The sequence below is a fragment of the Frigoribacterium sp. CG_9.8 genome (assembly GCF_015751965.1).
Taxonomy (GTDB): Bacteria; Actinomycetota; Actinomycetes; order Actinomycetales; family Microbacteriaceae; genus Lacisediminihabitans.
The window spans coordinates 173015-229407 of the sequence record NZ_JADOVH010000002.1 but is presented as its reverse complement, the minus strand read 5'-3'; the positions used below and the strand labels follow the sequence as shown (position 1 = coordinate 229407).

56 protein-coding genes, 1 tRNA gene and 1 other RNA gene (2 of these 58 running past the window's edge) are annotated in these 56393 nt (G+C 64.1%); 21 read left to right on the top strand and 37 right to left on the bottom strand.

Features of this window, described 5'->3' with window-relative positions; all coding sequences use genetic code 11:
- Positions 1 to 289 carry the 5' end (the start) of a GuaB1 family IMP dehydrogenase-related protein gene (locus IWX88_RS05970; protein ID WP_196828264.1) on the bottom strand. It extends 1151 nt beyond the left edge of the window, so only the first 289 of its 1440 coding nucleotides appear in the window; the start codon lies at positions 287 to 289; the stop codon falls past the left edge of the window.
- Positions 290 to 442: 153 nt separating this feature from the next.
- On the opposite strand from IWX88_RS05970, the gene IWX88_RS05965 reads away from it, so the two are divergent.
- A complete protein-coding gene (locus IWX88_RS05965; protein ID WP_196828262.1) occupies positions 443 to 4195 on the top strand; it encodes a multifunctional oxoglutarate decarboxylase/oxoglutarate dehydrogenase thiamine pyrophosphate-binding subunit/dihydrolipoyllysine-residue succinyltransferase subunit in 3753 nt (1250 codons plus the stop codon).
- Positions 4196 to 4290: 95 nt separating this feature from the next.
- On the opposite strand, the gene IWX88_RS05960 is transcribed toward IWX88_RS05965, so the two are convergent.
- Together IWX88_RS05960 and IWX88_RS05955 are read right to left on the bottom strand one after the other, a co-directional pair.
- Positions 4291 to 4533 carry an anti-sigma factor gene (locus IWX88_RS05960; RefSeq protein WP_196828260.1) on the bottom strand — a complete coding sequence of 81 codons (243 nt, stop codon included), beginning with the start codon at positions 4531 to 4533 and terminating at the stop codon, positions 4291 to 4293.
- Positions 4530 to 5312: a sigma-70 family RNA polymerase sigma factor gene (locus IWX88_RS05955; protein WP_196828258.1), complete on the bottom strand. Its 783-nt coding sequence runs from the start codon at positions 5310 to 5312 to the stop codon at positions 4530 to 4532. The genes IWX88_RS05960 and IWX88_RS05955 overlap by 4 nt, the downstream gene beginning before the upstream one ends.
- Before the next feature lie 170 nt (positions 5313 to 5482).
- Between IWX88_RS05955 and aroA the strand changes: the two genes are divergently transcribed.
- From aroA to IWX88_RS05930, 5 genes are all read left to right on the top strand, one after another.
- Positions 5483 to 6892, top strand: a complete 1410-nt coding sequence (gene aroA, locus IWX88_RS05950; protein WP_196828256.1) for a 3-phosphoshikimate 1-carboxyvinyltransferase — start codon at positions 5483 to 5485, stop codon at positions 6890 to 6892.
- Between the two features lie 3 nt (positions 6893 to 6895).
- Positions 6896 to 7921 (top strand): ribosome small subunit-dependent GTPase A, encoded by a 1026-nt coding sequence (gene rsgA, locus IWX88_RS05945; RefSeq protein ID WP_196828254.1) that lies wholly within the window; start codon positions 6896 to 6898, stop codon positions 7919 to 7921.
- A 10-nt stretch (positions 7922 to 7931) separates the two neighbouring features.
- Complete coding sequence (locus IWX88_RS05940) at positions 7932 to 8744, top strand: inositol monophosphatase family protein (RefSeq protein ID WP_196828252.1); 813 nt, start codon at positions 7932 to 7934, stop codon at positions 8742 to 8744.
- A gap of 176 nt (positions 8745 to 8920) precedes the next feature.
- A complete protein-coding gene (locus IWX88_RS05935) occupies positions 8921 to 9274 on the top strand; it encodes a hypothetical protein (RefSeq protein ID WP_196828250.1) in 354 nt (117 codons plus the stop codon).
- 205 nt (positions 9275 to 9479) lie between these two features.
- The gene (locus tag IWX88_RS05930; RefSeq protein ID WP_196828248.1) at positions 9480 to 10403 is read left to right on the top strand and encodes a LysR family transcriptional regulator; all 924 of its coding nucleotides are present in this window, start codon (positions 9480 to 9482) and stop codon (positions 10401 to 10403) included.
- Positions 10404 to 10469: 66 nt separating this feature from the next.
- Here the strand turns inward: IWX88_RS05930 and IWX88_RS05925 are convergent, their stop codons facing one another.
- From IWX88_RS05925 to ssrA, 3 genes are all read right to left on the bottom strand, one after another.
- A complete protein-coding gene (locus IWX88_RS05925) occupies positions 10470 to 11270 on the bottom strand; it encodes a 3-hydroxybutyrate dehydrogenase (RefSeq protein ID WP_196828246.1) in 801 nt (266 codons plus the stop codon).
- Between the two features lie 445 nt (positions 11271 to 11715).
- On the bottom strand, positions 11716 to 12372 hold the full coding sequence (locus IWX88_RS05920; RefSeq protein ID WP_196828244.1) for a hypothetical protein: 657 nt from the start codon (positions 12370 to 12372) through the stop codon (positions 11716 to 11718).
- Positions 12373 to 12456: 84 nt separating this feature from the next.
- Positions 12457 to 12831, bottom strand: a transfer-messenger RNA (tmRNA) gene (gene ssrA, locus IWX88_RS05915).
- A gap of 179 nt (positions 12832 to 13010) precedes the next feature.
- On the opposite strand from ssrA, the gene IWX88_RS05910 reads away from it, so the two are divergent.
- On the top strand, positions 13011 to 13679 hold the full coding sequence (locus IWX88_RS05910) for an SIMPL domain-containing protein (RefSeq protein WP_196828242.1): 669 nt from the start codon (positions 13011 to 13013) through the stop codon (positions 13677 to 13679).
- A 156-nt stretch (positions 13680 to 13835) separates the two neighbouring features.
- On the opposite strand, the gene smpB is transcribed toward IWX88_RS05910, so the two are convergent.
- The 6 genes from smpB to prfB all read right to left on the bottom strand — a co-directional run bounded on the left by smpB (position 13836) and on the right by prfB (position 20122).
- Complete coding sequence (gene smpB, locus IWX88_RS05905; protein ID WP_196828240.1) at positions 13836 to 14312, bottom strand: SsrA-binding protein SmpB; 477 nt, start codon at positions 14310 to 14312, stop codon at positions 13836 to 13838.
- A gap of 192 nt (positions 14313 to 14504) precedes the next feature.
- Entirely contained in the window at positions 14505 to 14762 is a 258-nt protein-coding gene (locus IWX88_RS14190) for a YbdD/YjiX family protein (protein WP_196828238.1), read from the bottom strand.
- On the bottom strand, positions 14749 to 17013 hold the full coding sequence (locus tag IWX88_RS05895; protein ID WP_196828236.1) for a carbon starvation CstA family protein: 2265 nt from the start codon (positions 17011 to 17013) through the stop codon (positions 14749 to 14751). The genes IWX88_RS14190 and IWX88_RS05895 overlap by 14 nt, the downstream gene beginning before the upstream one ends.
- A gap of 238 nt (positions 17014 to 17251) precedes the next feature.
- Positions 17252 to 18166, bottom strand: coding sequence for a permease-like cell division protein FtsX (gene ftsX, locus IWX88_RS05890; protein ID WP_196828234.1), 915 nt, complete (start codon positions 18164 to 18166; stop codon positions 17252 to 17254).
- On the bottom strand, positions 18163 to 18933 hold the full coding sequence (ftsE, locus tag IWX88_RS05885) for a cell division ATP-binding protein FtsE (RefSeq protein ID WP_196828232.1): 771 nt from the start codon (positions 18931 to 18933) through the stop codon (positions 18163 to 18165). Before ftsE ends, ftsX begins: the two co-directional genes overlap by 4 nt.
- Positions 18934 to 19012: 79 nt before the next feature.
- Positions 19013 to 20122: a peptide chain release factor 2 gene (gene prfB, locus IWX88_RS05880; RefSeq protein WP_196828230.1), complete on the bottom strand. Its 1110-nt coding sequence runs from the start codon at positions 20120 to 20122 to the stop codon at positions 19013 to 19015.
- Positions 20123 to 20181: 59 nt separating this feature from the next.
- Between prfB and IWX88_RS05875 the strand changes: the two genes are divergently transcribed.
- On the top strand, positions 20182 to 21426 hold the full coding sequence (locus IWX88_RS05875; protein WP_196828228.1) for an MFS transporter: 1245 nt from the start codon (positions 20182 to 20184) through the stop codon (positions 21424 to 21426).
- A gap of 50 nt (positions 21427 to 21476) precedes the next feature.
- Here IWX88_RS05875 and IWX88_RS05870 read toward each other — a convergent pair whose 3' ends face one another.
- Together IWX88_RS05870 and IWX88_RS05865 are read right to left on the bottom strand one after the other, a co-directional pair.
- On the bottom strand, positions 21477 to 22103 hold the full coding sequence (locus tag IWX88_RS05870; RefSeq protein WP_196828226.1) for a DnaJ domain-containing protein: 627 nt from the start codon (positions 22101 to 22103) through the stop codon (positions 21477 to 21479).
- Positions 22100 to 23305, bottom strand: coding sequence for a geranylgeranyl reductase family protein (locus tag IWX88_RS05865; protein ID WP_196828224.1), 1206 nt, complete (start codon positions 23303 to 23305; stop codon positions 22100 to 22102). The genes IWX88_RS05870 and IWX88_RS05865 overlap by 4 nt, the downstream gene beginning before the upstream one ends.
- 43 nt (positions 23306 to 23348) lie before the next feature.
- Between IWX88_RS05865 and IWX88_RS05860 the strand changes: the two genes are divergently transcribed.
- Positions 23349 to 23990: a LysE family translocator gene (locus IWX88_RS05860; protein ID WP_196828222.1), complete on the top strand. Its 642-nt coding sequence runs from the start codon at positions 23349 to 23351 to the stop codon at positions 23988 to 23990.
- A gap of 86 nt (positions 23991 to 24076) precedes the next feature.
- Here the strand turns inward: IWX88_RS05860 and IWX88_RS05855 are convergent, their stop codons facing one another.
- The 10 genes from IWX88_RS05855 to IWX88_RS05810 form a co-directional block, all read right to left on the bottom strand.
- The gene (locus tag IWX88_RS05855; RefSeq protein WP_231368919.1) at positions 24077 to 24478 is read right to left on the bottom strand and encodes a pilus assembly protein TadG-related protein; all 402 of its coding nucleotides are present in this window, start codon (positions 24476 to 24478) and stop codon (positions 24077 to 24079) included.
- A gap of 64 nt (positions 24479 to 24542) precedes the next feature.
- On the bottom strand, positions 24543 to 24980 hold the full coding sequence (locus tag IWX88_RS05850; protein WP_196828218.1) for a hypothetical protein: 438 nt from the start codon (positions 24978 to 24980) through the stop codon (positions 24543 to 24545).
- Between the two features lie 4 nt (positions 24981 to 24984).
- Positions 24985 to 25383 carry a TadE/TadG family type IV pilus assembly protein gene (locus IWX88_RS05845; protein ID WP_370568197.1) on the bottom strand — a complete coding sequence of 133 codons (399 nt, stop codon included), beginning with the start codon at positions 25381 to 25383 and terminating at the stop codon, positions 24985 to 24987.
- A gap of 17 nt (positions 25384 to 25400) precedes the next feature.
- Positions 25401 to 25577 carry a hypothetical protein gene (locus tag IWX88_RS05840; protein WP_196828216.1) on the bottom strand — a complete coding sequence of 59 codons (177 nt, stop codon included), beginning with the start codon at positions 25575 to 25577 and terminating at the stop codon, positions 25401 to 25403.
- 31 nt (positions 25578 to 25608) lie between these two features.
- Positions 25609 to 26556: a type II secretion system F family protein gene (locus IWX88_RS05835; protein ID WP_196828214.1), complete on the bottom strand. Its 948-nt coding sequence runs from the start codon at positions 26554 to 26556 to the stop codon at positions 25609 to 25611.
- Entirely contained in the window at positions 26544 to 27413 is an 870-nt protein-coding gene (locus IWX88_RS05830) for a type II secretion system F family protein (protein ID WP_196828212.1), read from the bottom strand. The genes IWX88_RS05835 and IWX88_RS05830 overlap by 13 nt, the downstream gene beginning before the upstream one ends.
- Positions 27410 to 28738, bottom strand: coding sequence for a CpaF family protein (locus tag IWX88_RS05825; protein ID WP_196828210.1), 1329 nt, complete (start codon positions 28736 to 28738; stop codon positions 27410 to 27412). The genes IWX88_RS05830 and IWX88_RS05825 overlap by 4 nt, the downstream gene beginning before the upstream one ends.
- Positions 28739 to 28923: 185 nt before the next feature.
- The gene (locus IWX88_RS05820; RefSeq protein WP_196828208.1) at positions 28924 to 30201 is read right to left on the bottom strand and encodes a DUF6716 putative glycosyltransferase; all 1278 of its coding nucleotides are present in this window, start codon (positions 30199 to 30201) and stop codon (positions 28924 to 28926) included.
- Positions 30202 to 30281: 80 nt separating this feature from the next.
- Positions 30282 to 31154, bottom strand: a complete 873-nt coding sequence (locus tag IWX88_RS05815) for an N-acetylneuraminate synthase family protein (RefSeq protein ID WP_196828206.1) — start codon at positions 31152 to 31154, stop codon at positions 30282 to 30284.
- The gene (locus IWX88_RS05810) at positions 31151 to 31867 is read right to left on the bottom strand and encodes a cytidylyltransferase domain-containing protein (RefSeq protein WP_196828204.1); all 717 of its coding nucleotides are present in this window, start codon (positions 31865 to 31867) and stop codon (positions 31151 to 31153) included. The genes IWX88_RS05815 and IWX88_RS05810 overlap by 4 nt, the downstream gene beginning before the upstream one ends.
- A 252-nt stretch (positions 31868 to 32119) precedes the next feature.
- Between IWX88_RS05810 and IWX88_RS05805 the strand changes: the two genes are divergently transcribed.
- The 4 genes from IWX88_RS05805 to IWX88_RS05790 all read left to right on the top strand — a co-directional run bounded on the left by IWX88_RS05805 (position 32120) and on the right by IWX88_RS05790 (position 35153).
- Positions 32120 to 32201: transfer RNA gene (locus tag IWX88_RS05805), tRNA-Leu, on the top strand.
- A gap of 108 nt (positions 32202 to 32309) precedes the next feature.
- Complete coding sequence (locus tag IWX88_RS05800) at positions 32310 to 33041, top strand: DedA family protein (RefSeq protein WP_196828908.1); 732 nt, start codon at positions 32310 to 32312, stop codon at positions 33039 to 33041.
- A gap of 124 nt (positions 33042 to 33165) precedes the next feature.
- Positions 33166 to 33864, top strand: a complete 699-nt coding sequence (locus IWX88_RS05795) for an ABC transporter ATP-binding protein (RefSeq protein WP_196828201.1) — start codon at positions 33166 to 33168, stop codon at positions 33862 to 33864.
- Positions 33861 to 35153 (top strand): ABC transporter permease, encoded by a 1293-nt coding sequence (locus IWX88_RS05790; protein WP_196828199.1) that lies wholly within the window; start codon positions 33861 to 33863, stop codon positions 35151 to 35153. Before IWX88_RS05795 ends, IWX88_RS05790 begins: the two co-directional genes overlap by 4 nt.
- Before the next feature lie 52 nt (positions 35154 to 35205).
- On the opposite strand, the gene IWX88_RS05785 is transcribed toward IWX88_RS05790, so the two are convergent.
- The 6 genes from IWX88_RS05785 to IWX88_RS05760 are packed head-to-tail and all read right to left on the bottom strand — an operon-like array spanning position 35206 to position 40758.
- Positions 35206 to 35748: a HEAT repeat domain-containing protein gene (locus tag IWX88_RS05785; protein WP_196828197.1), complete on the bottom strand. Its 543-nt coding sequence runs from the start codon at positions 35746 to 35748 to the stop codon at positions 35206 to 35208.
- 29 nt (positions 35749 to 35777) lie between these two features.
- Positions 35778 to 37010, bottom strand: coding sequence for an Nramp family divalent metal transporter (locus IWX88_RS05780; protein ID WP_196828195.1), 1233 nt, complete (start codon positions 37008 to 37010; stop codon positions 35778 to 35780).
- 9 nt (positions 37011 to 37019) lie between these two features.
- Positions 37020 to 37625 (bottom strand): RdgB/HAM1 family non-canonical purine NTP pyrophosphatase, encoded by a 606-nt coding sequence (gene rdgB, locus IWX88_RS05775; protein ID WP_196828193.1) that lies wholly within the window; start codon positions 37623 to 37625, stop codon positions 37020 to 37022.
- Positions 37622 to 38374, bottom strand: coding sequence for a ribonuclease PH (gene rph, locus IWX88_RS05770; RefSeq protein WP_196828191.1), 753 nt, complete (start codon positions 38372 to 38374; stop codon positions 37622 to 37624). Before rph ends, rdgB begins: the two co-directional genes overlap by 4 nt.
- Positions 38371 to 39261, bottom strand: coding sequence for a glutamate racemase (gene murI, locus IWX88_RS05765; RefSeq protein WP_196828189.1), 891 nt, complete (start codon positions 39259 to 39261; stop codon positions 38371 to 38373). The genes rph and murI overlap by 4 nt, the downstream gene beginning before the upstream one ends.
- A gap of 24 nt (positions 39262 to 39285) precedes the next feature.
- Complete coding sequence (locus IWX88_RS05760; RefSeq protein WP_196828187.1) at positions 39286 to 40758, bottom strand: cryptochrome/photolyase family protein; 1473 nt, start codon at positions 40756 to 40758, stop codon at positions 39286 to 39288.
- A 44-nt stretch (positions 40759 to 40802) separates the two neighbouring features.
- Between IWX88_RS05760 and IWX88_RS05755 the strand changes: the two genes are divergently transcribed.
- The gene (locus IWX88_RS05755) at positions 40803 to 42107 is read left to right on the top strand and encodes a nicotinate phosphoribosyltransferase (protein WP_196828185.1); all 1305 of its coding nucleotides are present in this window, start codon (positions 40803 to 40805) and stop codon (positions 42105 to 42107) included.
- Between the two features lie 131 nt (positions 42108 to 42238).
- Here IWX88_RS05755 and IWX88_RS05750 read toward each other — a convergent pair whose 3' ends face one another.
- The 4 genes from IWX88_RS05750 to IWX88_RS05735 form a co-directional block, all read right to left on the bottom strand.
- The gene (locus tag IWX88_RS05750) at positions 42239 to 43108 is read right to left on the bottom strand and encodes a hypothetical protein (protein ID WP_196828183.1); all 870 of its coding nucleotides are present in this window, start codon (positions 43106 to 43108) and stop codon (positions 42239 to 42241) included.
- A 239-nt stretch (positions 43109 to 43347) separates the two neighbouring features.
- The gene (locus tag IWX88_RS05745) at positions 43348 to 43611 is read right to left on the bottom strand and encodes a DUF3039 domain-containing protein (RefSeq protein ID WP_196828180.1); all 264 of its coding nucleotides are present in this window, start codon (positions 43609 to 43611) and stop codon (positions 43348 to 43350) included.
- A 136-nt stretch (positions 43612 to 43747) separates the two neighbouring features.
- Positions 43748 to 45322, bottom strand: coding sequence for an ABC transporter permease (locus tag IWX88_RS05740; protein ID WP_196828178.1), 1575 nt, complete (start codon positions 45320 to 45322; stop codon positions 43748 to 43750).
- Positions 45298 to 46071: an ABC transporter ATP-binding protein gene (locus tag IWX88_RS05735; protein ID WP_370568196.1), complete on the bottom strand. Its 774-nt coding sequence runs from the start codon at positions 46069 to 46071 to the stop codon at positions 45298 to 45300. The genes IWX88_RS05740 and IWX88_RS05735 overlap by 25 nt, the downstream gene beginning before the upstream one ends.
- Between IWX88_RS05735 and IWX88_RS05730 the strand changes: the two genes are divergently transcribed.
- The 7 genes from IWX88_RS05730 to IWX88_RS05700 all read left to right on the top strand — a co-directional run bounded on the left by IWX88_RS05730 (position 46055) and on the right by IWX88_RS05700 (position 53116).
- On the top strand, positions 46055 to 46705 hold the full coding sequence (locus IWX88_RS05730; protein WP_196828176.1) for a hypothetical protein: 651 nt from the start codon (positions 46055 to 46057) through the stop codon (positions 46703 to 46705). The genes IWX88_RS05735 and IWX88_RS05730 overlap by 17 nt on opposite strands.
- A gap of 257 nt (positions 46706 to 46962) precedes the next feature.
- Positions 46963 to 47655: an NTP transferase domain-containing protein gene (locus IWX88_RS05725; RefSeq protein ID WP_196828174.1), complete on the top strand. Its 693-nt coding sequence runs from the start codon at positions 46963 to 46965 to the stop codon at positions 47653 to 47655.
- 57 nt (positions 47656 to 47712) lie between these two features.
- The gene (locus IWX88_RS05720) at positions 47713 to 48525 is read left to right on the top strand and encodes an ABC transporter permease (RefSeq protein ID WP_196828172.1); all 813 of its coding nucleotides are present in this window, start codon (positions 47713 to 47715) and stop codon (positions 48523 to 48525) included.
- Positions 48525 to 49271, top strand: coding sequence for an ABC transporter ATP-binding protein (locus tag IWX88_RS05715; protein WP_196828170.1), 747 nt, complete (start codon positions 48525 to 48527; stop codon positions 49269 to 49271). Before IWX88_RS05720 ends, IWX88_RS05715 begins: the two co-directional genes overlap by 1 nt.
- A 71-nt stretch (positions 49272 to 49342) precedes the next feature.
- Positions 49343 to 50104 (top strand): hypothetical protein, encoded by a 762-nt coding sequence (locus tag IWX88_RS05710; RefSeq protein WP_196828168.1) that lies wholly within the window; start codon positions 49343 to 49345, stop codon positions 50102 to 50104.
- Positions 50105 to 50336: 232 nt separating this feature from the next.
- A complete protein-coding gene (locus IWX88_RS05705) occupies positions 50337 to 51590 on the top strand; it encodes a CDP-glycerol glycerophosphotransferase family protein (protein ID WP_196828166.1) in 1254 nt (417 codons plus the stop codon).
- Complete coding sequence (locus IWX88_RS05700) at positions 51587 to 53116, top strand: CDP-glycerol glycerophosphotransferase family protein (protein ID WP_196828164.1); 1530 nt, start codon at positions 51587 to 51589, stop codon at positions 53114 to 53116. The genes IWX88_RS05705 and IWX88_RS05700 overlap by 4 nt, the downstream gene beginning before the upstream one ends.
- Before the next feature lie 46 nt (positions 53117 to 53162).
- On the opposite strand, the gene IWX88_RS05695 is transcribed toward IWX88_RS05700, so the two are convergent.
- From IWX88_RS05695 to IWX88_RS05685, 3 genes are all read right to left on the bottom strand, one after another.
- A complete protein-coding gene (locus tag IWX88_RS05695; protein WP_196828162.1) occupies positions 53163 to 54212 on the bottom strand; it encodes a glycosyltransferase family 2 protein in 1050 nt (349 codons plus the stop codon).
- A 145-nt stretch (positions 54213 to 54357) separates the two neighbouring features.
- A complete protein-coding gene (locus IWX88_RS05690) occupies positions 54358 to 55884 on the bottom strand; it encodes a S1C family serine protease (protein WP_196828160.1) in 1527 nt (508 codons plus the stop codon).
- 106 nt (positions 55885 to 55990) lie between these two features.
- Positions 55991 to 56393, bottom strand: the 3' portion of a protein-coding gene (locus IWX88_RS05685) for a hypothetical protein (RefSeq protein ID WP_196828158.1). Its footprint extends 89 nt past the window's final position; only the last 403 of its 492 coding nucleotides appear in the window; its start codon lies off the right edge, out of view; it ends in the stop codon at positions 55991 to 55993.

Genomic DNA, 56393 nt, shown 5'->3' with positions numbered 1-56393 from the left:
TGTCGAAGGCCGCCGATTGCGACTTGACCCAGCGGATCGCGGCATCCAGATCCTGCAGGTGCAAATCCTGTGGCAGCACCCCGAGTCCCCCACGGCGAGCAAGGGTTGCCGCGAGGCGTGGTCCGGTCACCGAGTTCATGTTCGCGGCCACAATCGGGATGGTGGCACCGGTACCGTCGGCTGGCGTGAGCGAAACTGCGAGTCGGCTGCCGACATCCGACCGGCTCGGCACCAGAAAGACATCGGAATAGGTGAGGTCATGCCGGGGTGTCGTCTCGTAAAACTCCATGGCCTATACGGTAATCCCTCACCGGCTGACTGGGTTGTGCGCAGAGATGCGATTAAGCTTGATTAGTCTGCGGCCATCGAGCACCACCGGCCCGCAACACGGAGTTAATCAGTGAGAAGTACAGCGATTCAAAAAGAGAGTGGGCGATCGGCTGTGACTAGCCAAGTGACCGGAGTGGCATCGGAAGATGGGTCTTCGGGCGATTTCGGAGCAAATGAGTGGCTCGTCGATGAGATGTACGAACGGTTCATCGCCGACCGTAACTCGGTAGACGAGTCGTGGTGGCCGATTCTCGAGAGCTACCACCGGACCACGATCGAGGCATCCTCCGCTGCCCCAGCCCCGACTCCACCCTCCGCTCCTGCCGAGCCGGATGCACCGGTGGAACCGCCAACCACTACGGGTAGCCAGCCCATCGCGCGGACTACTTCGATCCAGCCGAAACCGCAGCCGATCCCGGCGCAGGCACCCGAAGCACCCCCCGCAACAGCGCCGGTCGCGACAACGGATCCGGCGATTAACGAGCCCCAGGATGTCGTCTCGCCGCTCAAAGGTATGTCGAAGTCGCTTGCCGCGAACATGGATGCCAGCCTCACCGTGCCAACCGCGACGAGCGTGCGCACCATCCCGGCCAAACTCATGATCGACAACCGCATCGTCATCAATAACCACCTCAAGCGCGCGCGCGGCGGCAAGGTGTCATTCACCCATCTCATCGCCTGGGCTCTCGTGCAGACGCTCAAAGAGTTTCCCAGCCAGAACGTGTTCTACGACGAGGTGGACGGCAAGCCGTCTGTGGTTTCACCGGCTCATATCAATCTCGCGATCGCAATCGATCTGCCCAAGCCGGACGGCACCCGTGCGCTACTGGTGCCCGGCATCAAGAACACCGAGTCGATGGGCTTCCAGGAGTTCCTCGTTGCCTACGAAGACGTGGTCAGCCGTGCGCGCAACAACAAGTTGACCGCCACCGACTACGCCGGCAACACGATCTCCCTCACTAACCCGGGTGGTATCGGCACCGAACATTCCGTACCCCGTCTCATGAAGGGGGCAGGTGCGATCATCGGCGCCGGAGCGCTCGAATACCCTGCCGAGTTCCAGGGCATGGCACTCACAACGCTCGCCGATCTCGGCATCGGCAAGACGATCACGCTCACCTCGACCTACGATCACCGCGTCATCCAGGGTGCCGGTTCCGGTGAGTTCCTGAAGAAGGTGCACGAGCTGCTCATCGGCCAGCGCGACTTTTACCAGGGCATCTTCTCCGACCTGCGTATCCCTTATGAGCCCATCCATTGGGCCAGCGACATCCATGTGGATCTGGGCAACCAGGTCGGCAAGACCGCCCGGGTGCAGGAGCTCATCAACTCGTTCCGGGTGCGTGGGCACCTCATGGCCGATGTCGACCCGCTGGAATATAAGCAGCGCACCCATCCCGACCTCGATATCGCCAGCCACGGCCTCACCTTCTGGGACCTCGACCGTGAATTCGTCACGGGAGGATTCGGTGGCCGTCCGGCTGCGCTGCTGCGGGAGATCCTCGGCGTACTTCGCGACTCCTACTGCCGCACGATCGGCATCGAGTACATGCACATTCAGGATCCGGCCCAGCGGGCCTGGATCCAGCAGCACGTGGAGAAGGTCTACACCAAGCCGAGCAAGGACGACCAGCTGCGCATCCTCGGCAAGCTCAACGAGGCCGAAGCCTTCGAGACCTTCCTCCAGACCAAATATGTGGGCCAGAAGCGCTTCAGCCTCGAGGGCGGGGAATCGACGATTGCGCTGCTGGATGCACTGCTTCAGGGTGCAGCCGAGGCCAACCTCGACGAGGTTGCCATCGGCATGGCCCACCGTGGCCGTCTGAACGTGCTCACGAATATCGCTGGCAAGACCTACGGCCAAATCTTCCGCGAGTTCGAGGGCACCCAGGATCCGCGCACCGTGCAGCGATCGGGCGACGTCAAGTACCACCTCGGCACCGAGGGAACGTTTACCAGCGCCAAGGGCGTGAAGATCCCGGTCTACATCGCAGCGAATCCCTCCCACCTCGAGGCGGTGGACGGAGTGCTCGAGGGCATCGTTCGAGCGAAGCAGGACCGCAAGCCGATCGGCACATTCAACGTGTTGCCGGTGATGGTGCACGGTGATGCCGCAATGGCGGGCCAGGGCATCGTTTTTGAAATCTTGCAGATGTCGCAATTGCGCGCGTACCGCACCGGCGGAACCGTGCACGTGAACATCAACAACCAGGTTGGCTTCACGACTCCTCCGGGTGAGGGGCGCACATCCGTCTATTCGACGGACGTCGCGAAGACCATCCAGGCCCCGATCTTCCATGTCAACGGAGATGACCCTGAGGCGGTCATCCGCGTTGCCGAGCTCGCCTTCGACTATCGCCAGCAGTTTCACCGCGACGTCGTGATCGACCTCATCTGTTACCGCCGCCGCGGGCACAACGAGGGCGATGACCCCTCGATGACCCAGCCGCTGATGTACAACCTGATCGAGGCTAAGCGCAGTGTGCGTGCGCTCTACGTGGAGGCTCTGATCGGCCGCGGTGACATCACGCAGGACGAGTACGACGCAGCTCACGCCGACTTCCAGGATCGCCTTGAACGCGCCTTCGCCGAAACCCACGCGGCGCAGACCGGCTCGATGCCGATCATCACCTCGGATGGCAATGCGGTCGCCGACCTCGAGCGTCCTGCATCCCAGCAGGATGATCGCAGCGGCGAGCCGACATCCACGGCAGTGAGCGAGGCCGTGATCGCAACGATCGGTGACGCCCACGACAATCCGCCGGTCGGTTTCGCGGTGCATCCGAAGCTCCAGCAGCTGCTGAAGAAGCGCACCGAGATGAGCCGAAGCGGATCGATCGACTGGGGCTTTGGCGAGCTACTGGCGCTCGGCTCGCTTCTGCTCGAGGACACACCGGTGCGTATGGCCGGGCAGGACACCCGGCGTGGCACTTTCGTGCAGCGACACGCCGTTCTGCACGACCGCATCAACGGGCAGGAATGGCTGCCCCTCGGCAACCTCAGCGCCAACCAGGCCCGGTTCTGGATCTATGACACCCTCCTCAGCGAGTATGCGGCGATGGGTTTTGAGTACGGCTATTCTGTCGAACGTGCCGACGCGCTCGTGCTGTGGGAGGCACAGTTCGGTGACTTCGCCGACGGCGCCCAGATCATCATCGATGAGTTCATCTCGAGCGCCGAACAGAAGTGGGGCCAGCGTTCGAGCGTCGTACTTCTTCTGCCACACGGCTACGAGGGACAGGGGCCCGACCACTCCTCCGCTCGAATCGAGCGGTACCTCCAGCTGTGCGCCGAGAACAACATGACCGTTGCGCGACCGTCGACCCCCGCGTCGTACTTCCATCTGCTTCGTCGCCAGGCCTATGCCCGGCCACGACGCCCGCTCATCGTCTTCACTCCGAAGGCGATGCTTCGGCTGCGGGGCGCGACGAGCGAGATCGCGGAGTTCACCACTGGCAAGTTCGAACCCGTAATCGACGACGCGGCGATCACCGACAAGAGTGCCGTCAAGCGAGTCGTGCTGCACGCGGGCAAGATTCACTATGACCTGCTCGCCGAGGTAGAGAAGCGCCAGCTGACGGATGTCGCACTCGTACGTATCGAGCAGTATTACCCGCTCCCCCAGGAGCAGCTGACGGTGGTGCTCGCACAGTATCCGAATGCCGACCTGGTATGGGCCCAAGAGGAACCGGAGAACATGGGTGCCTGGCCATTCATCTGCCTCGCGCTGGCGAAGCGACTGACACCGGGCCGCGACATCTCGGTGGCGTCGCGCCCCGCATCCGCGAGCCCGGCAACGGGATCATCAAAACGCAGTGCGCAGGAACTCATCGACCTGATGGACGAAGCGCTGACCGTGCGCTGAACCCCTACGCGTGACGAAGACCAGCGCCTGATGGCGGTGGCCTTCGCTGCGTCAGGATGGCCGAATGCGGCCTTGCTGCTGGGCCGTTGGGGATCTTAGTGGCCGGACTGCAGGGTCCGCAGCGTGAGCAGCACCTGGTCACGCAGGTCACTCGGGGCGGTTTCTTTGCAGGCGCGCTGCACGGCCTGGGTCAGGACCACTCCCACGTGGGCCTCGTCGGTGCAATCATCGCAATTGGCGATGTGCTCGGCGATATCCGCGGCATCCGTCTTGGCCAGTTCATTACGCAGGTATTCCTCGAGTTCGGCTTTCGCCTTATCGCATCCGCAGTCGGTCATTTCTTTTTACTCCCAGCAGTGGCGGGTTTGGCACGCGTACCCGAGGTGTTGATTCCTCGTTCGATCGCGTACTCGGAGAGCAGGTCCCGCAGCATCCGCCTGCCACGATGCAGTCGGCTCATTACGGTACCCACCGGGGTCTTCATGATGTCGGCGATCTCCTGATAAGCGAAGCCCTCGACATCGGCAAAGTAGACGGCCATTCGGAAGTCTTCGGGGATGCCCTGGAGGGCATCCTTCACCGCACTGTCTGGCAGATGATCGATCGCTTCCGCCTCAGCGGATCGGGTCGAACGAGCCTGGGTCACCGATTGGGCGCCGCCGAGCTGCCAGTCTTCGAGCTCGTCGATAGTGCCCTGGTACGGGTCGCGCTGCTTCTTACGGTAGTTGTTGATGAACGTGTTGGTGAGGATGCGGTACAGCCACGCCTTGAGATTTGTGCCCTGCTGGAACTGCGAAAAGGCGGCGAACGCCTTGACGAAGGTCTCCTGCACGAGGTCCGCGGCGTCCGATGGATTACGCGTCATGCGCAGTCCTGCCGCATAGAGCTGGTCCATGAACGGGATCGCCTGCGCCTCAAAGAGTGTTCGCACGTCAACAACCGGCGCGTCGGACTCACCGCTGGCGGGCACGGGTTCGTTAGCGAGCACGGGTTCGTTAGCGAGCACGGGTTCGTTAGCGAGCACGGGTGCGTTAGCTAGCACGGGTGCGTTAGCTAGCACGGGTGCGGCCGCCGCGGACTCGGTGGGAGTGGCTGAGTCGTCCTTCGAAGTGGTCATCGCCGGTAATCTTACGATGCCGCGCTGGCGCGCAGTCTGGCCCCGAAACGAGAAGCCGGCAGCCGCGGGTCGAACGACTGTCGTGGGGCGATCAAGCAGAACTGACACGGGGCATCCTCTTCCTCGGTCGCAGCTCTTCAGGGACGCTGTGCCGATACCCTTAGTAACCGATGCATGTATTCAAGTATTCCGGCCCCGAGTTCAACCCCTTCGGTGACGAGGGTCTCATTGTGGGCGGTGAGCCAGGGCCATGGGTCGCGCCCGTCGCGACCGGCCCGCTTGCTGCTCGGCTTGCGCTACCCGGATCCAAATCGCTCACCAATCGCGAACTCGTGCTCTCGGCGATCGCACACGGACCATCGACGCTGCGGGCGCCCCTTAGATCCCGCGACACCGCCCTCATGATCCAGGCTCTTCGGTCGCTCGGCACTGACATCGTCGAGTTGCCGGGCGATTCGCCCTTCGGACCCGACCTGCTCATCACTCCCGGCGAGCTCTCCGGCGGCACCTCCATCGACTGCGGTCTCGCCGGCACCGTCATGCGTTTTCTGCCCCCGATTGCCGCACTCGCACTCGGGCCGGTCGCCTTCGACGGCGATGAATCGGCTCGCAGACGGCCCATGCGCACCACGATCGACTCGCTACGGGCCCTGGGAGTGGATGTCAGCGACGACGGCCGGGGCATGCTCCCGTTCAGCCTGTACGCCACCGGTTCTGTCGCGGGTGGCGAGATCGAGATCGACGCCTCCGCCTCGAGCCAGTTCGTGTCTGGCCTGCTGTTGGCCGGTGCACGCTTTACGAACGGGCTCACCCTGCGGCATATCGGCGATGGGCTGCCGAGCCTCGCCCATATTGATATGACCATCGCGACTCTCCGGCGCCGCGGCGTGATCGTGCAGAACCCGGAGCCAGGGCTCTGGGTCGTGCCGCCCGGACCGATCGCGGGCATCGACATCACGATCGAGCCAGATCTCTCCAATGCCGGGCCATTTCTCGCCGCCGCACTGGTCGCCGGTGGCTCGGTCACGGTCACCGGATGGCCGACTTCCACGACCCAGGTGGGAGCGGAACTGGCCACCATCCTCACCGACATGGGTGGTGAGGTATCTCTCGTCGAGACGGGTGAGGGGGTGGGCGACCTGACCGTCACCGGCACCGGCGCCATTCGCGGCATCCGCCTCGACAACGCGAGCGAACTCGCGCCCACCATTGCGGTTCTCGCAGCCCTCGCCACTGTCGAGGGCTCGGAGACGGTGCTCACCGGAATCGCCCACCTGCGCGGTCACGAGACCGACCGGCTCGCAGCCCTCGCTGCGGAAATCAATGCTCTCGGCGGAGACGTCACCGAGACGGACGATGGCCTGATCATCCGTGCGCGTGCGCTGCACGGCGGCCTCTGGCACAGCTACGAAGACCATCGGATGGCGACAGCCGGCGCAATAATCGGACTCGCGGTCGACGGGGTGACGGTGGATGACATCGCCACGACCGCCAAGACTCTTCCCCAGTTTCCCGAACTCTGGACCAGATCGCTACTCGGTCTGCGCTCGCGCTCTGCCGATCCGCTTGATCTGTTCTAAGCCATGAGCTGGCTCACCGAGGTCGACGACGATGACGACGACAAGTACGCCGACTACGAGGCTCGCAATCGGCCCAATCCCAAGGGAAACCGGGCGCGAACGAAGATCCGGCCGGAGCACACGGATGCCGTGACGGGACGCGTCTTCACCGTGGACCGCGGGCGGTACTCGGTGATCGTCGGTGAGGGCACCGCCGATGAGCACGCCGCACTCGCTTCCCGCGCGAGCGAACTGCGCAAACAGCCGATCGTCACGGGCGACTACGTCGATCTGGTCGGTGACACCTCTGGCGATGAGGGCACTCTCACCCGCATCGTGCGTATCCAGCCGCGCACGACCGTTCTGCGGCGCAGTGCGGATGACTCGGATGAAGTCGAGCGCATCATCGTCGCCAACGCCGACCAGATGCTCATCGTGGTGGCTGCGGCCAATCCGGAGCCGCGCCCACGACTGGTCGACCGGTACTTGGTGGCGGCGTTCGACGCCGGACTCACACCGATCCTCTGCATCACCAAGACCGACCTCGCCGATCCGGGCGAGTTTCTCGCAAACTTTGCCGGGCTCGACATCACCGTCGTACGAAGCGGTGTCGACGCGATGCCAACCGGCGAAATCGCAGCACTGCTCGAGGGCCACACGACCGTGGCCGTCGGCCACTCCGGGGTCGGCAAGTCCACTCTGGTGAACGCGCTCGTGCCCGCCGCGAACCGGGCGATCGGCCGGGTCAACAGCGTCACCGGGCGCGGAAGGCACACCTCCTCATCCACCATCTCCTATCGAGTGGGCAGCGGCTGGGTCGTCGACACTCCCGGTGTGCGATCGTTCGGGCTCGGGCACGTCGACACCGCGAACATCCTGCGCGCGTTCACTGATCTCGCAGCGATTGCCGAGGACTGTCCGCGGGGCTGCACCCACTTGCCTGACGCACCGGATTGCGCGATGAACGAGCGGGTAGCCGCGGGCGAGCTCGGCGAATCGGGCACGCTGCGGCTCGATTCGTTCCAGCGCCTGCTTGCCTCGCTCACCTAACCTTGACTCCGTGACCGATTACAGCCTGCAGTCCGACCTGTCCTTCGCCCGCGAACTGGCGGATATGGCGGATGCCATCTCGATGGACCGCTTCCGCTCCACCGACCTCGTTGTCACGACCAAACCCGACATGACACCGGTGTCGGATGCCGACCGGGCAGTCGAGACTGCATTGCGCGCGGCAATCGCCGATAGCCGCGCGGGCGACTCGGTGCGTGGCGAGGAGTTCGGCGTCTCAGCGGGGGACGAAGCCAGCTCCCACCGGCAATGGATCATCGATCCGATCGACGGCACCAAGAACTACGTGCGGGGGGTGCCGATCTGGGCCACTCTCATCTCCCTCGCGATCGACGGCGTTCCCGTCGTCGGGGTGGTGAGTGCCCCGGCACTCGGCACACGCTGGTGGGGTGCGACCGGCCAGGGGGCGTTCGTCAACGAACGGCTGGGCTCGACTCATTCCGACCAGGCCCGCCGCATCCACGTATCCCAGGTGTCTGAGCTCGCGGATGCCTCGATCAGCCTGAGCGGTCTGACCCGGTGGGAGAACGCGGGCAAACTCCCCCAGCTGCTTGCTCTCACGCGCGAGGTGTGGCGCACCCGTGACTACGGCGACATGTGGCCGTACATGATGGTCGCCGAGGGCCTGCTGGAGATCTCGGGTGAATACGACCTACAGGTGTACGACATGGCCGCACTGATCCCCATCGTGCAAGAGGCCGGGGGAACATTCACGTCAGTCGACGGCGAGGACGGGCCTTGGCACGGTTCCGCCATCGCCACTAATGGGCTCCTCCATGCCCGCGTGATTGCGGCACTGTCCTGACGCGCGCTGCACAAGCACGGCTTTGCAAGCACGGCTTCACAAGCTCGGCTTCACAAGCACGGCTTCTCAAGCACGGCTTCGCCCGCACGATAAGATCTAGGCGGCTGTTCGGATGATCGGCTACGTGGCCGTTCGGCTGCTCGGTTGTTCAGTTGCCACGAGAAGGAGCGCTCCCCATGCCCGCATCACGTACTCTTCCCAAGCCGCTCGCCGGCCTGGTCTTCGTGCTCGGCTGGGCCATCGGAATTGTCCTCTGGTCGGTGTCCTCCCTCGCTCCCGATGCCCAGACCGGAGCCTTCCTCGTCGATGTGGGAATCCTCGCCGTCTCGGTCGGATTCGCCGCACCGTTCCTCAAGTCGACCAATGGACTGCTGGTCGCACTAGCCCTCGGCCTCGTGGGTATCGGGCTGTTTGCTTTCGGTGACTTCCTGAACGTTGCCGTGATCACCTACCTGCTTCGCTTGCTTGCTCCACTGCTCGCCGTGCTGACCGCACTGTACAAGCTGCTGGACTTCCGAATCTTCGCCTGAGCGACTCCTCGCGGTTCAGGGCTCACCGCATCCGGTGGGGCCGAGGTGAAGTGTCACCTTCGCAGGCACATTCGGCCCGGAACGATGCGATGGTGACACCCCACTCGAACCGTCCCCTGCTCGGCAGGAAAATCTCCCATCGCGTGCAGCACTCGTCAGGCCCTCAATAGCCACGTCGGCACAGTTTTTCTGCATACTTGCAAATATGCAGGAATTTGCTGTGACATCAGCCGCACCCAACCCGGACGACCTTCTCGTGCTTCTCGCCGTCTCTCGCACCGGTCGATTCACCTCCGCGGCCGAAAGCCTCGGTCTCAACCACACCACGGTCTCGCGCCGCATCGCCGCGCTCGAAAAGACGCTCGCTGGTCGAGTGCTGTCGCGCACAGTGGGGGGCTGGGAGACGACCGAGCTCGGCCGCCGGGCGGTGCTGGCCGCCGAAGCAGTGGAATCCGCGATCGCTGATCTCAGAGGCACCCCGGAAAATGCCCGCCAGCTGAGCGGGGTGGTGCGGATGTCTGCCACCGATGGATTCAGCGCCTACATCGCTACTCCGGCCATCACCGCTCTCCAGCGGAAGTATCCACAACTCCGGGTCGAGATCCTCACGGTGACGCGGCGGGCGATGCAGCATCGCTCCGGGCTCGACATCGAGGTCGTCGTTGGCGCCCCACAGGTGCACCGGGCCGAGGCGGTGAAACTCGGTGAGTACGTGCTCGGCATGTACGCTTCGCGCGACTATCTTGCCCAATTTGGGACGCCGGCGGATGCCGCGGAGCTGATGACGCATCCGCTGGTCTATTTCATCGACTCGATGCTGCAGGTGGACGACCTGGATGCCCCGCGACGCCTCGTACCGACAATGCGGGAATCGATCAGCTCGACCAACGTATTCGTGCACGTGGAGGCGACCCGCGCCGGTTCGGGGATCGGCTTCCTCCCGTGTTTCATGGCCGATCGCCACGCCGACCTGGTGAGGCTGCTCCCCGACGAGTTCGCGGAGCAACTGCCCTACTGGATGGTGTTGCGCACCGAATCACTGCGGCAACCCGCGGTAGCCGCGGTCGCGGATGCGCTTCGGGATCGCACTTTGGCCTCTGCGGCTGCACTTCTTGGCCTCAGCACTTAGCTGAGCGCCTCAACCTCGGCGACTCGCTCTGCTTCCTGGCCGCAATGACACGCTGAGTTGACGCCGTCAGCGGGCCGACCAGCCACCGTCCATCGTGTAGCTGGCGCCCGTGACCATCGCCGCTTCTCGCGAGGCGAGCCAGGCGATGAGGGACGCTACTTCTTCGGGTTCCACCAGTCGCTTGATTGCGCTCTCGGTGAGCATGATGCGGCTCAGCACCTCCGATTCGGGAATATCGTGCACCGCAGCCTGCTCCACGAGCTGCTTCTCCACCAGCGGGGTGCGCACATATCCCGGTGCCACGCAGTTGCTGGTGACCCCGCGCGCTCCCCCCTCGAGCGCGGTTACCTTCGACAGCCCTTCGAGGCCGTGCTTGGCAGAGACGTAGGCGCTTTTGAACGCGGAAGCGCGGATACCGTGCACCGACGACACGTTGATGATGCGCCCGAACCCGCGCTCGTACATGCCGGGCAGCGCCGCGCGGATCAGCAGGAATGGCACTTCGAGCATCAGGGTGAGGATGCGGCGGAAGTCAACCGGGTCGAACTCCTCGATCGGGCTTACCTTCTGGATACCGGCGTTATTCACCAGGATATCGATCCGCTCACGCTGCGCGAAAGATGCAGCGTCGGTGACCGCGTCGGTATCGAGCAGGTCGACCGTCCAGGCCGAGCCGCCGATCTCACTCGCGATCGATTCGGCTGCGCCGCCGTCGACATCCACAACCACCACGTGTGCGCCGCGCGCTGCCAAGGCGCGGGATGCGGCGGCGCCGATTCCACTGGCTCCCCCCGTGACCAGCGCGCGCAGGCCGGCAAGGGAGCCTGCAGTCGCTGGGATTTCGAGACCCTGGGGCGAGTCGTTCATTGATGCTCTTTTCTGACAGCTGGTCTTGGCAGCTGGCCTGGCAACCGGTCTCGCAGCTGACTGTGTAGCCGGTCTCGCAACCGGTCTCGCAGCCGACTGTGTAGCCCTACCGCGCAACAAACCGGTAGGACCTCGACCTGATAAGTATTCCTGCACTAAATAATGGGGTCAATCGCCCCTTTCGCAGTTACCATGTGCAATTCTGCACAGTTCAGTGTCACGTGATAGCCGATCCTCCACGGGGATGCCGCCGATCGCGCCGCGCGCATCCACCTCCCCCTTTTCTCACCACCTCCCTGTCCACACGGGTGGGTGGTGAGAAAAACGGGAGACGGTCGCTGGGGTGAGCGGGCAAAGCCGCGGGAGACGGTCGCTGGGGCGAGAGGGCGAAGCCGCGGGAGACGGTCGCTGGGGCGAGAGGGCGAGGCTACGGGAGCGGCGACGGTCACCTCGCCGCGTTAGCACCTGCACTGCGCCACAAGCGGGCGAGGTCGATCGCGACCAGGGCTCGAAGTCGGGTGTCGCGTTCGAGAGTGTAGTCGGCATCCGGATGCTGCATCGGTCCACAATCGAGACGGGACCCGATGGCGTTGCCGAGCTCCGACCAGGCCTTGCCGCGGGCATCCTCCACCACGCTCGCAACATAATCCGGATCGTCCACCAGACGCATGAGCTGCGTCGATAGAGAGGCGTACGCGAGCCCTCGGCGAGTGAGCATCCGGTAGTCGCGTGGGCCATAATCGTGCTCTTTGGAGATCGTTCGGCGCCGATCCGTCCCCGTATTCACCAGCTCGGACATGCGCTCTGCGTACTCGGCCTGCTCAGCCGAGAGCTTGATCAACTCGAGCACGACCCACGACGCCGTCTCTGCCGCCTCGAAACGGTGGTCGTCGCGCAGTGCACTGACGATGATGCGGTTTTTCACCTCCATCGTGAGGGCCGAGCGGGCGATCAGCAGCCCCTCTTCGACAGCGCGCTCGAGCGATATCGGCTCCGCTACCGGCTGGCGCACATAGGGCCGGCTCAGTTTGGGACGACCCAGTTTGGAACGGCCCACTTCGGGACGGCCCGGAACAGGGCGCGGTTCGCGCTTCCTGACCATGAGTGAAATGTCCCGCCTTCAGCGCACCGGATGCCACAGTCGGCAGCTCTGTTGCAACTCTTCAACAGCGCGCGACAGCCGCAAGGGTGGAGATGGGGGGAATTGAACCCCCGTCCACTGCTGTGGTCATATGCCTTCTACGGGTGTATCCAGTGACAGCGTTCTACTCGGCTCCGGAATTTGCCACTGGCATCTAATCCGACGAGCCCAGTCTCAGTAAAAGTCCCGCGGTGCCCTCAGACGTAACACCGCAGCAATCTCCCTAAATTACGCCAGGATCCGGTTAGAGAGCATCCCCGGTCTGACGGACTTCATTAGTGCTCTTGCTTATGCAGCGAGAGCGAAGTCAGCGCGGTTAGATTTCGCACTTATTGTTTGCAGAGATCGTTTACGAGATAACCCTGCATCCTCGACCCGCTTCTCACACTCACGCAGGCAATGTCGAAACCGATCATCCCCAGGTGCACATTTCCTATAGATCAGGAAGTGTGAGCAGCTATCGCGCACTGTTGAATTGTCACGGTCCGCACGCGGACCAGTCTGCCCCACGGCAGCCCTCAAGCTTACGTCTGATCCCTGATGAGAATCCACCGCTCGTGAAAGAATCGGGGAACTATCAGATCTGAATGGAGACGATCATGACCGACACCATCATCACCGTGCAGGGTAGTTTTTCCTCGTTCTATCCGCCGGAGCGGGCAACAGTGCAACTCTCGGTGGGATTCGAGGGGGCGGGCCGGGAGCCGGTCTTTTCCGAGACCCTGGCCGTGTCATCCACTGTGCGTTCGCTGCTTATCGAGCGCCACTCCCCTGCCGCCGGGCCGGTCACGTGGTGGTCGAGCGAGAGCATCCAAGTCTGGAGTTCGAAGCCGTGGAGCCAGGATGGAGTCCAGCTGCCACCGGTCTTTCATTCACGCGTGGGGTTCAGCGTGAAGTTCAGCGATTTCATCGCGATGGCCCAGTGGATCGAGGTGGTAGCTGTACTCGACGGGCTCACGGTCGGCTCCATCACCTGGGCCCTCACCGAGGCGCGGAAGACCGCAGTGATTGCCGAGGTGCGGTCGCGAGCGGTCAAGGACGCCGTGGCAAAGGCCAGCGTGTATGCCCAGGGCATCGGCCTCGGCTCCGTACGCGCTGTTGCGCTCGCCGATCCGGGAATGCTCGGCGAGCGGATCGGGGCATCCGACGACGGGGGATCCCACCCTGCTCTGCGGATGATGTCCGCTGGCTCGGCCCCAGAACTCTCGCTCACGCCGGAAGACATCGAAGTCGACGCGGTCGTGGATGCGCGGTTCGTCGCGAGCTGACACGCTGCGGGTGCGCTGCGGGTGCGCTGCGATGCTCCATGCTGCCGTTTGTCGGGCATGCTGCCTAACGTCTGGCAGCATGGCCAACATTCGGGCGCACGGTCCGCTCCATGCGGCCAAACTCAGCAGTCGCCGAACCCGGTAAGGCCGAACCGATCAGTCGCCGATGTTGCGGCGCGCCGACATGGCCCGATCCGCCTCACGATTGTCTTGGCGCTCACGCAGCGCCTGGCGCTTGTCGTACTCACGCTTGCCCTTGGCGACGGCGATTTCGACTTTGGCCCGTCCGTCGCTGAAATAAATCTTCAGCGGCACGATGGTGTAGCCGCCCTCTTTGGTCTTGTTGTGGATCTTCAGGATCTGCGCCTTGTGCAGGAGGAGTTTGCGCTTGCGACGGGGCGGATGATTGTTCCAGGTGCCCTGGTTGTACTCGGGAATATGCACCGCATCCAACCAGGCTTCGCCGTATTCGACGAACGCGTAACCGTCGACAAGGGACGCCCGACCCTCACGCAAAGACTTCACCTCGGTGCCGGTGAGCACCAGCCCCGCTTCATAGGTGTCTTCAATGGTGAAGTCGTGGCGCGCTTTGCGATTGGTGGCCACAACCTTCTGGCCACGTTCCTTCGGCACGATTCACTCCTGGATTGATTGCGCGCAGGCGCTCCCCGCGCAGCCCTCCACTCTAACCTGCCGACGCGTGACGCGCAGATTACGGATGCGGTCGTCACCATGAACGGGCATTCCATCGGATCGGCACCAACGCCCTCGGCACGCATGTGCAGATGCAGCAGCATGCAGTCGCAGCGTCATGCAGTCGCAGCGTCAGCAGCAGCGCGAGCGGGGGCTGGCCGCGTTGTCACGGTGTTTTTGGCGCCAGAACTCTCGTTCACTCTGAGGCGGCGTCGGATCGTTGTGAGTTGCCCGGTGTGCGAGGTACCGCGCATAACTCGAATCGCCCATTAGCTCGCGCAGATACCAGTGAATGCCGCGGCTGCAGGCCACGAGCCACCCAGCGAGGTTCCTCGGCGACGGCGTCGAGCGAGCCACCGGGACCGTCGGCGCCACATTACTTCGCGACATCCGCCCACCTCTTTTGAACGGCACGTTCCTCCGCGGTAGTCGAGAGACTTCGAGGGGCGTACAGGTGACTGTCGACAATTTCGCTCTCGGTCGATGGCTCACCTCCGGCACGAACCGCGCGGACGCTCACACGAAGGGCCGTCGCGAGTACGATGACAACAAGCACCGCGAACAGGATCGACAGCGTTCCCTGCACGGCGGTGTTGCGCACGACGGCCTGCATCGCCTCGGTCGTCGTCGCCGCGCCGAATGACGTTTTACCATCGGCGAGCGCCGCACGATAGACGCCGTTCTGCGCCCAGTATCCGAGCCCGGGTGTCGGGGAGAAAATCTTCTGGAACGAGGCGGTGAGCGTGACCACCGCGTCCAAAAGCAGCGGCACCCCGGGGATCCACACCCACTTCACGAGCCCTTTCTTGCAGACGATCGCTACACACACCGAAAGAGCGATTGCGGCGAGCAACTGGTTGGCGATACCGAAAAGCGGGAACAGCGTGTTGATTCCCCCGAGCGGATCAGTGACCCCCATGAGCAGGATGCTTCCCCACGCGGCCACGACGACCACCGAAGAGATCCAGGCACCGATTCGCCAGGATGGGTCGCGGAACCGCCGGTTCAGGTTTCCGAGAGTGTCGCTGAGCATGAAGCGGGCGACACGGGTTCCGGCATCCACCGTTGTGAGGATGAAGAGAGCCTCGAACATGATCGCAAAGTGATACCAGAATGCCCGCAAATCCAGCCCGGGAGTGACCCGGTCGAGAATGTTCGCTATTCCGACAGCGAGTGTCGGCGCACCCCCGGAGCGCGACACGAGTGACGTCTCGCCGACCGCGTTGGCTGCCTCGGTGAGCTGCGCGGCGGTTATCCCCCCGCCGGCGACATTCCCCAACCCGCTGATGAAACGGGATGCGGACTCTGCGGTACCCCCGGTGAGCGCGAGCGGCGCGTTCATCGCGAAGTACAGGCCGCGGTCGATGGAGATGGCGGCGACGAGTGCCATGATCGCGACAAATGACTCCATCAGCATTCCGCCATAGCCGATGATCCGGGTCTGCGTCTCCTTCTGGATCAGCTTCGGTGTCGTCCCCGAGGAGATGAGGGCGTGGAATCCGCTGAGAGCCCCGCAGGCGATCGTGATGAAGAGAAAGGGAAAGAGGGTGCCGGCGAAGACAGGACCTGTCCCGGTGAATGCGAAGTCCGTGAAAGCGGGCATCTGCACGACCGGTTGCACGATCAGGATTGCGATCGCAAGGATACCGATGGTCCCGATCTTCATGAAGGTCGAAAGATAGTCGCGCGGCGCGAGCAGCAACCAGACCGGAAGGATGGATGCGACAAATCCGTACGCGATGAGAGCCCAGGCCAGCGTCGTCTTATCCAGCGTGAACCACTCGATGCCCCAGGCCGTTTCGGAAACCCAGCCTCCAGCGACGATCGCGAGAAGAAGAAGCCCAACCCCGATGAAGGAAATCTCGGAGATGCGCCCGGGCCGAAGGTAACGAAGGTAGACGCCCATGAACAGGGCGATCGGGATGGTCATCGCGATCGAGAAGACGCCCCAGGCGCTCTCGGCGAGCGCGTTCACGACGATGAGTGCAAGCACCGCGATGATGATCGACATGATGGCAAGCGTCGCGACGAGGGCGGCGACCCCACCCACGACCCCGAATTCTTCTCTCGCCATCTGGCCGAGTGAACGGCCGCGGCGGCGCATCGAAAAGAACAGAATCAGCCAGTCCTGAACGGCGCCGGCGGCGACGGCCCCGACGATGATCCAGATCGTGCCGGGCAGATAGCCCATCTGCGCGGCGAGCACTGGTCCGACCAGTGGACCGGCTCCGGCAATTGCGGCGAAGTGGTGTCCGAACAGCACCCGCCGGTCGGTCGGCTCGAAGTCCCGCCCGTTATCGAGCACCTCCGCGGGAGTTGCACGACGATCATCCGGCCGCAGAAGTTTGCGCTCGATGAACTTCGAGTAGAAGCGGTAGCCGATGAGGAATGTGCCGACGGCAGCGGCGACGAACCAGACCGCATTGACGTTATCACCGCGCACCAGGGCGAGCATGCTCCATCCCGTCGCCCCGATCAGACCAATGATGACCCAGAGCACGACCTTGGCTGGCGTCCACTTCGCCTTCTGCAACAGCCCGACAGGAGGCTGTGCCGGATCGGTGAACAACTCAACTGTCTCGCCGGGTACGGGTTCACGCGGATCTTGGCCAGCGGACCGGGCTTCGGTGGTACTGGACATTGGGTCTCCTTCGACTCACAACACGCAGGCTCGCAACACGCAGGCTCGCAACACGCAGGCTCACAACACGCAGGCTCACAACACGCACCCAACACGCACCCACGACACGCACTCACAACGCGCGTGCTCACGACCAGCGTCCACTGTGTCCACCCCCGTTTGAGGGTGGCTGCTAGAGAGTCAGCTTAGCGAGGTCACCGCAATCCCCGTGACCGTCACGGCGCTGCGGGAGTTCGGTTTAGACCTTCAGATACCGGCTAATCGCGAAAGACGCTGATGTCGCCGCAAGAACGGCGCCAACCACAAGCAGGATCGGCACGACGACATAGGCCTCGGACATGCCGATAAACGGGGTGTCAAGCGACTGGCTGCCGAGGTATCCCTGCACAAAGAACCGCACGATCGACACCACTGCGAGGCTTGCGAGAACCGATCCGATCAGCGCGGCAATCACCCCCTCCAGAATGAATGGCGTCTGGATGAAGCGGTTCGACGCCCCCACGAGGCGCATGATCCCCAACTCTCTCCGTCTCGAGAAGGCGGACAGGCGGATGGTCGTGGCGATGAGCAGCACGGCAGCGACGAGCATCAGCATGGCAATGCTGACCGCGGTGAGGCTTGCCGCATTGAGAGCAGCAAAAATAGGATCGAGGTATTTGCGTTGGTCGACGACCTGTTCGACCCCGGCAAGACTCGCGACACTCTCGCGGATGACATCCGCCTTCGACGGGTCTTTGAGGTTGATCGAGAAGGTCTCCGACAGGAAGGCCGGGGTGATGAAATCTGCACCGGTCGTGTCTTTGAAATAGGTCTTGTAGTTCTTATAGACCTGGTCGTGGTTCTCGAAGGTGACGGACTTGATCAGGTCACCGAGCGCCGGAGACTTGAGTTGGGCTTCGACCCCCGCCTTCTGGGCCTTGGTCGCCTCGACCAGATTGCACTGTCCCGCGGTCGAGGAGTCGGTGCACATGTAGACAGACACCTGCGCCCGGTCGTTCCAGTAGCCCTTCATCTGCCCGATCTGAAACTGCAACAGGATCGCAGCGCCCACGAAGGTGAGCGAGATGAAAGTGACGAGCACGACCGAAACGACCATCGAAATGTTGCGTCGCAGACCGCTGCCCACCTCCGACATGATCAGGCCGAACCTCATCGCCCCACCTCGTCGGCCTGCCCGGCAATACCGAGATCGGACCGCGCAACGGATGCCGGGCCGAAGCCCTGCAGAGGAATATTCTGGGTCTGGTAGCCACCCTGGCGCTCATCGCGCACAATCTGGCCACTGACCAGTTCGATGACGCGACGCTGCATCTGGTCGACGATGCCCGCGTCATGCGTTGCCATGATCACGGTGGTTCCGCTCTGGCTGATGCGCTCGAGAAGAGTCATGATGCCCGCGGATGTCGAGGGGTCAAGGTTTCCGGTCGGCTCATCCGCCAGCAGGATTGCGGGCTTGTTCACGATTGCCCGGGCGATGGCCACCCGCTGCTGCTCACCACCGGAGAGTTCGTGGGGAAGCCGATTGGTCTTGCCGGCGAGACCCACCATCTTGAGGACGTCCGGTACCGCCTCCTGAATGAAGCCCTTCGACTTGCCGATCACTTGGAGGCTGAAGGCAACGTTGTCGAAGACGTTTTTCTGCGGGAGGAGCCGAAAATCCTGGAACACCACCCCGAGGTTGCGCCGGAAGTACGGCACTTTTCGGCTGGTGAGCTGTCCGAGGTTCTGCCCGAGCACATGGATCTGCCCCTGTGAGGGGTTCTCCTCCTTGAGCACGAGGCGCAGGAAACTGGACTTGCCGCTGCCGGACGCTCCAACGAGGAAGACGAATTCGCCGCGAAGGATCTCAAGCGTCACCGCATTGAGCGCCGGGCGTGCGTTCCCCTTGTAGAGCTTGGTTATGTGATCAAACCGAATCATGACGCCTCCGACTCTAAGGACGTACTCGGCAAATGAGGAAGAGCGACAGGCCAGATGCCGCGACTCTCATAAAATTTCGTTATTCGCTCTGGTCGCGCTTGCGCCACTTGATGCCGGCGCTGATGAAGCCATCGAGGTCACCGTCGAAGACCGCGGTGGGATTGTTGACCTCGTAGTCGGTGCGCAGATCCTTCACCATCTGGTACGGCGCAAGCACGTAGCTGCGCATCTGGTCGCCCCAGCTCGCGGTGATCACCCCGGCGAGCTCCTTCTTCTGCGCTGCCTCGCGCTCCCGCTCGATCAATAGCAGCCTCGACTGCAGCACGCGCATCGCGGCGGCACGGTTCTGGATCTGAGACTTCTCGTTCTGCATCGACACCACTGTGCCGGTGGGAATGTGGGTGATGCGCACCGCCGAGTCGGTGGTGTTCACCGACTGGCCACCCGGTCCACTCGAGCGGAAGACATCGACGCGGATGTCCCCCTCCGGCACTTCGATGACATCGGTGGTCTCGATCAGCGGAATGACTTCCACCGCCGCAAAGCTGGTCTGGCGCTTGCCGGCAGAGTTGAACGGGCTCATCCGTACGAGTCGATGGGTACCGGCTTCGACACTCATCGTGCCGAAGGCGTAGGGCGCATCGACCTCGATGGTGGTCGACTTAATACCGGCTTCTTCCGCGTAGCTGGTGTCGAGTACCTTCGCGGGATAGTTGTGCTGCTCTGCCCAGCGGAGGTACATACGCATCAGCATCTCCGCGAAGTCCGAGGCATCCACTCCCCCGGCTCCGGCGCGGATGGTGACGACGGCGGCGCGCGAATCGAACTCACCGTTGAGCAGCGTCTGCACTTCCAGCTCTCCCAGGAGCTTCTGAATGCTCGTGAGCTCGGTCTGCGCGTCGGCTGCAGCCGAGGCATCCGCCTCCTCGTTGGCGAGCTCCACCATGATCTCGAGGTCATCGAGACGGCTCTGGATGCTCACGATCTTGGCCAGTTCCGCCTGCCGGTGGCTCAGATCGGAGGTGATCTTCTGCGCCTTATCTGTGTCATCCCAGAGGTCGGGCACACCGGCCTGCTCGCTCAGGTCCGCGATCTCGCGCTCGAGTTTCTCCACTCCGACGACGGCGCGGATGTCCGCGAAGGTCGAGCGCAGCGCGGTGATCTGTTCAGAAAAATCAAGCTCGTCCATATCTTCCAAAGACTACCGGGTGCGGGCCTTCGCGCCCTGAGCGAGTAGCCTCGACCCCGATGAGTAGCAGCCCGGAGGACTTCAGTTTCCGGACGATAGCGCTGCCAGCGATCGTGCCCACCCTCCTGTTCTCGGTGGGTGAGGGCGCAATAATCCCCATCATTCCGCAGGTGGCTGACAACCTCGGTGCGTCGCTGGCCATCGCCGGTGTGATCGCCTCGATGATCCTTCTCGGAGAGTTGTTCGGCGACATCCCGAGTGGATGGATCGTGAGCCGCATCGGGGAACGCACCGCGATGATCTACGCGGCACTGCTGTCGATTGTGGGCCTGGTCACGGCCCTCACCGCCCCGAATCCGTGGGTCTTGGGGCTCGGCATCTTCGCCATCGGACTCTCCACCGCGGTCTTCGCGCTCGCCCGGCACGCGTTCATGACGAGTTTCGTGCCACGTGCCTTTCGCGCTCGAGCGCTGGCAACCCTCGGCGGTAGCTTCCGGCTCGGGTATTTCATCGGCCCATTTGTGGCCGCGGCCGTGATCCACCTCACCGGTTCGACGCAGTCGGTTTTCTGGGTGCACATCGCCTGCTGCGTTGCTGCCGCGGTGTCACTGCTCTTGCTGCGCGATCCCGCCACACCAATCGCGACCCGATCAGCAGCCGCGCTCAAGCAGGCAGGGGCGGGGATAAGGACTGCCGAACCGACGGGCTTGTTCCGCACCATCTGGGGGTCCCGATCGGTGCTGGCGCGCCTCGGCACCGGTGCGGCGCTGATCGGTGCGATGCGGGCGAGCCGCCAGGTGATCCTGCCACTGTGGGCAGTGAGCATCGGGATACCGGATGCCCAGACCGCCCTGATCATCGGGGCGGCGGGAGCCATCGACTTCGGTCTGTTCTATGCCAGCGGGCAGATCATGGACCGCTTTGGCAGACTGTGGAGCGCCCTACCGTCGATGATCGGTCTCGGCACCGGACACCTCGTGCTCGCGTTCACCCATGACCTCAAGACAGCCGTGCCGTGGTTTATCGCATCCGCGATCTTCATGTCGTTCGCCAACGGGCTCGGAAGCGGCATCCTGATGACCCTCGGCGCTGACCTCGCCGACCAGCGGAATCCGGCCCCATTCCTCGGCGCGTGGCGGTTCACCGGTGATGCCGGAAGCGCAGTCTCCCCCCTCGCACTCTCCGCGCTGACGGCCGCGGTCTCGATTGCGTTTGCCAGCGGCGTGCTCGGTGTCGTCGGCCTCATCGGTGCTGGCGTGCTTCTTCGCTATGTGCCGCGCTACGCCCCACGTCGGCCGCGCTGACCACCGCTGACCACCGCGCTACCTGCCGCGCAGCCTCTTGAGACTCGCCCTCAAACGAATCTGCGCAGGCGGCTTCGTCCGATCACCACGAGGGCGATGACCGGTGCGAGCAAGATCTCCAGCGCGACCAGCGACCCGAAGGAAGCGATCGCCAGTGCAACGGCGGCATTGACACTTCCGAATATAAGGGTGCCGACAAAAGCACCATGCCGACTGGTGCGCGCAAAGGCGATCGCGAAGATATTAAGAGGCACAAGCAAAAGCAGATTCCACGGGGAGAGCGGCAGGGTGCCCCCGAGGAAGCAAAAGACGCTCGCAACCACGAGCAGGAAGGTCCAAATCAGCGTTGCGCCGCTGCGACGCGGAAAGCTGCGAGGAGTGGGACCCGAGGTGTAGACGAGAGACTCGGTGATGCGCGGAGCGGGCAGACCGGCACCGGCACTGGCACTGGCATCACTGCCTGTGTCGACCCGTTCCGCGGCCATTTTCAGGAGAAGGTTGCGCGCTTCGGTGACCCGGATGAACTCGGAGGACGCCGCCCGCGATTCCGCGGCAGTGGCTCCCGTCAGACGATCGGGATGCGACATCCGCGCCCGCTGCTTGAAGGCGCGTTCGATCTCCGCTGGCGTGCCATTTTCGCTCACTCCGAGCAGGCGGGCTGCCTCGGCCGAGGTCACGAGCCCAGCACCCGAAGTGCCCGGCCGAGCAGCCGGTGAGACAGGATGCCACCCAGCGTCTTCGTGCCGTCGCAGACCGCAAGAAACAGTCTCATGCCTGTACTGGTATATGCCAATGCGAGATGCACGAGTCGGGGGTAGCGCTCGAAGAACCGCAGCAGTCGCTCCCCCGCACGGATGTCCGGATCGAGCTGCGCGAGAATCCTTCGGCTGTACTCGGCGATGGCACGGTCACTGCCGCGGGTCGCATCCGCCGCAGCCTCACCGGCCCAACATCCGGAGCGCAGCGCGTAGGAGAGACCCTCTCGTGTCCACGGGTCGAGAAGGCCCGCGGCATCCCCTGCCACCAGCACGGAACCACGGTGCAGAGGCGAATCCGGCGCTCTCCACTGGGTGAGGTGACCGCTCGACCGCTCTACCGCGTGCGCCTCGAGCCCGGTGGTGCGCAGCCAGCGGTCGAGGTAATCGTGAGTCTGCTGCGGCTCCCCCCGCGCCTGGATCACGCCAACGGTGAGCACCTCATCCTTGGGAAAGACCCAGGCGTAGCTCCCGGGAGCGGTGCCCCAGTCGAATGCGATGGCACCGTCATACGCCGGCGACTCGGGTGTTCGGGTGAGTTCCACCTCGAGGGCGAGGTCGGTGCCGCGATTCTGAACGCCGACGTAACGTCCGATCCGGCCGCTCGTTCCATCCGCGCCGATGACAATACGAGCGTGCAGGGAGGCGCCATCCGTTGTCACAGTGACGAGCCCATCCGCCTCCTGAACCGCTTTGACGACGACAGATTCTTCGAATCGCACACCAACGGCTACGGCCGCCTTCATCAGAGCATCGTCGAATTTTTCCCGTTGCATCAGCGCGAGAAACGGCAGGCTGCGGGAAAAGGACTTAGGTCTACCGCCGCGCAGCGAGAATCGCACCTCACGCACCTGCGGCTCCACGGTCGGCAGGACCGAGGCCGGAAGGTAGGCGAGCGAGAGGCCAATGAGTCCACCACCGCAGGTCTTGTAGCGTGGAAACCGGGCGCGATCCACAAGCAGAACGGATGCCCCACCCTCGGCAGCGACGCGGGCAGCGGATGACCCGGCTGGCCCGGCTCCGACCACCAGCACATCCCAGATGACACCAGCCGGAGCAGAGTCTGTGCTCGCGGCGTGTCCGTGCCCATCCTCCATAAATACCGACAGTACCCCAGCCGTCATCCCGTCGCGCACCTCGTGGCGCCCGTCCCTCTAAGCTCTCAGCATGATTCCGGTCGGCAACGTTCTCACCTTCGCGCTTGCCGCGCTCGGCCTCATGATCATCCCCGGTCCGAGCATGCTGTTTGTGATCGGTCGTTCGCTCGCACTCGGCAGAATCGGCGGACTCGTGTCCGTTGCAGGCAATGCCGCGGGAGCCCTGGTGATCGCCGCCGCCGTGGCTCTTGGAGTCGGAGTGATCGTGGAGCAGTCCGTCGTGCTGTTTACCGCGATCAAGATCGTCGGTGCGCTTTACCTGGTGTTCCTCGGGGTTCAAGCGATCCGTCATCGCAACGACGTTCACACCGAATCTGGCCGATCGCGCCGGCCACTCGGCACCGGGCGGATGCTCGCCGAGGGCTTCGTCGTCGGGGTCTCGAACCCCAAGACCATCGTCTTCCTGGTAGCGGTGCTCCCACAGTTCGTGGACTACCCGAGGGGTGGCATCCCCCTGCAACTCGCCATTCTTGGCGCGGTCTTCGTGGCGATCGCGCTGGTCAGCGACAGTGTCTGGGCACTCGTCGCTGGTGCGGCGCGCGAGTGGTTCGTCCGCTCTCCACACCGCATCGGGCGGTTGGGTGCAGTGGGTGGTGTCATCATGATCGTGCTCGGTGCCGCGGTGCTATTCGTGGGCAGCGACTCGGCATAATTTTCCTCCGCGGGGGTCAACTTCGCAGGCCTACACCCCGTCGGTACCTGTGAACGTGACACCCGAGCTGCGGACGGCGCTGTGGATCACCCGAACACTGACCGGCCCACCGCGGAGACGTCGAGGCGGATGCCTTCAGGCAACAGCAGGGACAGCACCGGCGGGCGCCAATAGGCCGAGAGCTCGACGGTTGCGCTTCGGCCGTCGGTCGCACTGGCCGACTCCAATCTCAGAGACTCGAACCGCCCGCGCGGGACAGCGTCGAGGTACTCCTCGACGGCCGAGCGCACGTGCTCCGATTGCAGGGTCGGGCGGGGACCGCCAGCGGTCATCGACACCTCGTCGAGATCGAATGCCTCCGCACCGACCAGCGCTGCACCATCCGCAAGTGTGAACAGACGCTTGCGCTCGAGGTAGAGGGATGTCGCAGCAACGACGAGCAGGATGAGCACCAGCGAGAGGAAACCATAGAAGATTGTGAGCGGCAAGAGGGATCCATCCTCCCTCTTAAGTCGCTCCAGCGGTGACGTCATTGTGGCCCCCACCCGATGCTCATCGCCCCGCCCCCCAGAACCGCGAGACCTGTTCCGTTGCAGTCGACCCGACCGCAACGGTCAGCGGCCCACCGACGGTGAGAGCGGAGGGCACGAGCGGCAGACCGACGGACACCCCGACCGTGATTGTGACAGTGGCACGGCGCCGAAGGCACTCGGCACCGAGGGGCGAGCAGGAGATCGAGACTGATGCGGACGAAGAGTCGATTCCGTAATCGGCGAGCGCGAATTGGATCGCCCGGGCAGCCTCGGCCTCGGCACTCCGGGCGTCGGGCGCCTGCGCGTAGACCCGCACCGCCTGGCGGGCCGCGCCCTCCACCGCGAGAGCCCCCGCCTGCAGCGCGGACATCGTCAGCACGAGGTAGACCATGGGAAGCAACAGGATCATGCCGGCCGTGACGAACTCGAGCGACGCGGTGCCGTCGTCAGCGCGCATCACCCTAGGGAAGAGTCTCCACCGCCGCATGGCCGGACACCTCCAGTGCACCGTCGAAGCCGAACAGGCCGATGAGTGGCAGCGGCGTACGCACGGTCACGATTGCGGACGGATGGCCGAGATAGCGTCCGTAGGTCGCAGTCACATCACCCGCATAACCGGTGCCGATGGCAGAGGAGATCAAATCCCGCGAGCGAGCGACCCCCTCCCCAAGCGAACTGTCGGCGAGAGCTGCAAACCGGGCGCCCTCGGATGCCGCGTCGAGCACAGTATTGCGGATGTGCAGGGCCAGCCCGAGCTGAATGACGGAGAGAGTGAGCACCGTGAGCAGCGCGCCGACCATCACGAATTCGGCGACGGCCGAGCCGGCCTCCTCACGCAGGATCACTCTCAGGCGGTGCACGGTGTTGACCAGGCCCGTTAGAAGCCGGTGACGCGCTGGATGGCTTGCTCGAAGACGGCGCTGAGCGCGGGACCGGCGAGTCCCCAGATGATGATGACGAGGCCAGCAGTCATGAGCGTAATGAGCACCCAGCCCGGAACATCGCCCCGCTCATCGCGGATCGCGGAGTCGAATCTTTTGCGGTGCCCGTTCATGGTGGATTTCCTTTCGTGTGGTGATGCGCTCTCACAGCCCGAACTGCAGCACGAAGATGCCCGGGTAGATGGCGAAAATTATGGTGACCGGAAGGATCAGGAATACCAGCGGCACGAGCATTGCCACCTCTTTTTTGCCTGCGACTTCGAGCAATTCCCGCTTGGCATCGTCCCTGGCATCCTGGGCCTGGGCTCTCAGCACCTCGGTGAGCGGTGTGCCGCGCTCGAGGGCGCCCGTCACCTGATCGATGCAGCGGGTGAGCGAGGGCAGGCGCATCCCGGCGGCGAGGGCGTTGAGACATTCGGCGAGCGGCACCCCGGTGTTCACCCGCATCACGACCGCCGAGAACTCGGTGGCAAGCTCGCCATGGCTGACCCGCCCAACGCGCCGGAGTGCATCGAGAATGCCCTCCCCTGCCGAGAGGCTGAGGGTCAGGAACTCCAGTACTGTCGGCAGTTCGCTTTCGATGCGAGCAAGACGTTTCTGTGCCGCTCGCTGTAGCATCCGGTCACAGAACACGATGCCGCAGGCCGCCGCAACCAGCACAATGGCTGCGATAAGGGCGGGAGAGACCGGTCGCACGGGTGCCAGCGCAAGCGGTACGGCCAAGCCGAGCAGTGCCGCCCCGATCCCCCACCCCAACTGGCGTGATCGGAAGGCCTCGACGGTGAGGGAAGAGGATGACTGGCGCAGGCGCATCTCGATGGTCGCCCCACCGCCGAGCACCGATCCGAGCAGAGTACGCAATCGTTGGAATGCCGGGCCGAACAGCGCTCCAACCACCGGAAGCGGATCGACGGTATGGCGGGACAGCAACTCGCGGGCGCCGGCTGACACGTCGACGACATAGGGTGCGACGCGACTGGCGAGCCGGGGTCGGCTCAGCCGCGGAACTAATCCAGCAAGCGACCAGAGCCCGATGCCCAGCACAAGCCCACACAGCACCGCCCACCCGGAGAGGGCGTTTAGATGAACCATCGGCGCTCCTCCGGGAAGCGGCCGAGCGCAAGCATCAGGCGGTAAGCGACCAGGGTGACCACAAGCCCGCCGACGATGAGCAGCACTCCCCCGGCGGTGTTGTACGCCGCGGCCGCCTCCGGCCGCGTCGCCAGCAGCACCAGGATGATCCACGGTGCCGCAACCCCGAGCCGTGCCGCATTCAGCACCCAGGACTGGCGCGCCTCCACCTCTGAGCGGATGGCCGCCTCCTGTCGCAAGTACGAGGCGAGATTGCGCAGCACTGTCGTCAGTTCGCTCCCTCCGACCTCGCGCGACATCCGCAGCGTCTCCAGGATGCGGTCGGCAACAGGGTCGGCGAGCCGGTCCTTCAGCGCGTTGACCGAAATCCCGAAGTTGCCGGTCGCCCGATAGTCCTGTTCGAACTCTGCGAACGCCTCTCGGGTCGGCGCCGGACCGGTGTGTGCGAGCGTCACCACGCTGTCGGGCAACGCGAGCCCCGATCGCACTGCAGACACGAGATGATCGACGATGTCGGGCCAGAGCACTCGAGCTGCGCGGCGACGGGAGCGCGCCCGCCACTGCACCATTGCCACGGGAAGAGCAATCGCTGCAACCCCCGCGATCAGCGCGATCACCGCGACGGGCACGAGCGCAAAGCTAAGAGCTGCCACCGCGAGACCACCGAGGCCCGAAACCACCGCAAACGCAGAGAGCGATACCGAGCCCAATCCGGCCTGCGCGAGTCTGCGACGCAGTGCGCCTGCCGCGGGCACAGATCGCATGCGCACCAGTGCCGCGCTCGGCCAGGCGAAGGGCGAGATGATGAGCACCAACCCGAGACCGAGCAGCAGGCCGAAAACCACCGTGAGAGTCATGGGTCCACCGCCAGAAGCGAAGCGAGGTCGAATCCCGCCGCATCGAACTTGCCTGTGCGGGTGGGATAGCCTCCGGTGCCACTCAGGACACCGCGCTGCAACCCAAAGATCAGGCTCGCTTCGATGATCGCGCCGCCCGTGACGGACCCGCTCGGAGCGAGGATCTCGGTGACGCGGCGCTGGCCGTTGCGGGCGAGTTCACAGTGCACGACGATGTCGACGGATGCCGCCACCGTCGGCACCACAAAGGAGGAGTCGATGTTTCGGCCGGCCAGCAGCGGGAGGGTACAGAGCTTGGCGAGGGCATCCCGTGCGCTGTTGGCATGGATCGAACACATGCCCGGTAATCCGCTGTTCAGCGCGATAAGCAGGTCGAGGGCCTCGGCCTCGCGCACCTCACCGACCACGAGCCGATCGGGACGCATCCGCAACGCCTCCTTAATGAGTCGCCGCAGAGTGATCTCGCCCGTCCCTTCGAGGCTGGGCTGGCGGCACTGCATTCCGACAACATCTTGTGCGGCAAGGTCGAGCTCGAAAGTCTCCTCAACAGTGATGATCCGCTCGCCGGCGCGTGTGCTGGAGAGCAAGGCATTCAGGAGCGTGGTCTTGCCACTCTGCGTCGCTCCGGAGACCAGGATGTTCTGCCCGGAGAGCACACACATGCGCAGGAACTCCGCCGCCTGATGGCTGAGCGAGCCGAGGGCGACGAGCCGCTGCAGGTCACGGATGCGCTTGGTGAACTTGCGGATGTTGACAGCCCAGTGCCGCTTCGTCACATCCGGAATGACAACGTGCAGCCGCGATCCGTCCGGCAGGGATGCGTCGACGAATGGCGAGCTCAGATCGACTCGCCGACCGGTTGATTGCAGCATCCGCTCCACAAGATCCCGAACTTCGGTATCGGTGAGCATCACGCTGGAGAGTTCTGGCACGCCGTCGCGGGCGATGAAGACGCGGGATGGCCCGTTGATCCAGATCTCCTCAATGTCCGGATCGTCGAAGAACGGCTGTAATGCTCCAAAGCCGGTGATCGAGTCGATGATCTCGCGGGCGGCCTGACGCTCGTCGAGCAGCATTGGCAGAGAACCGCCGAGGGCGCGTTCGCTGTAGCGCTGCACCTCCTCCAGCACGTACCGGTCGATAACCGCTCGGCCGGCCGCCCCGTGACCGGCCGCCTGGTCGGCTACCCCGTGGTTGGCTCCCCTGTAGTTGGCTACCCCAGCGTCGATCCGGGCACCTGGCGCACGTGTGCCGGTGAGGGAGATCCCGTCACGGCGTACTCGCTCGCGCACTTGCTCGGTGATGAGGGCGACGGCGGTGGGCATCCCCACATCATGGGACGACGGGGCGATCCCGCGCCGAGGTTATCCACAGGGGCCCCATTCGCCGTGGTCCCGGTCCCGGCGAGGGGTCAACTTCGCAGGCACGCACCCCGTCACAGCCTGCGAAGGTGACACCCGAGTCCCTCGATCGGCGATGGCGTCGCCACTGCCGCGCAGTCACGACGCCGTTACGCGCCGATCGTCTCCACGCTCGCGAGCGGCACACGAGCGCGGCGGCTGAGCAGCCGCCTGATCACGACTAACGTGATGCGGGCCGGTGTGCCGACCACCAATGCGAGCATGCCGCTCCACGACCGGTCAAACCGGCCGAGGGCGCGCTTGCGGTCCCAGGCTCGTCGCAGAAGTCCCCCGAACTCGCCGCGCACCAGTGGCTTGAGGGGCAGCTGCCCAGCCGCGCGTCTGACGAGGAGTTCGCCCACACGGTCGACCCAGTTGTTGCTCTCGATCGCATGGAAATAGTTGTCATCGAGCCAGGCGGCGTTCGGATGCCGGAATCGCCCCTCCACGAGATCGCCGCAGTTTCCAAAGAGGCCGCTGTCCGTGAAGACTGTATTGATGAGCTCGGGGCTCACCCCGAAATCCGCAACGATAATCACCGGGATCGACAGCGCGATCGCTTCGATCGCGGCCGTCGAACTGACCGTCACGAGCCCGGCCGCACCGGCGAGATGGCCGGACATCGCGCCACTGGCCACAATCAGATTATGCGGCGCCGGTGGATCGAGTTCACGGATGAGATCGGCATAATCGAAGCGCTCGGCGTGCGTCTGCTGTTCGCCGCGAGCAGCCCGCACTTTCACGACTACCCGCAGGTACGGATGCCGCCTGGCCGACTCAGCCAGCCAGCTCACCAGTGCGAGACGGTCGGCCTTCTCGGCAGGTACCTTTGCTTGCGCCGCGAAAATGACCTCCCCATTCTGGGTGCGACCCTGAGCCTTCTGCGGCAGCACCGTACGCGGGAGGAACGGCAGAGTCGAGAGGCCGAAATTCATCCCAATACCCATGAGCGCAGCAAGCGCCTCGAACTCGCGAATCTCGCGGCGGGAATGCAATACGAAGAGATCGACCTGTGCGCGGTGGGCGATGGCCCGCTTCGTTGCAGGGATCGAGATGCCCGGCAGTCCGCTGACGATCACGGGACGCTGCACGGATGCGCCGACGATCGCCCTGACCACCACCTTGACGAGCGGTCCGCGAACTGACAGCAGCACGACATCCGGTTTCAGCGCGGCGATGCGTACAGCGATGGCGGAGAGGTCGAGAATCGGGGGGGCCGCGATCGACTCTGTCATTCCGGTGAGTGCCGCAGCGAGCTGAGTGCCGCTGGGCAACACCGGGCTTGCGAGCACGATCAGTGATCGCTGCCAGTGCTCCGGCACCTGGCCGAGCAGGGTCGCGCCCCACTTCACATAGGAATCGGAGTCTGCGATGGCGAGGATAGTCACTGCCGCAGTCGACCTGGACTCGGTTGTCTCGTCGGCGGAACCCGATGCGGCGGAACCCGATTCTGCATCGCGGGTCAATGTCATGCAGAAACGCGTCTGAGCTTTGCCAGGGGAGCGAGCTCCCCCGGGAAGACGCGCTTCACGCCGTCGCCCATCGCCTCACCGATCACGCGAATATCGCGAACAAGGTGCTCGAAGCCCGTCGGCTCGAGCGATGCCGCGTGGTCGGACCCCCACATCGTGCGGTCGAGGGTGATGTGGCGCTCCACCGCGACAGCACCGAGCGTGACCGCGGCGATTGAGATCTGCAACCCTCGCTCATGGCCGGAGTAGCCGACCGGCACCCCGGGATAGCGCTGCTGGAGGGTGGTTATCATGCAGAGGTTCGCCTCCTCCGCTGGCAGCGGGTAGGTGGAGGTCGCGTGCAAGATCACCAGCCTCTCGGTGCCGATCACTTCGACCGCTCGGTCGATCTGGGCGAGTGTCGACATACCGGTAGAAAGGATGATCGGCTTGCCGGTCGCGGCGAGAGCCTGTAGCAGTGAGATGTCGGTGACCGATGCGGAGGCGATCTTGTGGGCCACCACGTTGAGGTCTTCAAGGAAGTCGACGGATGGCTCGTCCCAGGGTGACGCGAACCAGTCGAGACCGCGCAGGGTGGCATAGTCGCCGATCTCGATGTACTGCTCGCGGGAGAACTCCACCCGGTAGCGGTACTCCAAATAGGTCATCACTCCCCAGGGCGTGTCTCGTTGAGTGTTCTTCATGTGCTCAGGGGTGGAGATCGCCGGGGTGCGCTTTTGGAACTTGACCGCCTGGGCGCCCGCATCCGCCGCCACATCGATGAGCTGTATCGCCGTCTCGACACTGCCGTTGTGATTGAGACCGCTTTCTGCGATTACATAGACCGGGGCGTCGTCGCCAATTTCTGAAAGACCGATGCGAACTGTCATGAGCACTCCAATTGTGGGAACGGTGACGGATGCTGCGGGGTCGTGGGATCGACAATGGTCGCGATCGCGTTCGCCAGGGCGAGCTGGTCACCAGTGTCGATCTCGACACCGGTGATTTCATCCACGACGGCGACACCGACCCGGCCGAAGAAGCGGAAGCGTGACCGGTGTAGCCCAGAGGCGCGCATCACGTAGAACCCGCCGGTCTCCTGGAACTGGGGTTCGCGATCCTGCCGACGCGGGCGAGAGGATGCGTCGTGATTGACTCCCATCGCCCGACCCTCGCTGTCAAACTTCCAGAGGAAGACGAAGGTCTCGATGGCGGAGAAGACGACGTCGTGCATGCCGCTGAGTACTCGTTCGATCGCGTTCATCAGAGCCGCTGCATCGATGAAAGGTGACGTGGGCTGCAGCAGCACCATGATCTCGGCTGGCTGGTCAAGCTGCTCGAGCGCATGCAGCACGGCGGACTCCGAGCTGGCAAGGTCACCGGACAGGTGTGCCGGACGATCGACGACTTCCGCTTGCGCCGCAACGGCGGCAGACGCGATCGCTGGGTCATCGGTGCTGACCACTATCCGGTCAATCAGGTGGCATGACCGAGCGGCCTCGATCGCGCGTACAACGAGCGGTATCCCGCCAACGGTGCGCAAGTTTTTGCCGGGGATACCCTTCGAGCCGCCCCGCGCGGGTATAACTGCGACGACGCTCATCTGTCCTCCGCTCCGTGAACTTTTCCTGATCGTCAGATTAGAAAGGCGAAGAGAACTCCAGTTGGCCGCTGGGTGAACGAAGGGCGACGGCAGCGTTGCGGGCAAGGCTGTGTTGCGGGCAGGGCTGTGTTACGGGCAGGGCTGTGTTGCCGGCAGGGCTGTGTTGCGGGCAGGGCTGTGTTGCGGGCAGAGCGCATCACCCACCCCGATCAGTCGCTCAGCCACGGTGCCCGGTACACTTGGCCCGCACTCGCGGGAGTGGTGAAATTGGTATACACGCAGGTTTTAGGTACCTGTGCCGCAAGGCGTGAGGGTTCAAGTCCCTTCTTCCGCACCTTTTTCTATACTTTCTTTGTGCGCGGTCTTTCGGCAGACACCCAGCCCGACATCGTGGCCATCGACTACCCTGACATCAACAAACGACAGGAGCACCTCTTCCGTGCTGCATAACGCCATTGTTCCGTGGCTCGATCCGGCCTACCTCATCAACCAATCCGGACCATGGGCGCTTCTGCTCGTTTGCGCGATCATCTTCGCCGAGACCGGGCTGCTGATCGGGTTCATCCTGCCCGGGGATACCCTCCTGCTCATCACCGGGCTGCTGACTTTCGCCGGCACCATCCAAATCCCGATCTGGTGGGTGGTGCTCTCCATCGGTCTCGCCGCCTTCCTTGGCGGCGAGGTTGGGTACTACATCGGCAAGAAGGCCGGGCCCAGCATCTTCGAGCGCAAAGAGACCGGCCTCTTCAGCATCGCAAACGTGAAGCGGACCAACCACTTCTTTGAACGATTCGGCGGATCTGCCGTCATCCTCGCCCGGTTCGTGCCCATCGTGCGCACCTTCGCCCCGATCGCGGCCGGGGTCGGCAAGATGAACTACCGAAAATATTCGCTGTACAACGCGATCGGTGCCTTCATCTGGGGCGCCGGAGTGACCATGCTCGGGTTCCTGCTCGGCAACATCAAGCCGGTCGCCGACTTCGTCATCAAATACGTGGATGTCGTGCTGCTCGCCGTTGTGCTGCTGACACTCATCCCCACGGTATTTCACCTCATCCAGTCCTCGCTCAAGGCCCGCAAGGCGGCCCGGCAGCCTGGCGCCCAATCGGCAGCAGTCCCGACCGATGCAGACGTCACAATCGATAAAAAGTACTTCGACCGGAAGAAAGCCTGATAGCTGCTGTGTCGGTGCCCGCGTTACGCCGCACGGAGTACCACGGATTCCTCCCACGGGATGCAGGTTTCACAGGGAGCGTAGAGCAGGCTGGACACCCACCCCCACCGAGGAGCCCACCGCCATGCCAGTCCCGATTCTCGCTGCGCGCGATGTCACAAAGTTCTATGGAAAGGGAGCCGGACGGTTCGACGCACTCAAGGGCGTCTCACTCGAAATCTTCGAGGGTGAATCCGTGGCCATCGTCGGCAAGAGCGGCTCGGGCAAGTCCACCCTGATGCACCTTCTCGCCCTACTCGACCGGCCCAGCGGTGGATCCATCGAACTCTCGGGATCGGATGCAGTGCTCCTCACCGGCACAACCCTCAACACCACCCGAAACCGCACCTTCGGCTTCGTGTTCCAACAGTTCTTCCTCACCGGAGGTGCATCGGTGCTCGAGAATGTGATCCTCCCGCTCAAAATCGCGGGTATCGGCTCGCGGGAGCGCAAGCGGCGCGGCCTTGAGGCCCTCGCCGCGCTGGAACTGGAAGACAAAGCGTCCAACAGGGCGAGCAACCTCTCGGGCGGCCAGAAACAGCGGGCGGTCATTGCCCGTGCGCTGGTCAACAACCCACGCATCATCTTCGCGGATGAGCCGACCGGCAATCTCGATACGGCGACCGGCGCGGTGGTCGAGGACATCCTCTTCGCACTCAACCGGGATAAGGGCATCACTCTTATCGTCGTCACCCACGACGAAGACCTGGCGGCGCGCTGCGATCGTCGCATCTACATCCGCGACGGCCTCGTCGTCAGCACCGGAAGCGCGGTGGCCGCATGAGAACCATCGACGTGATCGGCACGGCGATCGATAACAGTTTCCGCAGCAAACTGCGCACCACTCTCACCGTTATTGCGATCTTCATCGGGGCATTCACCCTCACGATCACCAACGGACTCGGCACGGGCATCAACAACTACATCAACAACACCGTCGCGGCCATCGGCGCGCAGGACGTGCTCACGGTCACCAAGGTGGCCACGGATGCGACCACCACCGGCCCCAAGAAATACAACCCGGATCTCGTCGCCGCATCCGGTGGCGGACGCCCGGGCACTACCGTTCAGGCCTTGACCCCGAGTGACATCACGACCATCACCAATCTCACGGGCGTCAAATCGGTGCAGCCTACGCTATCGATCAGCCCCGGGTACATCCAGAACGGATCCGGCACCAAATACACCGTCACCGCGATCGGCGCGGTGCCGGGCATCACACTGCAGCTCGCCTCCGGATCACAACTGAGTTCCACCTCCAGCCAGTCCCAGGTCGTTTTGGCGAAGTCCTACGTGAGGGCCCTCGGGCTCTCGAGCAACTCCGCCGCAATCGGCGCGACGGTGAAGATCGGTGTCACGGATGCCGCGCGCAACTCCTCCACCATCGACGCCACCGTCGTCGGCATCTCCGAGGCAAGCCTCGGCGCGATCGCTGACGCAGCGACCACCAACTCCGCCCTCACCCAGAAGCTGTTCGACGCCCAGACCGTCGGCCTCACTGGCGCAGCAAAGGACCGGTTTTCGCAGGCTTCCGTGCGTTTCGCCGGCTCCGCATCTGAAGCCGAGGTCACCAAACTGAAGGAGCGTCTGACCAAGGCAGGCTACAGCGGACAGACCGTCGCCGACCAAATCGGCACCTTCAAGACAGTCATCGACGTGATTGTGCTCGTGCTCAACGCGTTCGCGGTCATCGCACTGCTCGCGGCGAGCTTCGGCATCGTGAACACGCTGCTGATGTCGGTGCAGGAGCGCACGAGGGAGATCGGGCTGATGAAGGCCATGGGCATGAGCGGCAGTAAGGTCTTCGGGCTGTTCAGTTTCGAGGCCGTGTTCATCGGCTTCCTCGGCAGCGCGATCGGGGCGGCTGTCGCCATCCTGGTCGGCAGCGGCGTGAGCGCGGCTCTCTCCGGATCGGTCTTCTCCGACCTGCCCGGACTCACGCTCATCGCCTTCAGCCCGGCATCGATCGCCCTGATCATCATCATCGTGATGGCAATCGCTTTCGTCGCCGGCACTCTGCCCGCTGCAAAAGCTGCGCGGCAGGATCCGATCGAGTCCCTTCGTTACGAATAGACGTTACGAATAGGCGTGACGAGTAAGGCGTGACGAGTAGCGCCCGCCCAATTCAGGATGCGGTGGTGCGCTTCTCCAGGCGCACCATCGCATCGTGGGCGGATCGGCGCACCTCCTTCTCGTCGTCAGTGAGAAGCAGCGTGAGGGCAGCGAGATGGCCGGTGTCCCCGACTTCGCCAAGGGCCCGCGCAGCGGCTCCCCGCACCCGTGCAACTTCGTCCTGAAGCATCCGGCCGAGGGCATCCTGTTCGTCGAGTCGGCGCATGAACACCACTCGGGCGCACATCTCCCGCACTCGCCAGGCTTGATCGCCGAGTCCGCGGTGCACAGCGGATCGGGCAGAGTCTGCCCAGACGAAAGTGAGGGCCCGCGCACCCCAGACTTCGGGCCAATACAGCGGTGGGGCTCCGTCCAGCACCCCCTGGGCATGACGGCCACCGACGATGAGAAGAAACTCCTCGCCCTCGTTGCCCCCCATCAGCAGCGATGCTGCTCGGTCGGCGACGACCTGCTCACCGAAGCGTGCGACGGCGGCAGTGATGCGATCCCCGGGGGAATCATCGATCTGGACAGTGGATGCGAAATCGTCAGTCATGGCGGGATCAACGGTACCGCGCCCCGGGGCTATCCCGTGATCGTGAGTACGATGAGCGCGAGGTTGAGCGCGACCACCAGTACGACAGTGAGCGACATCGCCGCACGCATCGGCCGACGGTTGGCCTGCTCCCCCATGACCGCCGGATCATTGGTGAGTCTCAGCAACGGCACGAGCGCGAACGGGATACCGAAGCTGAGGAAGACCTGGCTCACAACCAGCGCCCACGTGGGGTCGATACCCGCTGCGAGGAGCGCGATCGCTGGCACGAGAGTGATCAACCGACGCAGGTACACCGGGATGCGGCGTTTCAGGAGCCCGGCCATGATGACGGCGCCGGCGTAGCTTCCCACGGACGTCGAGGCGAGGCCGGAAGCCAGCAGTCCGATGGCGAAGACCAGCGCGATTCCCGGTCCGAGCGCTGCGCCGATCGCCGCGTGTGCGCCGGAGATGGTATCGGTGCCGTCGATGTTGCGCAGGTTGACCGCGGCGAGCAGCAGCATCCCGATGTTGACGATCCCGGCGAGACCGAGCGCGATCACGACGTCCCATTTGGTGGCACGCAGTAGGCGCGTGCGGGCTTCCGCAGTCTCACCGCGGCCGTGACGGTCGCGCGCGAGCGCCGAATGAACGTAAATTGCATGGGGCATCACGGTGGCGCCGAGCATGCTGGCCGACAGCAGAACGGATGCGCTGCCCTCGAAGCGGGGCACCAGCCCGCCCAACACCGCGAGTCCGTCGGGCGGGCTGATGAACAGCCCGGCGAGAAACCCGATCGCGATGATCGCGAGCAGGCCGATGATCACCGATTCGAATGGGCGCTGGCCGTAGCGCGATTGCACGGCCAACAGCCCCATCGAGACGGCACCGACGATGATTCCGCCCATGAACAACGGGACTCCGAAGAGCAGGTTGAGCGCGATGGCGCCACCGATAACTTCGGCCAGGTCGGTCGCCGCTGCCACAAGTTCCGCCTGTACCCAGAACAGTCGGCGCGGAGTTGGTTTCAGCCGATCGCCGAGGAGTTCTGGCATGGTGTGCCCGGTCACCAGCCCCAGCTTCGCCGACTGGTACTGCACGAGGCCGGCGATGATGTTGGCTGCGACAAGCACCCAGACCAGCAGGTAGCCGAATCGGGCTCCACCGGTGAGGTTCGCGGCGACATTACCCGGGTCAACATAGGCAATTGCCGCGACAAAGGCAGGCCCGAGGAGGAAAATACCTCGTGCCGCCGGGCGAGCGGTCCCGGCGGTCGCTTCCATCCCTGAATTCTAGGTGTGCAGACCCAGCAGCGACGCTCGAACAATCGGCATCAGCGCGTCGAACGCCTGCCCGCGGTGGCTGATGGTGTTCTTCTCCTCCGGGTGCAGTTCCGCCGCCGAAACGCTGTACCCGGTTGGCTTGAAGACCGGGTCGTAGCCGAACCCGCCTCCGCCCACGGGCTCGAGCAGCACGCTTCCCGGCCAGCGGGCGAGCTCAACGAACTCGCGACCGTCCGGCAGCACGAGGGCGGCAGCGCAGAGAAACTCGGCGCTGCGATCATCCGCTGACTGCAGGTTGGTGAGCAGAAGGCGCACATTCTCCGCATCATCCCTGCTGCCGGCATAGCGTGCCGAGTGGATGCCTGGGGCGCCTCCGAGGGCCGCCACCGCGATACCGGAGTCGTCGGCGATCGCGGCGAACCCGGTGTGAGCGGATGCCGCCCGCGCCTTGATCAGCGCATTCGCCTCGAAGCTCGTGCCATCTTCGACGGGCTCGGGTCCGTCATAGGCCATGAGGTCGATGCCGTCGAGCTGCGTGCCGAGAATCTGCCGCAGCTCGATCACCTTGTGTGCGTTGTGGGTGGCGAGTACCAGGGGAACGAGCGCAACGGTCATCTGCCCAGGCCCTCCGCCTGCAGCGCAGCGAGCTGCAGCGCAGTCAAATCGGCTCCGCCGGCGAGCGCGAGATCGAGCAGTGCGTTCAGCTCGGTGCGATCGAATGGCGCACCCTCAGCCGTACCCTGCACCTCGACGAAGAGGCCGCGACCGGTGACCACCACGTTCATGTCTGTCTCGGCGCGCACATCTTCGGTATAGGCGAGATCGAGCATCGGGGTGCCGTCGATGATACCGACGGAAACGGCCGCGACACTGTCGATGAGCGGCTTCGAATTCTGCCCGATGAACTTCTTGGCTCGACCCCACTCGAGGGCGTCGGCGAGGGCAACGTAGGCCCCGGTGATCGCCGCGGTGCGCGTGCCGCCATCGGCCTGAAGCACGTCGCAGTCGATCACGATGGTGTTCTCGCCGAGAGACTTCATGTCGACAACGGCGCGCAGCGAGCGGCCGATCAGTCGGGAGATCTCATGGGTGCGGCCCCCTATGCGGCCCTTCACCGACTCACGATCCATCCGATCGTTGGTAGAGCGGGGAAGCATCGAGTACTCGGCGGTGACCCAGCCCTTCCCCTTACCGGTCATCCAGCGCGGTACGCCGTTGGTGAAGGACGCGGTGCACAGCACTTTGGTGCGTCCAAAAGAAATGAGAGCGGATCCCTCGGCCTGGTCGCTCCAGCCGCGCTCAATGGTGATCGGTCGAAGCTGGTCGAGCTGTCGGCCGTCGATGCGGGGTCCTGATGCGGTCATGGGGTGACGCCTTTCTGGTCTGGAGTGGACTTCTGATCTGGAGTGGGCTTCTGGTCGAGTGTGGCAAGAGAGAGGGCACCGGTCTCCACGAGCTCGACGGCAGAGACCTGCGGCCCGAGAAAGCGACGCACCAGAGAAGTGAACTCGACCGGAGAGTCACCGGTGGCCTCGAAAATGTGGGTCGGCGCTTCCCCTGAACCGCGTTCGATGCCGTGCCTCACGAGGGTGCGATAGACGTCGAAGGCGGTCTCCTCCGCGCTGGAGACGAGCGTGACATCCTCCCCCATCACGTACTGAATAGCGGCCGACATGAGCGGATAGTGGGTGCAGCCGAGCACGAGCGTGTCGATCCCGGCGTGCGTGAGCGGGGCGAGGTAGTGCTCGGCGACGTCGAATAGTTCTGCACCACTCGTGACACCCGCCTCCACAAATTCGACGAATCGGGGGCAGGCCTGGCTGAACAGAGTGAGGTGTGGAGCTGCGGCGAACGCGTCATCGTAGGCGCGGGATCCGATGGTGCCGACCGTGCCGATCACACCCACCCGACCGTTGCGGGTCTGGCGAACGGCGGCGCGCACGGCGGGCTGGATCACCTCGACCACCGGGATACCGAGCGCCTGGGTGTACCGTTCGCGGGCATCCCGCAGCATGGCCGCCGACGCCGTGTTGCAGGCGATGACGAGCATCTTGACACCCTGGGCGACGAGGACGTCGAGCACTTCGAGGGTGTAGCGGCGCACGTCGGCGATGGGCTTTGGCCCGTAGGGCGAGTGAGCCGTATCACCGACATAGACGAGAGATTCATGTGGCAGCTGGTCGAGCACCGCTCGAGCGACCGTGAGACCGCCGACACCGGAATCGAAGATCCCGATCGGAGCATCATCCATAGAGGGAAAGTTTACGCGGATGCCCTACAGGCCGGTGCGCCGACGTTCCTGGTCGACGACCTGCTCACGGTCGCTCAGCCGTCTCAGCCCGGCGAGAGGCTGCGCCATGCGGAAGTTGCCGCGGATCGCCGGTTCCACCCGGTCGAGAAACGCCCAGTAGCCGGCCGTGACCGGGCAGGCATCCGGGCCGAGCCGCACCTTCGGGTTGAATCGACAGCCCCCGCAGTAGTCCGTCATCTTATTGACATAGGCACCACCGGCCGCGTAGGGCTTGGTGCCGACGATGCCGCCGTCGGCGAACAGGCTCATGCCGACGACGTTCGCCGGCATCACCCATTCGGTGCCGTCGACGAACATGCCGATGAACCACGCGTTCATCTGCTTTGGGTCATAGCCACGCTGCAGCGCCCAGTTGCCGATAATCATCAGCCTCTGGATGTGATGCGCCCAGCCGTGCTCGCGCACCCCGCCGATCGTCTGGCTCAGGCAGTTGGCTTCGATTGCGGATGCGTCGAGCTCAAGCAGTTCGCGAGGAATCGGTTCCGTTGCACCGAGGGCGTTGCGGTCGGTGTAGTCCTCGCCGAGGCGCCAATACAGGTGCCAGACCCAGTCCCGCCACCCGCCGAGTTGGCGCACGATGCCCTCGACACTGCCGATCGGAGCGCGACCGGCACGGTATTCCGCTTCGACCCGGTCGATCACCTGCCGAGGATCGAGCAGCCCGAGATTGAGCGGTGCGCTCAGCAGCGAGTGCGCCATCGTCCAGTCGCCGGTGAGCGTGGCATCCTCGAACGGACCGAAATCACCCAGTCGACTCTCGATGAAATCATCGAGGGCGCGCTGCGCCTCCCCAACCGTTGCCGCAAACCGGCGCGGGCCATCCTCCCCCACCAACTGGATCTCGCCCGCCGCCTGCCAGCGGTCGAGGTCGGCGCGAACCTCGCGGTCGATGTCGTCTTCTTCTGGCCACCACGGTTCGGGTAGGCCGAGCGAGACGGCTTTCTTGGGCGGTGGCTGACGGTTCTCGTGGTCAAAGTTCCACTGCCCCCCGGCGGGAGTGTTTCCGCTGCCGTCACTGTCCATGAGGATGCCGGTGCGGGCGCGCACCCAGCGGTAGAAGTCCTCCATGATCGGCCGTCCCTTGCGGGCATCCGCCCACTCGGTAAACTCAGCCTCGCCCGTGACGAAGCCACGGCTCGGCAGCACCGCTGCGCCGATCGATCGCGCCAGGGTGCGTTCGGCATAGGAGGGGGGATCGATGACCTCGAGATCGTTTCGGCCCGCCACGATGTCGTCGATATTCTCGACCTGGTGGAACTCCGCCCGGTCACCGAGCTCTGCAGCTCGGTGTCGGATCGCGGAGAGAATCAGGTGAGCCTTAGCCCGATGCATGGGGCCACGGCGCAGATCGGAGCGGGCTTCGACCAGCAGCATCCGTCCGCCGTCGTCGAAAGTCTCGCCCAATTGGCCGACGAAGATCCAGCGGATGCGCTCCATGTTTGTCACCGTACACGGACGAACTGCTGGTTAGGCTGGCTATCGTGACCGACGCCGTATCTTCACTGCTGACTGACCGCTACGAGCTCACGATGCTGAACGCGGCCATCGGGGCCGGCACACACACTCGAGAATGCGTCTTCGAAATTTTCGCCCGTCGTCTTCCCGGGGGGCGACGCTACGGCATCGTCGCCGGAACCGGGCGCCTTCTCGATCTCATCGACGACTTCCGCTTCACCGGCCTCGAGCTCGACTGGCTGCGCGACAATTCTGTCGTCTACGACCGTGCTCTCGACTGGCTAGCCGACTATCACTTCACCGGCAGCATCTCCGGCTACCGGGAGGGTGAGGTCTACTTTCCCGGCTCCCCCATCTTCATCGTCGAGGGCACCTTCGCCGAGGCCGTGATCCTCGAGACGCTCGCTCTCAGCGTGCTCAATTACGACTCTGCAGTCGCTACCGCCGCCTCGCGCATGGTGTCAGCCGCGAGTGGCCGTCCTCTCGCCGAGATGGGATCGCGGCGCACCGGTGAGCGCAATGCGATCGCCGCCGCCCGCGCAGCCTTCATCGCCGGATTCGCGGCCACCAGCAACCTCGAAGCCGGTCGCAGCTGGGGTGTACCGACGATGGGCACTTCCGCGCACTCCTTCACCCTCCTGCATGACACCGAAGAGGATGCCTTCCGGGCGCAGGTTGCGGCCCTTGGCCCCGGCACCACCCTGCTCGTCGACACCTATGACGTGACCGCCGCCGTCGCGCTGGCCGTGAAGGTGGCGGGTACCGGCCTCGGAGCGGTGCGCATCGACAGCGGCGACCTGCCAGAGCAGGTCGGGGCCGTGCGCCGCCAGCTCGACGCCCTCGGTGCCGTGAACACGAAGATCACCGTGACGAATGACCTCGACGAGTACACCATCGCTGCCCTTCGTGCCGCCCCGGTCGACTCCTACGGCGTCGGAACCTCAGTGGTCACCGGGTCCGGCTCGCCCGCCGCCGGATTCGTGTACAAACTCGCCGCTCGAAAGGATGCCGCGGGCAACTGGATCTCCGTGGCCAAGAAATCACCCGAGAAGGTCTCGATCGGCGGGCGTAAGTATGCCGTGCGGGAATTCGCCGCGGCGGGCACGGCGAGCGCCGAAGTGATTCACGTCGGGGAACCCGGGCCCGCGACATCCGCCACCCGTGCACTGCTGGTGCCGCTGATCGTCGACGGTGTGGCCGACGAGAAGTTTCGGGGGGCCAGCGGAACTCAGCTCGCCCGCGAGCACCGAGCGGCAGCGATCGCGGAGCTGCCGGAGGAGGCGTTCCGGCTGAGCCGAGGCGATCCGGTGATCCCGACCCGCTACGCCTGACCCGCTTGCGCGCACTCAGCTCCGCGAACTGCGGCACACGATTCCGCGAACTGCGGCGAAATGCCGCTTCGATCGCGGCATAGCGACACTCTGCCGCAGTTCGCGTGCACGTTCCGCTCAGCACGGTTCATTCAGCGTCTCGCCGGCGGAATCCACAACGGGCCCGCGCCCTGCGGATGCCACCCACGCTGTGCTAGACGTCGCCACAGTCGGGCGAGGAAAGGGTTTGGATCGCGGAACACATCATCCGCGTGGGCGCGCAGACCGTCCCATTCACCATCGGCGAATCGCTCCAATCTGGTGATGTCCGACCGGAACTTCGCACGGGACGAGCGATGGTAATCACCCTCGTACTCGACCAGGGTGCGAAACTCCGGCCAACAGAGGTCCGTCATCGCCAGGTCCTCGCCCGAGAGACCGCGCACCGTGTGGTTGAGCCGCGGCTCCGGGAGGCCAGCACGCATGGCCTGCAACCGGATGAGGCTCTCCGGCCGAGAAAGTGGCCCGGGGCGGACTTCATCCACGGCCCGGCGAAGCTTTTTCGCGCCACGGTGGCCCGCCCACTGAATTGCAGCCTGACCGAGCTGATCGAGCGTCACGAATTTGCCCGTCACCAGCGCATGCCCCAGTGCAACGAGATCATCGAAATCGAGCGAATCCGCGAGCTGGCACCACATCAGCGCAGCGGAGACGATTGGAAGTGCGAACATCACATCCGCAGCAAAATCCCGATGCACAATCTCCTCCCGTTGCCAGAGACGAGACGCCACCTCGTGCCCGGAGATACCGGCGCCCTCGGGTGGTCGATGTCCGTGGGGAATCGATATGTCGAGAGTCAGGGCGGGCAGATAGAGCGGCACGGGAAGCCCTCGCAGTCGCGCTGCGGTGCCGTGGCTGAAGGCGGAGCCGGCAGGCATCCGTTCCCGGTAGGCCCAACTCATCCAGGCGCTGTCAACGGTGCCACCGACCGCCTGGCGAATGCCATGAAAAGGCGCCGTCAAGTCACCAGCTCTCAGCCGGCGTGGCGAGACCCCCATCGCGATCGCAGTCGCCCGCGAAAAGGGAGCTATCTGTAAGGAGACGGGAAGACCCGAGGGGGTTCGCATCCCCTGAGCATTGTGCACCCTCGCGACGCCCGCATTAGTTGTCCACCGGTGCCGCGAACTGCGCCAATGTGTCGCTAACAACCACACTTTCCGACAATTCGGCGCAGTTGGCGGAGGGGCGGCTGGGGAGGGATCTACTTCTTCAGGCCGTCGTAGATTTCTTTGCAGGTCGGGCACACGGGAAACTTCTCCGGATCGCGTCCAGGGGTCCACACCTTGCCGCACAGGGCGATCACCGGCTTGCCGCTGAGCGCCGATGCCAGGATCTTCTCCTTTTGCACATAGTGAGAGAACCGTTCGTGGTCACCCTCTTCGATTTGCTCCTGCTTCAGGAGTTCTTCGAGTTCGCGGTCAAGCGTGTCTGTGCCGCCGCCGCCCTGCTGTGTGTCGCTGCTCATGGCAACACCTTACGCGTGCCCGATGGTGCTGCCGCCGAATAGCGCTTGTACGCCATGACAGAGCGTGCCGCGACAGATCGCACAGCCGCAGAGCGCACTGGCGCAAATCGTGCCGCCGCAAACCGTGCCGCCGCGCTCAGCTCCGCATCGACAGCGCCAGGAGCTCGGGTGAACGCCGCATGAAGATGCGCCCGCCCCAGATCACTCCGAGGGCAAGAAGCGGCAATCCCATCCCCACGCCGACCAGGAGAGAAACCATCGGCCAGCTGCCACCCGGATGCAGTAGCCCAAGAACGGCGCATCCCAGTGCCGGCAGCGAGAGTGCGATCGGGGCCAAAAATGAGAGCGACTGAATGAGCCCCGCCGCGTTTGCGCCGGCCAGAGGTTGCGCGAATGGACTGTCTCCCGGGAGTACCGCGGGATAGGGGAAGCGAGCGGAAAGCACGCTGGACACCCCGAGGCCCGCACAGAGCAGGCCCGAGCTGACTCCAATCAGCAACAGGAGTGCGCCGTCCACACCGGAGATCGCCGCGGCAATGGGCGAGCCGATCGCGATCAGTGGGACGCCGATGACCAGTGCGGGAGCAATGCGCCCGAGCCGATCGGCCCATCCGGGGGTGTTCGATGCGAGATGAAGCCACAGAGCCGAACTGTCATTGGCAACATCGTTGTGCGTCAACCACGCCAGGAACAGGCACATGACCGGCACCGGGATGAGGGCGAGAACAGTACCGGGCACACCGGCTGCAGCGAGCACGATCACGATCAGCAGCGGCGCGACCGGTACCGCGAGAAGTGGCGTGCGATACCTCGGATCCCGAATCCAGTAGGTGACGCTTCGCGCGGCGATGGTGCCTGCGGGAGTGTTCGGCAGCACACCAAACCAACCGAGCCCCCCATCATGTGAGGCGCTCTCACGACGCTCGGGTGCTATCAGCGACCGTCTCACTAGCGCACACCAGACGAGCCACAGCAGTGCCACCGCAACGACTGCAATGAGAAGCTTCAGCACCGCACCCCAACCGTTGCCGGATGCCGCATCGGCCGGTGCAGACCAGGCCGCCCCGAAGGGTGTCCAGCCCGCGACATCCGCAACGGACTTCACTGATCCGAGCGCGGCACGATTCCAGTCGACGGAGCTGAACAGCGCGACGGCCGGAGCGAGCAACACGAGAACCGCAATGAGGAGCAACGTCGCGACCTCGCACGCACGACGGGTCGCCAGCAGAACGGATGCGATCACTCTCGCAATTCCGGCGCCGAGCAGACAGGTAGCCACGATCAGCACCGCGGATAAAATCGCAAGAATTGTCGAGAGCGGATCGCGCGCCCAGATCACCACCTGCGCGATTGCGATTGCGGTGATCGCCAGCGCGGGCAGGCTGATGAGACTGGTGATGGCGAGTGCTGCGGCGAGGTGATTCGCAGAAAGCCCGAAGAGCGAGAAGGCTCGCGGATGGAGGGGGCCCTCCGTTCCGAACGCGAGCGGCACGAGCAGAAAACCGAGCACGATAATCGAACCGACAGTCACAGTGATGCTGCCAGCGAGATCGGGCCCCACCCGGCGCAGTGCGGTGAGACCCGCCACTGTGACCCCGGCTGCTCCCAGCGCATACAACAGCCCAACGATGATTCCGAAGACCTGCAGCGGACTGCGGCGATAGCCATTCGCGAGCAACCGAAGTTTCAGTCCGAAAAGCTGCTTAACCACTCCAAGCCCTTCGCTTGTGGGTGACCTGCGACGAGATCGAGAAATCTCTCCTCTAATGAGCCGGTGCCACGCACCTCCGCGATCGTGCCAGAGGCCAGCACCGAACCGCTCACCATGATCGCCACGACGTCGCAGATGCGCTGGATTACCTCGAGGCTGTGGCTCGACAGCACCACTGTGCCCCCGGCACCGACGTAGCCCTGCAAAATCGCGGTGATGTTCGCTGCCGAGACTGGATCGACGGACTCGAAAGGTTCATCGAGCACCAGCAGTCGCGGCGAGTGGATCATCGCGCAGGCCAGCGCAATCTTTTTGGCCATTCCAGTGGAGTAGTCGCAGACCAGGCGCCCGAGAGCATCTTCGAGCCCGAGGGCCATGGCCAGTTCGGTCGAGCGTTGGTTCACAGTGGGGGCGTCGAGTCCGCGGAGCGTGCCGGCGTAGTAGAGCATTTGGCGTCCGGTGAGGCGGTCGAAAAGCCGAAGGCGGTCAGGCAGCGCTCCGATGTTGCGTTGCGCCACGGCTGGATTCGCCCACACCTCCACTCCGTGGACCAAGACGGATCCGCCGTCAGGTCGTAGGAGTCCAGTCACCATGGACAGCGTCGTGGTCTTGCCTGCACCGTGTGGTCCCACGATCCCGAACATGGTTCCCGCGGGCACCGACAGGCTGATGTGGTCGACCGCCACCGTCTCGCCGAATCGTTTGGTGAGGTCGGTGACGACGAGCACGTGCGTGCGATCCGCAATCACAGCGGTCGCTGCGGCAGCAGCCGGCAGAAGCGTGTCGTCGACAATCGTCTTGGCCGCAGCCAGCGTCTTCGTGGTCGTGATTGGTCGGGATCGCGCATTCGGGGCGGAAGTAGTAATCGGTGGCGAGGTAATCGGTGGCACAGCGTCCGGCTGCACAGCGTCCGGCTGCACAGCAGTCGGCGGCACGGCGTTCGGCGGCACAACTGCGCGCACCGTGGTGGATCGCGGAATCGTTGACCGTGGGCGTGGAGAGCGAGGAATGGCTATCCGGGGTGATGCGCCCACCGGCGCCGCATCAGCCTGCGGCGTCACCGTTTGCGGTGTGGTTCCGGCATCCGGCGACCGCGGTGCGGATGCGCCAGTCGCTGCACCCTTCGTCGGCGCAGCCTTCGTCGGCGCAGGTTTTGCAGACGCAGCCTTCGTCGGCGCAGCCCTCGTCGGCGCAGCCTTCGCAGGCGCAGGTTTTGCAGACGCAGCCTTCGTCGGCGCAGCCCTCGCAGGCGCACGTTTTGCAGGCGCAGCCTTCGCGGGCCTGCTTTTCGCCGGGGCAGGCCGCGCCGCCGACTTCACGGGCCCAGTTTTCGCGGTTTCCAGGGATTCTGCTGGTGTCTCCTCGGGCTCTTTTTCCACTTGACAACCGTATCAACGCCCATGGGGGTGCCCCTGAGAAAAGAGGGCCTGTCATCTGAAATTGGCAATCCGATGCGACCAGCCCTGTGCCAAATCGCGATTGAAAGGTAAGCTAAGCGCACACATCGTCGTGTCCAGGCAACCGTCTGGGGATGAACAAAAGGTGAATCTCTTCACAATCGCGGCGTGGTCGCGATCAAGCATCGAAGAGATTCCGTCACCTGCCCCGGTCAAGACCACAGTTAACTGAGGAGATAAATCGTGAGCACGCAAATAGTAATCCTGGCCGCTGGCATGGGGAGTCGACTCGGTCGATCCCTGCCGAAGCCGCTCACCGAACTCAGCGACGGCCGCAGCATCATGAAGCAGCAGTTCGACAACATCCACCATGCGTTCGGTACGAGCGCAAAGGTCACAATCGTCGTCGGCTACAAGTCCGAACACATCATCGAGGCGTTCCCCGACGCCTCCTTCGTCTACAACGAGCAGTATGACCAGACCAACACCTCCAAGAGCTTGATGCGTGCGCTGCGCGCTTCGAGCCAGGGTGGCGTGCTCTGGATGAACGGTGACGTGGTCTTCGACCCCGAGGCCCTTGTTCGCGCGGCCAAAATGGTCGAGGCCGACCAGTCCTTCGTCTCGGTCAACACCGAGAAGGTCTCTGATGAAGAGGTCAAGTACACGGTGGATGCCGAGGGCTACATCAATATGCTCTCCAAGACCGTCACAGGTGGCCTCGGCGAAGCTGTCGGCATCAACTACGTCGCCCGAGCAGACAAGGCTGCGCTCATCCGTCAGCTCGGTCGGGTCGACGACCAGGACTACTTCGAGCGCGGAATTGAACTGGCAATCGAGCAGGACCAGCTACGATTTGAGCCGGTAGACATCTCCGACCTCTACGCCGTAGAGGTTGACTTCGCGGAAGACCTCGAGCGGGCGAATCTCTTCGTCTGATTTCTCTAACCTTCGCGTAGGTCAAGCGGAGTGCGTGACGCTAAGGATCCGTAACGCGTGAGTGCAGCCCTCGAAGCACGCCCCCAGCGTTCGGAGTTCGGGCGCTATCGGCATTCCCTCTGGCTTCTGACGACGCGCGACCTCAAGGTGCGCTACTCGACCTCTTTCCTCGGCTACTTCTGGTCGATTCTCGACCCCCTCGTGATGGCGGCAATTTACTGGTTTGTCTTCACTGTGATATTCCAGCGCGGTGTCGGCCACGAACCGTATATCGTTTTTCTGCTCACGGCACTGCTGCCCTGGACGTGGTTTAACGGAAGCATCTCTGACTCGACCCGGGCATTTACCAAAGAAGCGAAACTCATCCGCTCAACCCGGATCCCGCGCACGATCTGGGTTGCACGCTTGGTGCTTTCCAAGGGCATCGAGTTTCTCGTGAGCATTCCGGTGATCATTTTTTTCGCGCTGCTCTCCCTTGGCACGCGCGATCCGGCACGCCTGCACATCGAAGTTCTGCTCGTACCGCTTGCCATCGTGATGCAAGCGGTGCTCACCCTCGGGGTTGGGCTGATTGTTGCACCACTCGTGGTGTTCTTTCGCGATCTGGAGCGCGCGGTCAAGCTCGGTCTGCGCTTCATGTTCTACGCCTCACCGGTCGTCTACGGACTGGTGAATGTGCCGCAGGAGTTTCGGCCGCTCGCCGCGCTTAACCCGATGACGGGCATCCTCTCGCTCTACCGTTCCGCCTTTTTTCCTCAGGAGCTCAACTGGTTCGACGTGATCGTGAGCGCGATCCTCTCGCTGGTGATCCTCGGCAGCGGACTGCTCATCTTCCGGCGCACCATCAAGACCGTGTTGAAGGAGATCTGATGACCGTCACCCCGGTGATCGAAGTGTCGGATGCCGGCATCCGGTTCAAACGCAACCGTCGATCCCGTCGCAGCTTCAAGGATCTCTTCGCCGGCTCGAATCGTCGCAGTCGGTCCGGAGAATTCTGGCCGCTGCGAAACGTGTCATTCACGGTGGCACCCGGCGAGGCGATCGGGGTGGTCGGTCGCAATGGCCAGGGTAAGTCCACCCTGCTCAAGCTCGTTGCCGAGGTGGTTTTCGCCGACGAGGGCCACGTGCGCGTCGGTGCCGGAGTCGCCCCCCTGATCGAGATTACCGGCGGCTTCGTCGATGACCTCACCGTGCGGGACAACGTCTATCTGACCGCCGGCCTCCACGGGATGAGGAAGTCTGAGATCGATGAGCGGTTCGACGAGATCATCGCCTTCTCTGAGATCGGCGACTTCCTCGACACCCCGTACAAACACCTCTCCAGCGGTATGAAGGTGCGGATCGCGTTCGCCGTGATCTCGCGACTCGAGGAGCCGATCATCCTCGTGGATGAGGTGCTCGCCGTTGGAGACAAGGCCTTCCGCGAGAAGTGTTACCGACGCATCGAGGAGCTGTTGGCTGGAGGGCGTACTTTATTTTTCGTCTCCCACAGTGAGAAGGATCTCCGACGGTTCTGCACCCGCGGTCTGTATCTCGACAAGGGTGCACTTGTTCTCGACGCACCGATCGCCGAGGTGCTCGACCGGTACAACGCCGAGTACGGCGTGCACCCGTGAGTAGGGTTCCGGGCAGGCCTTCACGCAACACGCCGCCGCACGTGCCACACGGGCTGGATCAGCTGCTTTCCGTGCAACGCCCGATGGTGCTGGCGCACATCCGCAGCATCCGCCATCGCAATCCGGATGCTTCACCGGCCCAGGTCATTAGAATCCTCGAGACTCGCTACCTCGCCGCTGTCACCGCGGGGGGGGCCGCCGTCGGAGCGAGTTCGGTCATCCCCGGCGTGGGCGTCGGCATCTCGCTCGCGCTCTCCGGCGTCGAAACGGCTGGGTTCCTCACCACGAGTGCCCTGTTTGCCCAGTCGGTGACCGAGGTGCATGGCATCGCCGTCGAGGATCCCGAACGCGCTCGCACTCTCGTAATGGCCATGATGCTCGGTTCGGCCGGCTCCGATCTCGTCACCCAGTTCGCGGGTCACGCCGCTGGCACCGGAGCGACCCGCGGACGATTCTGGGGCGAGCTCGTGACCAAAGGCCTACCCAAGGCGGCCATGGGCAAGATCGGCACTCGCATCAAGAAGGCCTTCCTCCGGCGCTTAGTCGCCACCCAGAGTGCGAGTGCGGTCGGTCGCGCCATTCCGTTCGGAATCGGCGCGGTGATCGGAGGCACCGGTAATCACCTGCTCGGACGTAAAGTCGTGGCCAGTTCGCGGGATGCCTTCGGATCGGCCCCGATACAGTTCCCGGTCGTTCTGGATTCCGTCATGCGCGGTCCTGTCGAGCGCGGTCCTGTCGAGCGCAACAGACGCTCCCGGATCAACTTGCCCCGCTTCCTCAGCGGTACGGCAGGTTCCACGGCCCCAAAGGCACCGCGCCCGCCGAAACCCTAGCGCCCCTGAAGGAACCGCGCCCACGCGTGCACGCCATCCCAAATGGTGCGCGCTCGTGCTGGGAGCCGATCGACTTGGTAGCAAACGCGACTTCCACGTGCGGCCGGGCAGAAAGCCTCGAAGTGGCGATTGCAGCGCGCGACGTGCCACACAACAGGGCGAATCAACGGGGTGAGCGGCATCCGGAATCACGGCAACCGGCGAGAAATCGCTTGGCTGCTAGGATCCTGAAATGCCCGGGTTCAGCTTTGCGTCGGGGAATGCGAAGAAGCTCGCCGCCCTACCGCTCTACGCCCTCGGAGCAGTCGCGAGCATGTTTGTACCCCGGCTCGAGGGTCACTGGGTGTTCGGCTGCGGGTCAGGAATCGGGGAGGGATCCCTCGCCCTCTACCGCTACGCAAGCGGCGCGGATGCCTCGCTCCGGCTCACCTGGCTTGCGCGAGACGAACGCGACCTCGCTGCAGCGACTGCCCTCGGTATCCCGGCAGTGTTGAAGCTATCGCGACGCGGCCTGTGGCTGACCCTGCGCGCCCGCGTCGCAGTTGTGACCCACGGATTCGGTGATGTGAATCGCTTCGGCCAACGTGGTGCCGTCATCGTGCAGCTCTGGCACGGAATCCCCCTCAAACTCATCCAGCTCGACTCGGCAGCGACCACCACAATTTCGGTGCCCGTTGTCTCGATGCAGCTGCGCAACATGCTGCGTCGCTTCTACCGCCGTGGGTACCGCGGCATTGCTCTCATGCCCGCCGCGTCGGAACTGGCTGCGACGCGACTGCGCACCGCCTTCGCGCTGCCCACCGATCGTGTCGTCGTCACCGGCGATCCACGGGACGATGTGCTGTCCAATGGAGACCCAGGCGAACGACAGCGCGTCGCGCGCGCGGTTCTCGTGGGTGCGCTCGACGCCGATCCCGGCGACAGTCGCCTACTGCTTTATGCGCCGACCTGGCGAGACGGTGAGGCGGATCCGGGGGTTCCGACCGCCGAAGAATGGTGTCGAATCGATGCTTGGCTTCGCGATTCCGGGGCGGTGCTGATCGTGCGCCCGCATCCGAACGGTGTCGGAGACTACGCGGCCGGGATCGCCGGTTCGCCGCGCATCCAGCTGCTGTCATCCGCGCGTCAGTCCGATCTCACTCCTCTCCTCGCCGCGGTTGATCTGCTCATCACCGACTACTCCTCGGTGGCGTTCGACTTTTCCCTCACCGGCGGCCCGATCCTCTTCATCGCACCGGATGAGGAGGACTACACCGCATCACGTGGACTGTACGAGCCGTATCGAGAGTTCAGCGGCGGCCGCGAGGTGCGGAGCTGGACCGCAATCCTCGACCAGCTCGACCGCTTCGATACCGACCCCGAGTGGGCCGCGATAGTGCGAGCACATTCTGCCGCGCTGGCGTCACGGCACTTCACCTTCCGGGACGGGCGCAATACTGAGAGGGTGTTTTCCGAACTCACGCGTCGACTGCAGGCGCGCACATGACCCCACCATCCCCCGCCCCTGTCCCTGTCCCGGTCCCCGCCCTCGTCATCGACACCGTTGTGGTGACTACCGGCCAGTTGCCGGCGATCGTATTCGAGGGGCCGGGGGATGCCCCGGCCGAGTTTCGGCTCATCGCCTCCCGGCAGATGCTGCCCGCGCAACTCATCGCGCTTGGCTCTCGCTGGTCCGCACGGGTACCGCTGCTCGTCTCCAACTGGAATGGCCCGCTGCTTCCCGCGCGCTCCGGCCGCTACAGCGTGCACGCCGCCGCACGGGACGGATCCGGGCTGACGCTGCAATTACCGACCGCGCTACCCGCCTCCCAACTGCTGCCAGCGATTACCCGGGTGTCGGTCACCGCATCGCAGGGGTCGCTCGCAGTCACGCTCGCGGCGCCCCTCTCGGATCGGGAACGCGGCCACCTGCAGCAGGCCTCCCTCGAGTCCGACTACCGAACCACCGAGTACGAACCACTCGACGCGGTCTTTTTCGAGAGCTTCTTCGGGCAAAACGCCTCCTGCAACCCGCTGGCGATCGACCGGGCGATCGCGCGGCTGCGTCCGGACATTGCGCGGTATTGGAGCGTCGCGGATGCCTCGGTGCCAGTGCCGGATGGAGCGGTCGCGCTGCTCGAAGGTAGCGCCGAGTGGTGGCGCATCCGCGGATCGGCCCGCCTGCTTGTGATCAACGACTGGCTTCGTAAACGCTACCGCTCGCGTCGACACCAGACAGTTCTGCAGACCTGGCATGGCACCATGCTCAAAAAACTTGCGCTCAGTCGGGTGCGACTCGGACTGCGCCCCGCAATCGCGACCCTGCGGGAACGCGCCCGCTGGGACATCCTGCTCGCCCAAAACCCCTACAGTCGCGGTGTATTCCGCAGGGCGTATGCATTCACAGGATCAGTGTGGGAGGAGGGTTATCCCCGTGACGATGTGCTCGTCACCGGTGGCCCCGGTGCAGTTCGGGCGCGGCTGGGCATCCCCGACGGTGTCACCGTGCTGCTCTACGCGCCGACCTGGCGGGACGATCGGCCGGATCAGGTCGATCATCTCGACGTGAGCCAGTTTGCCGGGATGCTCGGCAACGACTACGTCACGCTCATCCGCGGACATTCCCGCACCCTGGTGCCCGGTTCGGATGTGCACGCCCCGAACGTGCTCGATGTCACCGGCTATCCGGATGTCTCTGAGCTCTTCCTTGTGGCGGATGCCCTGATCACGGACTACTCCTCGGTGATGTTCGACTTCACCGTCACAGGGAAGCCGGTCTTCTTCTTCACACCGGATCTCGAGCACTACGCACGGAAGCTCCGCGGGTTCTATTTCGATCTCGTGTCGGTCGCGCCGGGGCCGGTAGTTTCTACGGCCGAGGAATTGGTCGCGCTGGTGCGGGATCGGGATGCGGTGCAGCGCCGGTTCGCCGACCGGTACCGCGCCTGGCGTGTACGGTTCAATCCCCGCGACGACGGGCGTGCTGCCGATCGTGTCGTTCAGCGCCTGCTCGCCGAGGGAATCATCAGATAGCTGTGCGAGGCGCTGCTCGAGGAGGCGCTGCTCGAGGAATTACTGGTCAGATCCCGGTGCGCGAGGTGTCGACCGCGTCACGCGCGCCTCGCACGAGCCCCACGATGAATCCCACGCCCCAGCTCACATGCATGCTGGGAAGCACGAGGAAGAAGCGCCAGCGGTCCGACCATCCGGGCCCGCCGGCTCGCGAGAAGCAGATCAGCAGAAGCACCACGACGTAGGCAGCCGGTCCCAGATAGATGAGCGAGAGCACCGCACTCGGCCAGCCGCGCAACCCTCCGGCCAGTTGTCCGGCCAGCACCAGGATGCTCAGAGCGATGGACGCGACGAGCATGGGAGGCGCAAAGAATCGCCACGGATTGTGGGCCGGATAGCGCCGCACAAGTTCACCGCGCCAGATTCCTGTTGCCGCAAACTGACGCACAAGCTTTGGCCAGCTCTCTCTGGGCCAATAAGTAACCTCCAGCGAAGGATCGAACCAGACCGAATGACCGGCGTTGCGGATGCGCAGGTTGAGTTCCCAGTCCTCGCCACGACGAACGGATTCATCGAACAGCGCGACCTCCTCGAGCACCTCGCGGCGCAGCACTCCGAGGTAGGCGGACTCGGCCGGACCCTCTTCGGCCCCGCCATGGTAGCTACCCCCGCCGAGTCCGAAGCGGCTGTTGTATGCCCGAGCAACCGCAGACTGAAACGGGGTCTTACCGCGTGCCTTCATGACCCCGCCGACATTTGCGGCACCGGTGCGAACGAGGGTCGCAACGGCGCGGCGGGTGTAGGTCGGATCCAGCTCGGAATGGGCATCCACTCGAACGATTACCGGATGACTGCTCGCGCGAATGGCGATGTTGAGCCCCACCGGGATGTCGGTGGCCGGGTTGAACACGATCACGATTCGGGCATCCGCCTCCGCCAATCGCTGCACAAGCTCGGTGGTGCCATCGGATGATGGTCCGAGCGCGAGGATGAGCTCTGTCGCGCCCGAGTAGTCCTGCTCGAGCACCGTCCGAATCGCGGTGCCAATGTAGGCGACCTCGTTGAGAACGGGGATGACGTAGGACACTCCAAGTGGGGGGTGTTCCTCGTTGGGCATGGGTTCCAATATCGGGGTGGCCAAGTCGGTCGAGCCTACCAGCCGACCAGAATCGGCCCGAATCGGCCGGACAACGAAGAAACGGATGCCCGCCGCCAGGAGTCAGGCGCAGCGGGCGTCCGCTTCAATCCGTGCGTACCGCCGTCTATTGCTTGAGAGTTCCGAGCGTCACATCGACGGTGCTCGCTTTACCCCCACGAACATAAGTGAGCGTCGTTGATGCGCCAGCGGGGAGGAAACGCACCTGGGCTGTGAGGTCGGTGCTGCTGGTGATCGGTACCCCGTTCAAGCCGGTAACGACGTCACCGGATCTGACCCCGGCCTTATCGGCGGCCCCGCCACTCGTGACCTCCTTGATGCTGGCGCCGACCACGGCACTGGAGCTGGTGGCCGAGGCATCCTGCACGCTTGCGCCGAGGAGTCCGTGGGTCGCTTTGCCATTTTTGATGATCTCGTTGGCGACGCGTTGGGCGAGATTTGCGGGGATCGCAAACCCGACACCGATGCTGCCGGACTGCGACGCAGCGCTGGTCTGCCCGGCGCTCGCGATCGCGACGTTGATACCGATCACCTTGGCGTTGGAATCGAGGAGCGCACCGCCGGAGTTACCGGGGTTGATCGCGGCATCCGTCTGGATCACCGGAAGCGAAATCGACGCTGCGGCGGTGGTCGGCTGGCCCTGGGAGCCTCCCTGGCCGTTGTCGAACTTCCAGAAGTCAAAGGGGCTGCCCGACTTGGGAGTGCTGCTGTCACCGCTGCTCGGCGCCGCGGAGGAGGCGATCGAGATGCTGCGGTTTAGGGCGCTGACAATGCCGTTGGTGACGGTGTTGTTGAGTCCGAGCGGTGCTCCGATGGCGATGGCGGTTGCTCCGACATTGAGCTTGCTTGAATCAGCAAACTCTGCCGGAGTGAGGTTGGAGGGATCCTTCAACTTGATGACCGCGAGGTCGGCTATCGGGTCGGTACCCACGACGGTGGCGGAGAAGAGCCGGCCATCTGAGGTGGTGACCTGCACTGCCGGGTCCGCGATTTCACCGTCGAGGGTGACGACGTGGGTGTTCGTGAGGATATAGCCGTCCGTGCTCAGGATCACTCCTGATCCGGTGCCGGAAGCGTTTTTACTCGCGACCGAGATAGTCACGACGCTCGGTGCTGCCTTCGCGGCGACGGCGGTGATGTTGTTGACGCTGGTCGTGTCGTTGACCGTGATGTTCTGGGGGGCGGTGTTGGAAGTGGAACTCGCCGAGTTGCTGCCCTGATTTGCCGAGAAGGCCAGAGCCGTGACCCCTGCGCCAGAGACTCCTCCGACCAGCGCCGCAACGGCGAAGGCCGCAACCATGACAACCCGTTTAGATCGCTTGGCGTCAGTAGGAGCGGAAAGTGGAGCGGCCGGGACGCCGGTGTAGGCACGGTCATACGGCTGAGTGGGGGATGATGCGGCGGTTTCAGCTGCAGAGGAAACCACCGGAGCACCGGCGATTGGCGCAGTCTCGCTCGTACGGTCAGAGTCGTCAGGCGCGGAGTTCTGCGGCGCAGTGCTGTCTGAATCCGCCGGGGTTTGGGCCTGTGCAAGTGTTTCGGATTTTTCTGCGGCGTTTTGATCGCCAGCGGTGTTACCGGCTGTGTTGCGATCTTCGGTGCCGGAGTTCGGATCCTGCGGTGCGTTGGTCATGGGGGCTGCTCCTTCCAAGCGGTGTAAGCATCCACCGCGAACCTAAGAACTCTATATGGACCCCCTGAGAGCAGACCGAAGCTTCGCCGCACCCCGCAGGACGGCACTAACAGCCCGGTCCGGACGGACGTTGTGCGCAATCCCGTCCCACCAAAACCGTGTTCGCGTCCCCCGCTGTGGCAACCAGTCGGTTCGCTGGTACCGGGATCGTTCCTGAGATCGGAATCCATGGTCCGCCGGCATACTGGTATTCGGCGCTGAAGTCGATGGTGAGATCGATGGAGTAGGTGCCAGTCGTGCGGTACACGTGACTAGTTGCGGTGCGGTCAAACTCTTGCTTACCGGATGCCGCCCAGCTCGATCCGCGAGTCGATCGAGTGGCACTCGTGCCGTCACCGTAGGACCAGCGGTAGCGCTCGGCGGTGAATCGCACGGAAGCGGGCAGGTTCAGGAGCGGGCCTGTCTGCACGCTGGAATCGACGGTGACGAAGAAGTTGGTATCGAGCCCG

Bases quoted from the DNA above. Each gene is read 5' to 3' on its own strand.
- IWX88_RS05960 (WP_196828260.1), bottom strand. From the start codon at position 4,533: ATGACCGACTGCGGATGCGATAAGGCGAAAGCCGAACTCGAGGAATAC.
- IWX88_RS05955 (WP_196828258.1), bottom strand. From the start codon at position 5,312: ATGACCACTTCGAAGGACGACTCAGCCACTCCCACCGAGTCCGCGGCG.
- aroA (WP_196828256.1), top strand. From the start codon at position 5,483: ATGCATGTATTCAAGTATTCCGGCCCCGAGTTCAACCCCTTCGGTGAC.
- rsgA (WP_196828254.1), top strand. From the start codon at position 6,896: ATGAGCTGGCTCACCGAGGTCGACGACGATGACGACGACAAGTACGCC.
- IWX88_RS05935 (WP_196828250.1), top strand. From the start codon at position 8,921: ATGCCCGCATCACGTACTCTTCCCAAGCCGCTCGCCGGCCTGGTCTTC.
- IWX88_RS05930 (WP_196828248.1), top strand. From the start codon at position 9,480: ATGCAGGAATTTGCTGTGACATCAGCCGCACCCAACCCGGACGACCTT.
- IWX88_RS05925 (WP_196828246.1), bottom strand. From the start codon at position 11,270: ATGAACGACTCGCCCCAGGGTCTCGAAATCCCAGCGACTGCAGGCTCC.
- IWX88_RS05920 (WP_196828244.1), bottom strand. From the start codon at position 12,372: ATGGTCAGGAAGCGCGAACCGCGCCCTGTTCCGGGCCGTCCCGAAGTG.
- IWX88_RS05910 (WP_196828242.1), top strand. From the start codon at position 13,011: ATGACCGACACCATCATCACCGTGCAGGGTAGTTTTTCCTCGTTCTAT.
- IWX88_RS14190 (WP_196828238.1), bottom strand. From the start codon at position 14,762: ATGTCGCGAAGTAATGTGGCGCCGACGGTCCCGGTGGCTCGCTCGACG.
- IWX88_RS05895 (WP_196828236.1), bottom strand. From the start codon at position 17,013: ATGTCCAGTACCACCGAAGCCCGGTCCGCTGGCCAAGATCCGCGTGAA.
- ftsX (WP_196828234.1), bottom strand. From the start codon at position 18,166: ATGAGGTTCGGCCTGATCATGTCGGAGGTGGGCAGCGGTCTGCGACGC.
- ftsE (WP_196828232.1), bottom strand. From the start codon at position 18,933: ATGATTCGGTTTGATCACATAACCAAGCTCTACAAGGGGAACGCACGC.
- prfB (WP_196828230.1), bottom strand. From the start codon at position 20,122: ATGGACGAGCTTGATTTTTCTGAACAGATCACCGCGCTGCGCTCGACC.
- IWX88_RS05875 (WP_196828228.1), top strand. From the start codon at position 20,182: ATGAGTAGCAGCCCGGAGGACTTCAGTTTCCGGACGATAGCGCTGCCA.
- IWX88_RS05865 (WP_196828224.1), bottom strand. From the start codon at position 23,305: ATGACGGCTGGGGTACTGTCGGTATTTATGGAGGATGGGCACGGACAC.
- IWX88_RS05860 (WP_196828222.1), top strand. From the start codon at position 23,349: ATGATTCCGGTCGGCAACGTTCTCACCTTCGCGCTTGCCGCGCTCGGC.
- IWX88_RS05850 (WP_196828218.1), bottom strand. From the start codon at position 24,980: ATGCGCGCTGACGACGGCACCGCGTCGCTCGAGTTCGTCACGGCCGGC.
- IWX88_RS05840 (WP_196828216.1), bottom strand. From the start codon at position 25,577: ATGAACGGGCACCGCAAAAGATTCGACTCCGCGATCCGCGATGAGCGG.
- IWX88_RS05835 (WP_196828214.1), bottom strand. From the start codon at position 26,556: ATGGTTCATCTAAACGCCCTCTCCGGGTGGGCGGTGCTGTGTGGGCTT.
- IWX88_RS05830 (WP_196828212.1), bottom strand. From the start codon at position 27,413: ATGACTCTCACGGTGGTTTTCGGCCTGCTGCTCGGTCTCGGGTTGGTG.
- IWX88_RS05825 (WP_196828210.1), bottom strand. From the start codon at position 28,738: ATGCCCACCGCCGTCGCCCTCATCACCGAGCAAGTGCGCGAGCGAGTA.
- IWX88_RS05815 (WP_196828206.1), bottom strand. From the start codon at position 31,154: ATGACAGTTCGCATCGGTCTTTCAGAAATTGGCGACGACGCCCCGGTC.
- IWX88_RS05810 (WP_196828204.1), bottom strand. From the start codon at position 31,867: ATGAGCGTCGTCGCAGTTATACCCGCGCGGGGCGGCTCGAAGGGTATC.
- IWX88_RS05795 (WP_196828201.1), top strand. From the start codon at position 33,166: ATGCCAGTCCCGATTCTCGCTGCGCGCGATGTCACAAAGTTCTATGGA.
- IWX88_RS05790 (WP_196828199.1), top strand. From the start codon at position 33,861: ATGAGAACCATCGACGTGATCGGCACGGCGATCGATAACAGTTTCCGC.
- IWX88_RS05785 (WP_196828197.1), bottom strand. From the start codon at position 35,748: ATGACTGACGATTTCGCATCCACTGTCCAGATCGATGATTCCCCCGGG.
- IWX88_RS05780 (WP_196828195.1), bottom strand. From the start codon at position 37,010: ATGGAAGCGACCGCCGGGACCGCTCGCCCGGCGGCACGAGGTATTTTC.
- rdgB (WP_196828193.1), bottom strand. From the start codon at position 37,625: ATGACCGTTGCGCTCGTTCCCCTGGTACTCGCCACCCACAACGCACAC.
- rph (WP_196828191.1), bottom strand. From the start codon at position 38,374: ATGACCGCATCAGGACCCCGCATCGACGGCCGACAGCTCGACCAGCTT.
- murI (WP_196828189.1), bottom strand. From the start codon at position 39,261: ATGGATGATGCTCCGATCGGGATCTTCGATTCCGGTGTCGGCGGTCTC.
- IWX88_RS05760 (WP_196828187.1), bottom strand. From the start codon at position 40,758: ATGGAGCGCATCCGCTGGATCTTCGTCGGCCAATTGGGCGAGACTTTC.
- IWX88_RS05745 (WP_196828180.1), bottom strand. From the start codon at position 43,611: ATGAGCAGCGACACACAGCAGGGCGGCGGCGGCACAGACACGCTTGAC.
- IWX88_RS05715 (WP_196828170.1), top strand. From the start codon at position 48,525: ATGACCGTCACCCCGGTGATCGAAGTGTCGGATGCCGGCATCCGGTTC.
- IWX88_RS05705 (WP_196828166.1), top strand. From the start codon at position 50,337: ATGCCCGGGTTCAGCTTTGCGTCGGGGAATGCGAAGAAGCTCGCCGCC.
- IWX88_RS05700 (WP_196828164.1), top strand. From the start codon at position 51,587: ATGACCCCACCATCCCCCGCCCCTGTCCCTGTCCCGGTCCCCGCCCTC.
- IWX88_RS05695 (WP_196828162.1), bottom strand. From the start codon at position 54,212: ATGCCCAACGAGGAACACCCCCCACTTGGAGTGTCCTACGTCATCCCC.
- IWX88_RS05690 (WP_196828160.1), bottom strand. From the start codon at position 55,884: ATGACCAACGCACCGCAGGATCCGAACTCCGGCACCGAAGATCGCAAC.